37 protein-coding genes (2 of these 37 running past the window's edge) are annotated in these 57671 nt (G+C 58.4%); 17 read left to right on the top strand and 20 right to left on the bottom strand.

All coding sequences use genetic code 11. From position 1 onward, the window contains the following. From hemL to hrpB, 3 genes are all read right to left on the bottom strand, one after another. Window positions 1-87, bottom strand: the 5' portion of a protein-coding gene (hemL, locus tag VNL17_01330) for a glutamate-1-semialdehyde 2,1-aminomutase (protein HXI82712.1). 1179 nt of this gene lie to the left of the window's left edge; the window shows 87 of its 1266 coding nt (coding positions 1-87); the start codon lies at window positions 85-87; its stop codon lies off the left edge, out of view. Window positions 88-159: 72 nt separating this feature from the next. Beyond that, the gene (locus tag VNL17_01325) at window positions 160-999 is read right to left on the bottom strand and encodes a DUF6159 family protein (GenBank protein ID HXI82711.1); all 840 of its coding nucleotides are present in this window, start codon (window positions 997-999) and stop codon (window positions 160-162) included. A 75-nt stretch (window positions 1000-1074) separates the two neighbouring features. After that, window positions 1075-3609 carry an ATP-dependent helicase HrpB gene (hrpB, locus tag VNL17_01320; protein ID HXI82710.1) on the bottom strand — a complete coding sequence of 845 codons (2535 nt, stop codon included), beginning with the start codon at window positions 3607-3609 and terminating at the stop codon, window positions 1075-1077. A gap of 76 nt (window positions 3610-3685) precedes the next feature. Here hrpB and VNL17_01315 point away from each other — a divergent pair, with 76 nt between their 5' ends. Continuing rightward, on the top strand, window positions 3686-4015 hold the full coding sequence (locus tag VNL17_01315) for a hypothetical protein (GenBank protein HXI82709.1): 330 nt from the start codon (window positions 3686-3688) through the stop codon (window positions 4013-4015). 3 nt (window positions 4016-4018) lie between these two features. On the opposite strand, the gene VNL17_01310 is transcribed toward VNL17_01315, so the two are convergent. The 4 genes from VNL17_01310 to VNL17_01295 are packed head-to-tail and all read right to left on the bottom strand — an operon-like array spanning window position 4019 to window position 9708. Then, complete coding sequence (locus VNL17_01310) at window positions 4019-4696, bottom strand: O-methyltransferase (protein HXI82708.1); 678 nt, start codon at window positions 4694-4696, stop codon at window positions 4019-4021. Between the two features lie 11 nt (window positions 4697-4707). Then, window positions 4708-5052, bottom strand: a complete 345-nt coding sequence (locus tag VNL17_01305; GenBank protein HXI82707.1) for a 4a-hydroxytetrahydrobiopterin dehydratase — start codon at window positions 5050-5052, stop codon at window positions 4708-4710. A 6-nt stretch (window positions 5053-5058) separates the two neighbouring features. After that, complete coding sequence (locus VNL17_01300) at window positions 5059-8280, bottom strand: S41 family peptidase (protein HXI82706.1); 3222 nt, start codon at window positions 8278-8280, stop codon at window positions 5059-5061. A gap of 54 nt (window positions 8281-8334) precedes the next feature. Beyond that, window positions 8335-9708 (bottom strand): dipeptidase, encoded by a 1374-nt coding sequence (locus VNL17_01295; protein HXI82705.1) that lies wholly within the window; start codon window positions 9706-9708, stop codon window positions 8335-8337. A 95-nt stretch (window positions 9709-9803) separates the two neighbouring features. On the opposite strand from VNL17_01295, the gene VNL17_01290 reads away from it, so the two are divergent. The 3 genes from VNL17_01290 to VNL17_01280 are packed head-to-tail and all read left to right on the top strand — an operon-like array spanning window position 9804 to window position 13012. Next, window positions 9804-11444, top strand: coding sequence for a hypothetical protein (locus tag VNL17_01290; GenBank protein ID HXI82704.1), 1641 nt, complete (start codon window positions 9804-9806; stop codon window positions 11442-11444). A gap of 15 nt (window positions 11445-11459) precedes the next feature. Then, window positions 11460-12221: an ABC transporter ATP-binding protein gene (locus VNL17_01285; GenBank protein ID HXI82703.1), complete on the top strand. Its 762-nt coding sequence runs from the start codon at window positions 11460-11462 to the stop codon at window positions 12219-12221. Continuing rightward, window positions 12218-13012 carry an ABC transporter permease gene (locus VNL17_01280; protein HXI82702.1) on the top strand — a complete coding sequence of 265 codons (795 nt, stop codon included), beginning with the start codon at window positions 12218-12220 and terminating at the stop codon, window positions 13010-13012. Before VNL17_01285 ends, VNL17_01280 begins: the two co-directional genes overlap by 4 nt. 64 nt (window positions 13013-13076) lie before the next feature. Here the strand turns inward: VNL17_01280 and VNL17_01275 are convergent, their stop codons facing one another. Continuing rightward, entirely contained in the window at window positions 13077-14717 is a 1641-nt protein-coding gene (locus VNL17_01275; protein HXI82701.1) for an NAD+ synthase, read from the bottom strand. Between the two features lie 293 nt (window positions 14718-15010). Between VNL17_01275 and VNL17_01270 the strand changes: the two genes are divergently transcribed. The 4 genes from VNL17_01270 to VNL17_01255 all read left to right on the top strand — a co-directional run bounded on the left by VNL17_01270 (window position 15011) and on the right by VNL17_01255 (window position 20361). Further along, complete coding sequence (locus VNL17_01270; protein ID HXI82700.1) at window positions 15011-16126, top strand: AI-2E family transporter; 1116 nt, start codon at window positions 15011-15013, stop codon at window positions 16124-16126. 288 nt (window positions 16127-16414) lie between these two features. Further along, the gene (locus VNL17_01265) at window positions 16415-16828 is read left to right on the top strand and encodes an Hsp20/alpha crystallin family protein (GenBank protein HXI82699.1); all 414 of its coding nucleotides are present in this window, start codon (window positions 16415-16417) and stop codon (window positions 16826-16828) included. A gap of 62 nt (window positions 16829-16890) precedes the next feature. Next, complete coding sequence (gene lon / locus VNL17_01260; protein ID HXI82698.1) at window positions 16891-19272, top strand: endopeptidase La; 2382 nt, start codon at window positions 16891-16893, stop codon at window positions 19270-19272. A 3-nt stretch (window positions 19273-19275) separates the two neighbouring features. Continuing rightward, window positions 19276-20361 carry an Ldh family oxidoreductase gene (locus VNL17_01255; protein ID HXI82697.1) on the top strand — a complete coding sequence of 362 codons (1086 nt, stop codon included), beginning with the start codon at window positions 19276-19278 and terminating at the stop codon, window positions 20359-20361. Window positions 20362-20394: 33 nt separating this feature from the next. Here the strand turns inward: VNL17_01255 and VNL17_01250 are convergent, their stop codons facing one another. Further along, window positions 20395-28485, bottom strand: a complete 8091-nt coding sequence (locus VNL17_01250) for a hypothetical protein (protein HXI82696.1) — start codon at window positions 28483-28485, stop codon at window positions 20395-20397. A gap of 171 nt (window positions 28486-28656) precedes the next feature. After that, complete coding sequence (locus VNL17_01245) at window positions 28657-32514, bottom strand: TIM-barrel domain-containing protein (protein HXI82695.1); 3858 nt, start codon at window positions 32512-32514, stop codon at window positions 28657-28659. A 151-nt stretch (window positions 32515-32665) separates the two neighbouring features. Between VNL17_01245 and VNL17_01240 the strand changes: the two genes are divergently transcribed. Next, window positions 32666-33484: a helix-turn-helix transcriptional regulator gene (locus VNL17_01240; GenBank protein HXI82694.1), complete on the top strand. Its 819-nt coding sequence runs from the start codon at window positions 32666-32668 to the stop codon at window positions 33482-33484. Here VNL17_01240 and VNL17_01235 read toward each other — a convergent pair. From VNL17_01235 to VNL17_01225, 3 genes are read right to left on the bottom strand one after another with little or no spacing between them, the layout of a single operon-like run. Beyond that, entirely contained in the window at window positions 33454-36009 is a 2556-nt protein-coding gene (locus VNL17_01235) for a TIM-barrel domain-containing protein (protein HXI82693.1), read from the bottom strand. The two genes, VNL17_01240 and VNL17_01235, sit on opposite strands and share 31 nt — an antisense overlap. Next, window positions 36006-36719: a glycogen-binding domain-containing protein gene (locus VNL17_01230; GenBank protein ID HXI82692.1), complete on the bottom strand. Its 714-nt coding sequence runs from the start codon at window positions 36717-36719 to the stop codon at window positions 36006-36008. The genes VNL17_01235 and VNL17_01230 overlap by 4 nt, the downstream gene beginning before the upstream one ends. Next, window positions 36716-37390 (bottom strand): DapH/DapD/GlmU-related protein, encoded by a 675-nt coding sequence (locus VNL17_01225; protein HXI82691.1) that lies wholly within the window; start codon window positions 37388-37390, stop codon window positions 36716-36718. Before VNL17_01225 ends, VNL17_01230 begins: the two co-directional genes overlap by 4 nt. Window positions 37391-37497: 107 nt before the next feature. Between VNL17_01225 and VNL17_01220 the strand changes: the two genes are divergently transcribed. Further along, window positions 37498-37962 (top strand): hypothetical protein, encoded by a 465-nt coding sequence (locus VNL17_01220; protein ID HXI82690.1) that lies wholly within the window; start codon window positions 37498-37500, stop codon window positions 37960-37962. Here VNL17_01220 and VNL17_01215 read toward each other — a convergent pair. Then, a complete protein-coding gene (locus VNL17_01215; GenBank protein ID HXI82689.1) occupies window positions 37909-40029 on the bottom strand; it encodes a thioredoxin domain-containing protein in 2121 nt (706 codons plus the stop codon). The two genes, VNL17_01220 and VNL17_01215, sit on opposite strands and share 54 nt — an antisense overlap. A gap of 152 nt (window positions 40030-40181) precedes the next feature. After that, complete coding sequence (locus tag VNL17_01210; protein ID HXI82688.1) at window positions 40182-40514, bottom strand: hypothetical protein; 333 nt, start codon at window positions 40512-40514, stop codon at window positions 40182-40184. On the opposite strand from VNL17_01210, the gene VNL17_01205 reads away from it, so the two are divergent. Both VNL17_01205 and VNL17_01200 read left to right on the top strand, forming a co-directional pair. Next, complete coding sequence (locus VNL17_01205) at window positions 40507-41130, top strand: sigma-70 family RNA polymerase sigma factor (GenBank protein HXI82687.1); 624 nt, start codon at window positions 40507-40509, stop codon at window positions 41128-41130. The two genes, VNL17_01210 and VNL17_01205, sit on opposite strands and share 8 nt — an antisense overlap. Beyond that, the gene (locus VNL17_01200; GenBank protein ID HXI82686.1) at window positions 41127-41414 is read left to right on the top strand and encodes an anti-sigma factor; all 288 of its coding nucleotides are present in this window, start codon (window positions 41127-41129) and stop codon (window positions 41412-41414) included. Before VNL17_01205 ends, VNL17_01200 begins: the two co-directional genes overlap by 4 nt. A gap of 18 nt (window positions 41415-41432) precedes the next feature. Here VNL17_01200 and VNL17_01195 read toward each other — a convergent pair whose 3' ends face one another. The 4 genes from VNL17_01195 to VNL17_01180 form a co-directional block, all read right to left on the bottom strand. Beyond that, on the bottom strand, window positions 41433-41684 hold the full coding sequence (locus tag VNL17_01195; GenBank protein HXI82685.1) for a hypothetical protein: 252 nt from the start codon (window positions 41682-41684) through the stop codon (window positions 41433-41435). 494 nt (window positions 41685-42178) lie between these two features. Beyond that, window positions 42179-42622, bottom strand: coding sequence for a hypothetical protein (locus VNL17_01190; GenBank protein ID HXI82684.1), 444 nt, complete (start codon window positions 42620-42622; stop codon window positions 42179-42181). 131 nt (window positions 42623-42753) lie between these two features. Beyond that, entirely contained in the window at window positions 42754-44820 is a 2067-nt protein-coding gene (locus tag VNL17_01185; GenBank protein ID HXI82683.1) for a DUF6421 family protein, read from the bottom strand. A 7-nt stretch (window positions 44821-44827) separates the two neighbouring features. Further along, complete coding sequence (locus VNL17_01180; protein ID HXI82682.1) at window positions 44828-45871, bottom strand: low specificity L-threonine aldolase; 1044 nt, start codon at window positions 45869-45871, stop codon at window positions 44828-44830. 117 nt (window positions 45872-45988) lie between these two features. On the opposite strand from VNL17_01180, the gene VNL17_01175 reads away from it, so the two are divergent. From VNL17_01175 to VNL17_01155, 5 genes are all read left to right on the top strand, one after another. Next, on the top strand, window positions 45989-49282 hold the full coding sequence (locus VNL17_01175) for a sigma-70 family RNA polymerase sigma factor (GenBank protein HXI82681.1): 3294 nt from the start codon (window positions 45989-45991) through the stop codon (window positions 49280-49282). Between the two features lie 74 nt (window positions 49283-49356). Beyond that, complete coding sequence (locus tag VNL17_01170; protein HXI82680.1) at window positions 49357-52779, top strand: acyl-[ACP]--phospholipid O-acyltransferase; 3423 nt, start codon at window positions 49357-49359, stop codon at window positions 52777-52779. Between the two features lie 76 nt (window positions 52780-52855). Beyond that, window positions 52856-54181 (top strand): tetratricopeptide repeat protein, encoded by a 1326-nt coding sequence (locus tag VNL17_01165; protein HXI82679.1) that lies wholly within the window; start codon window positions 52856-52858, stop codon window positions 54179-54181. A gap of 36 nt (window positions 54182-54217) precedes the next feature. Continuing rightward, entirely contained in the window at window positions 54218-55693 is a 1476-nt protein-coding gene (locus VNL17_01160) for a DUF4331 domain-containing protein (protein ID HXI82678.1), read from the top strand. Next, on the top strand, window positions 55668-56699 hold the full coding sequence (locus VNL17_01155; protein ID HXI82677.1) for a HupE/UreJ family protein: 1032 nt from the start codon (window positions 55668-55670) through the stop codon (window positions 56697-56699). Before VNL17_01160 ends, VNL17_01155 begins: the two co-directional genes overlap by 26 nt. An 8-nt stretch (window positions 56700-56707) precedes the next feature. Here the strand turns inward: VNL17_01155 and VNL17_01150 are convergent, their stop codons facing one another. Further along, window positions 56708-57671, bottom strand: partial view of a DUF3999 family protein gene (locus tag VNL17_01150; GenBank protein HXI82676.1) — the final stretch only. The gene runs 1010 nt beyond the window's last position; 964 of the gene's 1974 nt are visible here — the last part of the coding sequence; its start codon lies beyond the right edge, outside the window; the stop codon is at window positions 56708-56710.

The raw sequence follows: 57671 nt of genomic DNA, 5'->3' as shown, positions 1-57671 counted from the left end.
CGCGCGCACGGGGGAATTCACCCCGCCCGGGAAATGTTCAAGGGCTTCCTGCCAGAGTTTTTCCGAGTATTCATGGGAGGGAGTCATGTCCGCGGAAATCTAGCAGGTTTCGCCGCCGATACTAGGCGAAACCTGCCAGCGATGAGTTGAGTGGTCGCGTTACTTGGAGCGCAACGCGCTCGCCAGCATGTCCGATTCGAACCCTGCCGGCGCCATCCGGTTGCGCGCGTAAAGATAAACCGCCGCCTGGAAAATACTTTGCAACGCCGATTGGACCAACGACAGGGCCATGAGCCAAACTACCGCGAACGCTATGGACAGCACGAGCGCTGTCGCACTGCCCAGAAACAAAGCGACAATGATGAAACCAAACGCCGGCAAGCCGAGCAACCCAAACATCATGCCGAAGCTGAAATTGCCCACCAACTGCTCTCCCCACGTCTGGCGCAGCAATTCGGTCGATCCCTTCAGCGCTCCAAATGGACCTTTCCGCTCCGCCACAAGAACCGGCACCACCATAAAACTCGCCACGGTCCACGCCACGCCCAGCAGACCCGCCACGATCCGCCCGACCCATTTCGACCGGTCTTCGATAATCCGCAGGATCAAACCGACCGTCGCCGAAAGTAGAGCCCAGCCCGCTATCTGCGGAAGACGCGCCGCGGCTTCGCGAAAGCCATCTCCCACAGTCGGCTCCCCGCCGGCCATCCGCAGCATGGCGCAAGAGATGATGGCGGTATTGAAAAAGGTGATCACAAAATAGTTCGCGAGATAGAAAAGAAACACGAAGCCGTAGTAGACCGTCGTCTGCGCCGAGCTGGCATCGCGCGCCGGCGGATGCCACGCGCCTGAAACAAACATCGGCACGGCGAATGACAGCAGCACGAGCGCGCAGCAGATACCCGATAGTAGAGGGAAAAGCAGAAGGGTTTTGTCCTTTTTCAGGACGTTCCACGACGCCCGCATCAAACCCCACGTATAGGAAATTCGGTTGAACATGGCGACCTCCTTCGTTTGGTTGAGTGCAGATTAACGCCACCGGCTTCCGACTCACAAGCACAAAAATCAAGGCTGCTAGCGCCACTCATGCCTCGGATACTTCCGTTGCAATTCCAATTTAAGCTTCGGATATGTCTCCTTCCAGAAGGTCGCGAGATTCTCGGTCACCTGCACGGGTCGTTGGCTCGGCGCGAGCACTTGAATGCGCACGGGCACGCGGTGTTGCGCAACCCACAACCCTTGCTTCACACCGTACAAATCCTGAATCCGCGCTGCCAGCGTCGGCGGGCCGTCATTTGTGTAGGTAACTTTCGCCCGCTTTCCACCCGGTAATTCAATTCGTTCGGGTGTGTATTCCTCAACCCACGCCTGCTGCTGTCCTGAAAGCCACGATTTCAGCACCGGCCAGACAGCCTTGTCTTTGATCTCCTTGTAACTCGTCGCGCCGTGGCAAATTTGCTCAATCAACATCTGCCGGTCGTCGCCACCAATCGCGGGAATGGCAAGTTCGGGAATCCATTCACGAAGCCGATTCACGCGCACAATCCATTGTTCAACGGCTTCATCCCAATTTTTCAACACGCACCGGCCCGCCAATATTTCGGCGGCGAGAATCCGCGCGGCGGCGTCCAGCGGCACATCCTCCGACCGCCCCGCTTCCAACACGAGATCCCGAAATTGTTTCCGTCGCTCCCCAAACACGCGCCGCTGTGTCGTGTCGTAAACTACCGCCACCGTTTCCGTGAAATCGCTCGGGAAAAGTTCCCGCAACCATTCTTCCTTGATCGCCGTTGCCAGACTCAGCAGGACGTTTAACTCCCGATCTTTGCCCGTACCGCTTTGGATCTCATGAATTTCCGTCGCGACGAGCAGAGGCGCGCTCTGCACAACGCTTTCCCGAGCCAGGACACCACGTCGTTCATGCACGAGCTGACAGCGCAATGTTCCTTCATCAAGCCGACGTGCCACGTGGTCCGAAAAGCCCAGCAATACGCAACGCTGGATCGAGTCAGGGGCCGCGCGCTTCTCGCTCACATCCAACCCTTCCCGTTTGGCAATATTCAGGAACTGTTCGAACAGCGGCCCGACCTGTCGCGCCGCTTGCGCGTGGATGCCGACCTGACGGCACCGATCAAGGTTGTACCCGTTGCGATCCGCATAGCGCCATGCGCGCATGAGCACGAAGAAGTCCGATTGCGTCTCGCCGCCAAATAGATCGTCACGCGCTTCCTCCACCTGTTTCCCCTGCCGTCGCACCATCAAATCGCGCCCCTGCGTGAGCGCGGCGATGAGGGCCACCTGCCGCACGCAACCGTATTCCTGCGCCGCCAGCAGCATGCGCGAATAGCGCGGGTGTAAAGGGAACGCGAGCATCCGTCGCCCAAGTTCCGTCAGCGCACCGGTTGCATTCTCCAGCGCGCCCAAATCCTTGAGCAGCAGCACTGCGTGGTCCAACGACTGACGACTCGGCGGTTCCAACCACCGAAACGCGTACACGTCCTCCACCCCGCTGGCCTTCAGCGTCAACACCACTTCGGCTAGGTCGAGACGTTTTACCTCCGCCGCTTCCTGCAAGGGACGCTGCTCGTATTCGTGCTTCGTCCACAACCGCAAGCAGACGCCCGGCGCTGTCCGACCCGCGCGCCCGGCGCGTTGGTCCGCTGAGGCGCGGCTGATCTTCTCAACCAACAATGTATTGATGCCGCGGTACGGATCGTAACGCGGGATGCGCGCCAAGCCGCTGTCGATCACGATGCGCACGCCGTCGATGGTCAACGACGTTTCCGCGACGTTCGTGGAGACGACGATCTTGCGCCGGTCGTATTGCGCCACGGCGGCATCCTGGTCGTTGGTCGGCAGATCGCCGTGCAGTGGGAGGACAATGAACTGGCTGCCGAGCGCGTCTTGCGCCCCGCGCACCGTCCGACCGATCTCGTACGCGCCGGGCATGAATACCAGCGCGTCGCCGTCGTGTTGTGTGACGAGAGTTTCTAGTTCTTTCACCGCCGCCTCCCACACCGGCCAGTCGCCCAAAGTCTTGTCGAGGTATTCAATATCCACGGGAAACGTGCGGCCTTCGGACGACAGCAGCTCGCAAGGCTTCAGGTATTCGCGCAGCGGCCCGACATCGAGCGTGGCCGACATCACGATGATGATCAAATCAGGACGCGTCGTCTCCTGAATCTGCAGCGCGCGCGCCAGGGTGATGTCGCCGTACAGATGTCGCTCGTGAAATTCGTCAAAAATAATCGCGCTGATGCCGCGCAGGTTCTTGTCGGTAAGCATCTGTCGCAATAGGATGCCTTCGGTCACATATCGAATCCGCGTCGCGGCCGAGGTGACATCATCGAGCCGAATCTGATACCCAACTTCCTCCCCCAACTTCACCCCGCGCCCTTTAGCGACCCAAGCCGCCAGCATCCGTGCCGGCAACCGCCGCGGCTGCAGGATGACTACCTGCCCATTCCCCAACACCCCGCCATCCAGCAACATCTGCGGCACCTGCGTCGATTTCCCGGACCCTGTCGGCGCAGTCAGGATTACCCGCCGTTGCCTGCCTAAAGCCGACAGTAGCGACTCCCTCACTTCCATAATTGGCAAGCTGCGCATGCTCATTTTATCCGACGAAGTTTACCATACGCGCGCTCTTGTTGGCGCGCCCGAACAGCTTATACTGCTTCCAACAATGCCCGAGCAACACCACCACAATGTCTACGTCATCTTGCTCGACAGCGCGGTTGCGAAGGAACGCAAGGTCAGGGCGCTAAATCCGCAGCGGGATGCGAAGAAGCCTTGCGTGTATGTCGGGATGACGGGGATTCCGCCAATCGAACGGTTTCAGAACCACAAGGACGGGTACAAGGCGTCGTATTATCCGTGTAAATACGGGGTGCGTTTGCTACCCGAACTGTATGAATACCTCAATCCGATGCCGTATGAGGCGGCGTGTCAGATGGAGAAAGAATTGGCCGAGGACTTGCGGGAACAGGGCTACACCGTCTGCGGCGGCACCTGAGAATCAATCCTTCACGCGCGCGATGGCCAGTCCGTCGAGGGCCTCGCGTATCACGGTGATCAGGATCGCTTCGAGTTTGGGGTTCGCGGCGAGTTTGCGGTTGAACTCTTGAATCCCCAGCACCAACGGGTCCGTCTCGCCGCTTCGCGCCACTTTTCCATCGCGGATGACATTGTCGGCAAGAATCAGGCTGCCGGGGTGCGTCAATTGCACGGCATAATCCAGATAGACCGGATAGTTGTTCTTGTCGGCGTCGATGAAGACGAGATCGAACGATTCTTCCCCAGCCTTCACCATCTTTTCAAGTGTCGCCGCAGCAGCGCCGCGTCGAATGTCCACCAGTGACCGCAAACCCGCGCGCTCCAGGTTGTTGCCGGCGACTTGAATGTATTTCTCGTCCAACTCCAGCGTCACCAGTTTCCCTTTCGGGGCGATAGCCCGCGCCAGCCAGATCGTGCTGTAACCGCCCAGCAGACCGATTTCGAGCACGCGTTTCGCACCGGCGAGCTTTGCCAGCAAATAGAGCAACTTCCCTTCGTTCGGCGAGACGTGGATTTCCGGCAGACCCGCTTCGATTGCATCGCTTAGCGCCTGTTCAAGTACCATGTCTTGCGATACGAACAGCCGCTCGATGTATTGGTCGATTTCCAGAAGTGAGGTACGTTGATCGGATGAAGTCATAGGCGAGCGCGTTATCCTTTCTCGAGAAGAATGTCCGTCTTGGCTGCGAAAAAGAAATCGCTCTCCGTCAGCCCGTTGATTTTGTGCGTCCAGATAGTGACCTTCACCTTGCCCCACGCGAGGTAGATGTCGGGATGATGGTTTTGTCGTTCAGCCATCTCTCCGACATGGTTCGTGAAATCGAGCGCCTCGCGGAAGTCCTTGAACTTGTATTCCTTCTCCAGATGGTGTTCGCCGACGAGTTGCCAGCCGTTGTTCACGGCCTTGTGAAGCGACTGCAACTTCTCGCCCGTCAGTGGCGGAACACCGCCCTTGCACGGGATACAATCCTGAGACGCCAGTTCGCATGCATTCATGGTTGTTCACCCTTTCGACAAACGCGGAACCGAGAGATCGGGACGCTGTCCGAAGTCCGGTGGCCGCGGAGGATTCGTCCGCAACGCCTTGTTGATCTCCTGCAACGCGCGTTCCATCTGCGGGTCGCGGCCCGCCACAAAATCCTGTGGCCGCATTTCCACTTCAATATCCGGGTCGGTCCCGTAGTTTTCCACCTTCCAACCGACATCCTTGAACCAAAATGAAAACTCCGGCTGCGTCGTGATACTGCCATCGATGAGCGAATGCCGCGGCCAGATGCCGATCACGCCGCCCCACGTGCGCTTCCCAATCAACGGCCCGAGCTTCAACAGCTTGAAGCCGTGCGAAAAAATGTCGCCATCGGACCCCGCGTACTCGTTCGTGATGGCCACCATCGGCCCCGCCACGGAGTCGACGGGATAGGGCTGCACATTGGACCAGCGGGATTGGTTGTAAGCGATGCGGCGACGCGCGAGTTTTTCGAGGATCAACTCCGACACGTGCCCGCCGCCGTTGAACCTCACGTCCACAACCAGCCCCTCGCGGTCGATCTCGCTGAGGAAATAACGATGAAACTCCGAATACCCGAGCGGCCCCATGTTGGGAATGTGCACATACCCCACCCGCCCTTTCGTGCCCTCATGCACGAGACGGCGATTCGTTTCCACCCATTCCCGATAGCGCGCCGGGAACTCGCTCGCGAGCGTCTTCACCGTGACCGTGCGCGCCGCTTTGCCTTTGGCATCGCCGACGGTGATGAGCACTTCCTCATCCGACTGATTCACGAGCAGGGCGTTCGGATGCGTCCCGGCATTGAGACGGCGCCCGCCAATCGCCAGTAGTGTATGACCTTCGCGTACATTGACCGCAGGCGCAGCCAGCGAGGAGCGTCCTTCCTCATTCCACGGATCACCCTGGACAATGTGCGCAATTTTCCATGCCTTGACCGCCGCATCGTAAACAAAATCCGCCCCGAGCAGCCCGAGGTCGTAGCGCGGCGGCTGGCGGTGGTCGCCGCCAAATTCGTAGGCGTGCGACGTGCCGAGTTCCCCCTGCATTTCCCACATCAGGTCGGAGAATTCCGCGCGAGTGACGATGCGATCGACCAACGGCAGGTAACGGTCGTACACCGCCTGCCAGTTTATCTTCGACATGTCCGCGGTCCAGAAGTGGTCGCGTTGCAGCCGCCACGCTTCGCGGTACATTTGCCGCCATTCCGCCGGCGGCTTGACCGAAACCTTCACGCGCCCGAGGTCAATCCATCCGCTCTTCTTGTTGGGTGGCTCCTTCGCCACTTTCTCGTCGGGTTTTTCCCCGGCCTTCAGGACGCGCAGGCGACGGCCCGCGCGATAAACCATCGTCTTGCGGTCGCCAGACAACACGAAGTAGGAGATCTTGTCGACCAGTTCTTCCGCCTTCTGGGTCTCGAAATCGAACACTTCCAGCGTGGCCTTCCCTTGCGGCTCGGAAGGCGGCGGCCAGTTGTCGCCGTGCAGACTGCCTTCAATCGGCAGCGAGGTGAACAACACCTTGCCACGAATGCCCGCGATCTGTTGGTAGCGGCCATCCTCCACCGGAAATGCCAGGATACGTGACTCGATGCCATCGAAGTCGATAGCCACCACCTTGCTCTTCTTCGCGTCCGCCTTGGCTTTCGCCTCATCCTTTTTCTCTTCCGGCGGCTTCGGCACGGGAACGAACGGCGAGGGAATATCTTTGCGTAGCGTCACGAGGTAGGGCTTCACGCCGCGCGGAAAACCGAGGTCGAAGTGGAGATTGTCGTAGACCGGATCAAACTCGCGGTACGAGAGAAAGTACAAAAACTTGCCGGCGGGATCGAACGACGGCGAAACGTCCTGTAGCACGGGCTGGGTGACCGGATGCACCTTCCCCGTTTTCACCTCGCACACACGAATCGCCGATGTGTGCTGGCTTAACGCGCAACTGTAGGCAATCCAGCGTCCATCCGGCGACCAATCGAACCCCGCGATCTGCGCCCACGTGCTTTTGTCCAGCACACGGGTCTTGCGCGACTGCAAATCAACGAGCAACAATTCATTGCGGTGGTTCGAGAGCGCAACCTGATCGGCCTTCGGGTTCACACGCATGTCGATGACGCGACCGATGCCGAGTCCGCTCAAGCGCGTCGTCTTCGCGAGCCCATCCGTACCATGAATCTCGAGGGTTTCCTCGCCCACCGCGTCGCTAACGAGCACGATCCGCTTGCCGTCATTGAGCCAACGCGGCAGCCGATGACGGGCGGCCTCCGTTTCGCCATGTTGCAGGACCGGCCCCTCCCAATTCCCCATCGTGAAACATTTCCCGCGCGTGCCGAGCGCAAGCAGGTGGCCCAGCGGATGCGGTTCGAAGGTGTCCAAATACTTCGCCGCGTCCACGAATTTCCGTTGCCGCTGGGTGCGCGGGCTGTCGTATTCCATCTCGATCCGGGCCGTCGTGTTCGCGGCGGGATCGAACACAAACAAATCCGCGCCCGCGTGGTAAACGATGCGGCGTCCATCGGTTGCGGGATTACGGGCGTAGAAGTCTTCGTGGCGCGTGTGCCGCTTCAGGCCTTTGCCCGTTGGCGTGCAGGACCAGAGATTGCCCACGGATTCATGGTCGGAAAGAAAATAAATGCGCGAACCGATCCAGAGCGGGCGAGAGAGATTGCCTTTCAGTTGGATCAGTCGGCGAAACTGTCCCTTGCCAGTGGGGTCGATCCAGAGATCGCCCGCCGTGCCGCCTCGATAACGCTTCCAGCGCGCGGGATCGAGCGCGTTGCGACCGATGACACAACCGCCGTTCGGGCCGAAAGAAATCGACTGGGCGGGCCCGGTCGGCAATAATTCCGGCGCGCCGTCCTCCAGCCCAATGGTCCACAAACGCGGGGGACTGCCGAAGGGCTGTTGCGCGTTGCTATTGAAAATGATTCTTCCCGAGTCGGTCCATCCGACGACCAGCGTGTTCGCCCCCAAATACGTAAGTCTTCGCGCTTCGCCACCCTCGGACGGCATCACGTACACTTCAAGGCTGCCGTCATCGCGTCCGCTGAACGCCAGCCATTTGCCATCACGCGAGAGCGCGGGATGACTGACCGACCCCAGACCAGAGGTGAGCCGTCGGGCGATTCCACCACCGGCGGAAATCGTCCAGAGATCATCGTCGCTGACAAAGACGACCGCGTCGTTGTGAATTGTCGGAAATCGGTAGTAACCCTGTGTTTTCATGAAATCCCTGTCGAGTTATACGAGGCCGGTTTCCGTTGTGGAAGTACAATTTCCCTAACGCGCGCTCCCCAACTCCCGCAATAGCTCGGCGCTCATGGCGATACCGCGGTGGAAATTCGCCAGATCCATCTTCTCGTTTGGCGAATGCCAGTTGTCGTCGGGCAGGCCGAGCCCGACCAAAATGATCTCACCGTGCAAGTGCCGCTTGAAGATATCGAGGATCGGCAGCGAGCCACCTTCGCGGGCGAACACGGGCTCGCGCCCGAACGCCTTGCGCAGGGCGATCGCCGCCGCTTTCGCCCCGCGGCCACGCGGAGATTCGTGAAAGGGACGGGAATGATGGCCCTGTTTGATCGTCAACCGCACGGAAGGCGGACAGATTCGGCGCAAATACCGCGTCGCGAGTCGCGCGATCTTTTCCGGTTCTTGGTTGGGAACAAGTCGGCACGTAATTTTTGCCGCCGCCCAGGCGGGGACAATGGTTTTGACCCCGGGTCCCTGATACCCGCCGAAAACGCCATTGATCTCGAAGGTTGGCCGGGCCCAGCGCCTTTCGAGCGTTGTATATCCCTTTTCACCCGCGAGAGACGACACCCCGAGGAAACGGGCGTAAGCGCGCTCGTTGAACGGCAGATGGCGGAACTGGTCGCGCTCCCATTTTTCCAACGGACGCACGCCTTCATAGAAGCCTGGCACCACGACGTGGCCGTTCGGGTCCACGCAGGCGGCCAGCAACCGGGCGAGTGTCATTACCGGATTCGCGACGCTGCCGCCAAACACGCCGGAGTGCAGGTCGCGTGACGGTCCATCCACGCGCACTTCCAGCGCGGCGATGCCGCGGGTGGCGTATGTGATGGTCGGATGATCCTTCGAGAACATCGAAGTATCGGAAACAATGACGTAATCCGCGCGCAATTGTTTCGCGCGCTGTTTCACGAACGATACGAGGTTCAGGCTGCCGACTTCCTCCTCGCCTTCGATGAGAAATGTGACATTCACGGGAAGAGCTGTACGTGTTTTCACGTAAGCCTCGACCGCCTTGACGTGCGCGAAGAATTGTCCCTTGTTGTCGGAGGCGCCGCGTCCAAAAAGTTTGCCAGCGCGCTCTACGGGCTCGAACGGCGCTGTTTTCCACAACTCGAGCGGTTCCGGCGGTTGCACATCGTAGTGACCATAGATGAGTACGCTCGGGACTTTGGGGCCGTGCACCTGGGGAGTGCGGGCGACTAAAATGGGATTACCTTTCGTCGGGTACAGTTTGACTTCCAGCCCCAAGGTGCGAAAATGTCTGGCGAGCCAGTCCGCACAGTTCAACACGTCACGGCGGTGCTCCGGCTGCGTGGAAACACTGGGGAAACGCACCAATGATTTGAGTTGCTCGACGAACGGGCGGCGATTTTGCAAAAGATATTTTTGGATCGTAACCACGGGGTGGGAAATTAGCCGATTTATTCCTTTAAGTCACAGCTTAATTGGATGGCCTTCCTTCGCCTCTTGGTATATTCTTGGAGCCTTGAATTTTCATGACAGAAAGTGATTTACCGGTAGCGAACACAACGCCCGCGGAAGATCAGGCGTTGCCCCTGGAGGAACTGGAACTAACCCCGCAATGGGTCAAGTCATCTGGCAAATCCTACGCCAATCATTCTGGCGGAGATCGCGAACCACGACGCGGCGAAGGTCGGCGACCGGACGGTGATCGCCGTCGGAGTAACGACCGTGACCAGCGACCGCGTTCGCCGAGGCCATCCGAATCTGGCGACCGCCGGGGACCGCGTCCCGAACAGCGCCGCAGTGGACCACCACCACAGCGACGTGATGCGGAACGCCGACCCGCCGCGCCGGTCGCTCCGCTCACTCTGCCGATTGAGGTGACGTTCCAGCCGGAGGACAAGGGCTTCGCCGCGATGGTTGAAGCCATGAAGCAGACCCAGAGGGCTTATACCTTATTTGACATCGCCAAGCTCGTCCTCAACAAACCCGAGCGACATCTGGTGAAGTTCACCCGCCCGCCCCCAGCGAATGACAACCCCGAGCCGCTGTTTCTGGTGACACCGGGCGAGAGTGTCTTTCTGCGACAGGACGAAGCCGCGCGGTTCGCGTTGCGCCAGCATGCCGCAACGATTCTCAAAGAAAAGAAGACACCCGTCGATCCGCCGAAGGGTAATTTCACGTTTGTGAATCGGTGCGGCCTCACGGGCGTGTGGCTCGGCCCGCCAAATTATCACGAGTATCAGGGCCGGTTGGTCCGGCATCACCAGCAGCGACTGCGGCACATGCACTTCGAGGAGTTCAAGTCGCGCATCGAGACTGTCAAGGATCCCGAAGCGGTCAAGGCGTGGGTGGATTCGATGAGTTTCAAGACCGAGTACGAGTGTCTGCTCGATGCCGAGCCGAAAACATTCCCTACTCGTGATGAAGTGGAGAAACATTTTGTCGAGAATCATCTGGCGAAGTTCGTCACCTCGGCGCCCGAAGTGCGGATCAGTGGCACGGCCAGCCGTCAGCTCCAAAACCCCGCGCTCCTCGAGACGGTTCGGCTGGCGTGGGAGCAGGAACGCAAGTTCCCATTGAAGACCGCCAATGAAATGCGCGGTCGCCTCCGCCACGAAGGATTCCATTTCTTCAAGGATCCCAAGGGCATCACGTTCATCAGCCGCATCAAGCCGCAGCGGTTCGAGTCGATCGGGCATCTCTCGGAACAGATCCAGAAGATCATCGTGTTCTTGCGCGAGCATGTCGGCTGCAAACGCAAACGGTTGATCGAGCATTTTGCGCCACCGGCAACGGCTCCGGCACCTACGGTCGACGCCGCTGCTCCGTCTCCCAGCACTCTTCCAGACGCCAATGTCCCGGCCACGCCGGCGCCGGCAATGCCATCCGCAGAAGACCGCGTGTTGGCCGACCTGCATTGGTTGATCCAGGACGGTTATGTGGTCGAGTTCTCGGATGGCCGTTTGTGGGCGCTGGCTGACAAACCGCCGCAACCGGTTTCGACCAAGAAACCGAAGACGCCGCCAGCCGAAACTCCCGCGGAGAATGCGGCAGCGCCATCCGAGCTGGCACCCACTGAGTCGCCGCTTGAAACCGCGCCTGTCGCAGAGGCGGCTCCAGCAGCCGCTGAGGATGGCGATCTGAATCCAAATACGCCCGTCCCCTCGTAGCGGGGTGGAGCGCGCATGGCTGAGATCCTTGTTGAGGTCCGGAATCTTCGCAAAGAATTCGACGGCACGGTGGCCGTGGCGGACGTGTCATTTACGGTCCCGCGCGGGGAAATCGTCGGTGTCCTCGGCGCCAACGGTGCGGGCAAGACCACGACGATCCAAATCCTGCTTGGGCTGATCAAACCGTCGGGGGGGAAAGTCACGGTTTTCGGCAAGGACCTGGAGCGGCACCGCATTGAGATTCTCCAGCGGACGAATTTTTCCTCGGCGTACACCGGGCTGCCCTCCAACCTGAAGGTCTGGGAGAACCTGCTGATCTTCGCCAGGATTTATGGCGTCAACGGGCATCGCCAGAAGATCGATGAATTGCTGGAGATGTTCGAGATCACCCACCTGCGGAACAAAATCACCGGCCACCTGTCGTCGGGTGAATCGACCCGCGTGAATCTGTGCAAATCGTTGCTGAACGATCCCGAATTGTTGATGCTGGATGAACCAACCGCCAGCCTTGACCCCGATATCGCGGACAAAGTGCGGAAACTGTTGCGACGCATCCAGAGCGAACGACAGATCACCATGATTTACACCTCGCACAACATGCGCGACGTCGAGGAGGTCTGCGATCGCGTGCTGTTCATGCACAAAGGCCGTATCATCGCCGAGGGCACGCCGCAACAGGTAAAGGACCAGTTCAACCAAACGTCGCTGGAGGATGTCTTCATCAGCGTCGCGCGCGGTGGCGACGTGCTGGCCAGCGGCGGAGAGGAGGCGCGATGAACTGGGGCCGCATTCGTGCGCTCGTGTTGCGCTACACGTTCCTGTACACACGCAGCGTGCCGCGCGTGGCCGAGATGTTCTTCTGGCCCGTGATGGATTTGCTGGTGTGGGGTTTCATTACGGTCTACCTCCAAAAACTGGAACACCAGCCGCCCGCCGCCGTTACGTTCCTGCTCGGTTCGATGATCTTTTGGGACATCCTCTACCGCGCGCAGCAGGCCGTAACGATTTCGTTCCTCGAAGACATCTGGGCGCGGAATCTTCTTAATATTTTCGTCGCGCCGATTCGCGTCAGCGAGTTTATCGCCGCGACCTACGTGGTGGGGTTTGTGAAGATCCTGGTGACGGTGGGGATCCTGGCCGGGCTGGCATTGTGGTTCTATCATTGGAACCTGTTTCAAATGGGTCTCCCGCTCCTTCCCCTTTTCGCCAGCCTGTTGCTAATGGGCTGGGCGGTCGGGATGATCACTACCGCGCTCATCATGCGCTGGGGCCAATCCGCCGAAGCGCTGGCGTGGGGCATCCCGTTTCTCATCCAGCCCGTCTGCGCGGTTTTTTATCCGCTCAACATACTGCCGTCCTGGATACAACCAATCTCGCGGGCCATCCCGGCGACCTACGTTTTCGAAGGTATGCGGCAGGTGCTGCGTGGCGAAGGATTGTCCGCGCACGACCTCGTGTGGGCGTTCGGCTTGAACGTGGTGTACCTGATCGGCGCGGGTCTGTTCTTCAACTACATGTTCGAAGTCGCCCGCGACAAGGGGCTGCTCGCCAAGCTCGGCACGCAGTAGGCTCTCCAACCGGGTCGCGCCAGCGCCGGCGGCGCGAAAGAAAAGAGGCTACCAAAAGGTTCGTTTAGTGTTCCACATACCGCTGGGCGATGGGGACGCGGCGACCGATGCCGAAGGCTTTGCTGGTGACGCGGAGGCATGGGGGCGCTTGCTTGCGCTTGTACTCGTTGAGGTCGATCTTGCGGACGATGTCGCGCACGAGTTTCTCGTCGTAGCCAGTTTCCTTTACGATCTCGGCGGTGGACTTCGCTTCCTCGATGTAGAGCTTGATGATCGCGTCGAGCACATCATACGGCGGGAGCGTGTCCTGGTCAGTTTGGTTGGCGCGAAGTTCGGCGGACGGCGGTTTCGTGAGCGAAGATTCGGGGATCACCGGGCGTTCGCGATTAATGTAGCGGGCGAGTTCGTAGACCATCGTCTTCGGAACGTCGGCGATGACGCCGAGGCCGCCGTTCATGTCTCCGTAGAGCGTGCAATAACCGACAGCCAGCTCAGATTTGTTACCGGTGGTCAGCAACATGTGACCGAACTTGTTCGAGAGCGCCATCAATGTCGTGCCGCGGATGCGTGCCTGCATGTTCTCTTCGGTCGTGTCCTCGGGCCTTCCTTTGAACACGGGTTGCAGCGTCGCCTTGAACTGTTCGAAGACATCCTGAATCGGGATCATCTCCCAGCAAATCCCGAGATTGGCGGCCAGTTCGCGCGCGTCTTCGATGCTGCCTTTCGATGAGAATTGCGAAGGCATGGAAACCCCCAGGACATTGTCGCGGCCGAGCGCAGCAACGGCGAGACACGCGGTCACGGCGGAGTCAATCCCACCGCTCAAGCCAAGGACGACGGACTTGAAGCCGCACTTCTGCGTGTAGTCGCGGAGCCCGAGTACCAGCGCCTCGTGGAGCGCCGCGGCAGGTTCCAGTGGATTGAATGCTTGTGGCGGACCTTCCAAATCAACGATGACCAGGTCCTCGGCAAAGGCCGCGCCCTGGGCGAGGAGATAGCCGGAAGCGTCGAACGCCAGGCTGTTGCCGTCGAAAATCAATTCGTCATTGCCGCCGACCAGATTGCAGTACACCACCGGCACTTTGTATTGTCGCGCGACGCTTGCCAGCATGTCGTGGCGAGTCCGTTCCTTGCCGAGGTGATACGGCGATGCGGACAGATTCAGCAGGAGTTGTGCGCGGGCCTGGCCACTCATCAGATCGTGAATGGGGCTGCGTTCATACAGTTGCGCGGGCAAATAGTCCTGCGTCCAAATGTCTTCGCAAATTGTCAGCCCGAGCCGTTGGCTGGCAAAATTGAGCACCGTATTGGAACCCGCTGATTGGAAATAACGGTCTTCATCAAACACATCATACGTCGGCAACAGCATTTTGCTGCGGCGCTCGATGATCTTCCCGTCCTGAACCAACGCGACGGCATTGACGTAGTCGCGGCCGGGGCGCTTGGGATTGAAGTCCACGTAGCCGACCAGCAGCGCGGTCGGACCGGTTTGCGCGGCCAGTTCGTCGAGGGTGCGGAGGTTATCGTCAACGAAGCGGTGTTTCGCCAGCAAATCGCGCGGCGGATAGCCCGTGATGGCCAACTCGGGGGTCATGACCACGTCAACGCCCGCAACGACCCCGCGGCGGTAGAAATCGAGAATCTTTTCAGAATTCCCGCGTAAATCGCCCACGGTGGTATCTATTTGCGCCAGCGCAATCTTCATGCTGATCGTCAATCTACGGCTTCAGGCGGACAGCAGCAACCGCAAAACACCCAGGAGAGATGGGGAATACGCGCACCTTTTCCCCGGAGATTTCCATTTGCGTCATGAGGATTCGTACCCATTGATTTACACGCATGGCGTCAAGATCCACTAGGAGGTTGCCCTAGAAGCGGTTCAGTTTCGACCCTAATAGCATTTTGGAGCCGGGTACGTACAGTGTGTCTATCCAGAAGCGGACTCTGTGTGAATCGCTTCGCAAAACAAGCGTCGCGAGCCAAGTAGTGGCGCCAAACATGACCGAGAAACCAATAGTTCGGGAGCGTATGCGGCAAGGAAATGGAGAGCCTGACTTTCCGGAATTTCCCGACAAACAGTTTCACGTCCATTCCGTGGCAATCACCGGCCTGTTTGTTTTGGCTGTGTTTTACACACTGTACTTTGGACGCATTATTTTCCTTCCGATAACTCTGGCGTTCTTTCTGAGTTTCCTGCTCAGCCCGGCGGTACGCGCACTTGCGAAATGGCATGTCCCGCAAGCCCTGGGAGCCGGCTTGGTGCTCGTGTCCGTGTTGGCTATGGTTGTTTATGCCGTTACGAAAGTTAGCCAGCCCGCCGCCCAATGGTTGCAGCAAGCTCCGCAGAATTGGCAGCAATTCGAGCAAAAGGCGCGGAGGCTAATCCGCCCGGTGGCACAACTCAATGAAGCCGCGGAGAGAGCGAGAGGAATCGCCGACGACACTGAGCAGAAGACACCGGAGGTTAAGGTCCGCTCCAATGATCTGGCAACCTCCGCACTGGGCTGGACGAGGGATTTTCTAACACAGGCGGTCATCCTGGTGATTCTGCTCTATTTCTTGCTGGCATCAGGAGGGGTATTCACTTCAAAACTGATCCAGGTACTCGCGAGTCACAAAAACAAGAACCAGGCTGTGAAGATTGCGCACAAAATCGAATACACAATCTCGACCTATCTCTCCACCGTTGCGATCATTAACTGCTGCCTTGGCATATGTGTAGGCTTGGCCATGCTTTTCATCGGGATGCCCAACCCACTCATGTGGGGAGTCATGGCTGCTCTTCTCAATTTCATTCCTTATTTCGGTCCATTGGCGGGAGTCGTTGTGCTGGCGGTGACGGGACTGGTTCAGTTCGACTCCTGGGTGTACGGCGTTCTGCCAGCAGCCGGGTATTTGACGTTGCACGGAGTTGAGGCCAATCTCATTACACCGACGATCCTGGGACATCGTCTTACCGTAAATCCCGTTTTTGTGTTCCTCTCGCTAATGTTTTGGGCCTGGCTTTGGGGAGTCGTCGGCGCGTTCCTGGCTGTTCCCATGTTGATGGCTGGCAAAGTCGTGTGCGATCATATCGCAAAGCTGGCACCCCTTGGCAAACTTCTAGACCCTTGACCGGGGCCTCCAACCTGGTCGCGGAGGGCCGACCCGCGCATGCCCCATACGGACCCCGCAAGCTAACTCCGTTTGAAAGATCCGATCAACAACGCCACCCCGGCTATCATCGCTACCGCGCCAGCGACTGGAGGGACGTCGATCGTGCGTGTCCTTTCTGCGGTTACGTACGGCGACACTCGTCGGAGCGCAGCCTCGAGGGGCGCGCATTTTCGAGCGTAGAAAACGTTTGCGGCAACTTGCGTTTCGGCGCGAAGGCGGGTATTCTGTAATTGCTAGGGTAAAGTGATGGCCAAGACGTACGATCAACATTTGCATGACAGTCTCGCCTATCTGGGCCTGCCCGCGCTCGCTTCCCACAGCGCATGGACACCCAATACAGATGTTTACGAGACGCCCGAGGGCCTCGTGGTAAAGATGGAAATTGCGGGAATTGAGAAAGAGGACCTCGAAATCACTTTGAATGACCGCCTGTTGCTGGTGCGCGGGCATCGAAAAGACCCGTGCCGCCAGAAACGCTGCTCGTTCCGCCAGATGGAAATTGATTACGGTCCGTTCGAGCGGCGGATCGTCATCCCCCGTTCGGTGGATGGCAGCCGCGTTCGAGCGCAGTTCCAGAATGGGTTTCTGCACATCGAACTGCCGAAATCCCAGACGACCGAACACGCGACTTTCACCGTCATTATCGAACAAGCGGGCTAGGAGCGCGCAGGCGAGGCCCGAAAGTCCGGAACACACGAAGCGCAGCGTCATCCTATATATAGATGGCCGATCCGACCCAAAACAAAATACTCACGGACGTCGTGAAGACCGAGACGCCCGCGCATGATCTGCCCACGCGGTTGCCGATTCTACCGCTGAGCGACGTGGTTGTATTCCCCCACATGGTGGCGCCGCTGCTCGTGTCCAATCCGCAGTCGATCCATCTCATTGACGAGGTGGTCGCCGGCAACCGCCTACTCGCCGTCACCTTGCAGACGGACCCCGATCTCGAACAGCCGCGACCTGACCAATTGCTTCCCTACGGCTGCGTTGCCCGCGTGATGCGGATGCTGAAATTCCCAGACGACAGCGTTCGCGTGCTCATCCAGGGCCTGAAACGGATGCGGATTGTCCGCGTCGAGTCGGACAAACCGTATTTGCAGGCCGAAGTTGCGCCCCTCGACGACGAACTCGACCCCACTCTCGTAACGTCCGCGCTGGCGCGCAACGCCGGCAACCTGTTCCAGGAGATCATCAACCTTTCGCCGTCGCTCCCCGACGAGCTCAAGGTCGCGGTCGTCAACATCGAAGATCCGAGCAAACTGGCGGACGTCATCGCTGCAAACCTGAACGTGCCGTTGCAGGAGAAACAGCGGTTATTGGAAGCCACCAGCATCAAGACGCGGCTCACCTTGCTCACCAACCTGCTCAACCGCGAGGTCGAAGTGCTCCACCTCGGCACGGAAATCCAGAGCAAGGTCAACACAGCGCTCAGCCGGAGCCAACGCGAATATTTCCTCCGCGAGCAACTCAAGGCGATTCAGAAAGAACTCGGGGAAACCGGTGAAGGTTCGGAGGTCGGCGAATTACGGGACAAGATCGACAAGGCGAAGATGCCACCCGAGGTGAAGAAGGTCGCGATCAAAGAAGCCGACCGCCTGGGGACGATCACACCCGCTGCCGCGGAGTATGCGGTGGCACGGACCTACCTGGATTGGCTGATCGCGTTGCCCTGGTCGAAATCCACCGAGGACAAACTCGACATTGCGCAGGCCCGGCGCATTCTCGACGAGGACCACTACGATCTCGATAACGTCAAGAAACGCATCCTCGAATACCTGAGCGTGTTGAAGCTGAAGAGCAACGGGACGCACGAAGCCCCCACCGGCAAGGGCCCGATCCTGTGCTTCGTAGGGCCGCCGGGGGTCGGCAAGACGTCGTTGGGCATGAGCATCGCGCGGGCGCTGGGCCGGAAATTCATCCGCATTTCACTCGGGGGTGTTCGTGACGAAGCGGAAATTCGCGGCCACCGCCGCACGTACATCGGCGCTTTGCCAGGTCGTGTGATTCAGGGATTGCGCCGCGCCGAGAGCAACAATCCCGTCTTCATGCTGGATGAAATCGACAAGGTGGGCGCGGATTTCCGTGGCGACCCGGGTTCCGCGCTGTTGGAAGTGCTCGACCCGCAACAAAACAACAGTTTTTCGGACCACTACCTCGAGATTCCGTTTGATCTGTCGCGCGTGATGTTTATCACCACGGCGAACCTTTTGGAACCGATTTCACCGGCCCTCCGCGATCGCATGGAGGTCATCGAGTTGCCGGGTTACACGGAACAAGACAAGATCCACATCGCAACAAAGTATCTGGTGCCGCGACAACTGACCGAGCATGGGCTGAAGAAGACGCAACTCCGCGTGAGCAAGGAGGCGCTGGCCGCCATCATCCGCGACCACACACGGGAGGCCGGGGTGCGCAACCTGGAGCGGGAAATCGCGACGATTTGCCGTCGCACCGCGCGTCGAATCGTGGAACACAAGGCGAACTCGGTGTCCATCACGCCGCGCAACCTGAAAAGTTTTCTCGGTTCCGTCGAGTTCTTCCATGACGTGGCGGAACGCACAACCGACCCGGGTGTGGCGATCGGGTTGGCGTGGACGGCAGCGGGCGGTGACATTCTGTTCATCGAAGCCACGCAGATGCCGGGCCGGGGCAACTTGATCTTGACCGGTTCGTTGGGGGATGTGATGCGGGAGAGCGCGCAAGCGGCGCTCAGCTACGTGCGCTCCCGGGCAAAGCAATTGGGGATCGAGCCCAAGACCTTTGAGAAGTCGGATATTCATGTCCATGTACCCGCCGGTGCGATCCCGAAAGACGGGCCATCGGCCGGCGTAACGATGGCGGTCGCCTTGACTTCGTTGCTGGTGCGCAAGCCCGTAAAACCCGCGTTGGCCATGACGGGTGAAATCACGCTTCGCGGGAAAATTCTGCCCGTCGGCGGCATCAAAGAGAAAGTATTGGCGGCCGCGCGTTCGGGCGTGACCACCGTTGTCCTGCCCGACCAGAACCGCAAGGATTTGGCCGATGTGCCGGCCGAAATTCGGAAGAAACTGCAATTTCGTTTCGCCAAGACGATCGAAGCCGCGCTGAAATACACCCTGTAGCCCATGTCGCTACGCACAGAACACGGCGCGCCCAGCTTCGACGTGACAGAGCTACAACGCTTCGGGCAATCCCTTTTGACATCCTGCGGTCTGGCCGAAGATCGCGCGCGCGACGTGGCGGAAGTGCTTCTCGAAGGCGACCTGCTCGGGCATACCACCCACGGTTTCGCTTTGCTCCCTGCGTACCTCAGGGCCATTCAGGAGCGGACGATGGAAACGGATGGTGAACCCGGCGTTATTGGTGATCACGGTTCTTCGCTGACCTGGGAAGGACGTTACCTGCCGGGGCCCTGGCTCGTCCGTCGAGCCATCGCGATTGCGCAGACCCGCCTCGCAGAGCACCCTGTCGTCACTATCTCCATTCGCCGCAGCCACCACATCGCTTGTCTGCAGGCGTATCTTCGACCCGTTACCGAGGCAGAATTTGTCATCCTGCTTGGTTGCTCTGACCCCGCATCACGCACGGTCACACCGCACGGTGGGATCGCCCCACGATTCAGCCCAAATCCGCTTGCCGCTGGCATTCCGACCAACGGCGACCCGATTCTGATCGACATCAGCACCGCCTCAACTTCCAACGGACTATGCAATCGACTGGCTGCGGCCGGGGAAAGGCTGCCAGGAGCGTGGCTTGTGGATCGTGACGGACACGCGACTGATGACCCGCGCGTTCTGGATAGCCAACGAGGAGGCGCAATCCTACCGCTGGGCGGCATGGACCTCGGCTACAAAGGGTTTGCCCTGGCGATTCTTGTCGAAGCGCTTACGAACGCACTCGGCGGCCACGGTCGCGCCGCCGGTGAATCGCGCTGGGGGGCCTCGGTGTTCCTGCAGATTCTGGATCCTGACCGCTTCGGTGGGCGGGCAGCTCTTCTACACGAGATGAGTTTCTTTGCGGAGCTCTGCCAGGAAACTCCAGTGCCCCTGGGAAAACCACCCGTTCGCCTTCCGGGGCAAGCTGCGCTCTTGCGTCGCAGGGAACAACTGGCAAGTGGCGTCGCACTACACCCGACAATTCTGCCGGCACTTATTTCCTGGGCCAAGACGCTGGATGTGCCACTCCCGCTGTCCGCTCGCGCAACCGACTGAAGTGCCGGTTCCAGGCGGTTGCAGGCGCGACGGTTATTTCTGTTTTCTACCGGACCATCGCCGGTACTTCAGGATGGCAAACGCGCCAACGGTGAGCAGCATGAGGATGCTGGGTTCAGGAACGACCATAAGTTGATGCAAGGAGCCGCCATCAAGGATCAGGATGTTGTCACCCGCGCCCAGCACGCCGAGGCCCACACCCGTCACCCCGTTGGTGCTCTGGAAGTACAACTCGACGTTGTTGCTGATGATCAGCAACGAGCCGGGATCCAGGGTCAGGGTGTTCAAGTAAAGCCCGGCCACCAGCCCGTCATTGGTGCCGACCGTGCCAAAGGCGTCCATCACAACCGTGGTTGAGAGGCTGCTCAACTCCAGGGCACCCAACGCGAAGTTGTTGGAGTATCCGTAGATTGTATCGTTCTTGCCCAGGCTAAACGAGTTCGTCGAGAACGTCCCGCTCCCGTTCGAGAAGAAGATCTCGTTCGAGGACTGCACGCTGCTGGCGAACCCGCCCAGGTTGATCCCCGCCACGGAGAACTGTTGCGTACCCTGTCCGTCCATGACGAACTTGCCATTGAGCGTGTTGTACTTGTTGGACAGGGTGCTGACGTTGACGAAGTTGCTCTTGAAAATGCTTACATCGCCGGAGGTCATGCTGAGGTAGCCGTTGGTGGTGACCGTGTAATCAGCGAGAAAGACGTTGGTGCTCGGGTCCATGACCCAGGCGCCCTTGTTGACGACCGCGCTCGTGAAGGTACCCACGCTATTGATGAAGCTGACCGTGCCGGCGTTGGTGAACACCGCGTCCACGATCAAGCGTCCGTTGTTCGCTCCGAATACGCCGTTGGTCTGGTTGAACACCCTGCTGCCGGTCAGATGTAATGGCGCGGAAATCGCAGTGGCCAATCCCGTGCCCGAATTGATGATGCTGGCGGTGATTGTCCCGAAGCCCCGGAACGTGGCGCCGAAACTGTTGGTCAACAGGCCGCTGCGCAAGATACCGCCGTTCATCGCGATCGTGCCGCTGTTCAACAAGGGGGCGTTGGTATCACCACCGAATAGCATCTGACTGCCGTCTTCAACCACCAGTGTGCCGCTCTGGTTGATCTGCAGCGCGCTGCCGGCGGGATTCACGAATCGCAAGATCCCGTCGCCACCAACCACGGCGTTGGTGGACCGAATCGTCCCTAGGTTCACCAACTGGTTGGTCAGCGCGATGGTCCCGAAACCCTGGATCAAACCTGGTAGACTGATGCTCTCGTTATTGTTGGTCACAGAGGTGTTGGATGTCAACGTGCCGCCATTGATCAGGATCGTCCCGCTGTTATACACGTAGTTCAGGTTGGTCAGGACCGGGGAAACCTCCGCCGTACGCGCCAGTACGAGTGTATCGTTGGTCGTGGCGATGATCATTGTACCAAGGTTAGCCAAACCGCGCTGCGAGGTGGCCACGCCGGTATTCAATGTCAATACGCCGTTACTCGCGATGACCGTGCCAATGTTGACAATCGACTTATCAATGCCAACGCCGTTGGTGTTGAACGCGCCCCCGCCATACACCGTGCCGAACCCGATAATCGTATTGAGGTTCGTGAAGATGGCCGTGACCCCTGCGTTGGTCGCTCCACCTGTGCGCAGTGTGCCGCCGCGTAGGTCCACCGTGCCGCTATTGATCCAGGAGTTGCTCGTGTCCCAGGTCATGGTCGCGTTGTTGTCAATCTCGAACGTGCCTTGATTCACCGGGAAGACCGTGCTGGTCATTGTCAAGAGGCCGTTGGTGGCGCGAATGGTGCCGCCGGATTGATTCACGATGCCGGCCGTGAGTGTGCCATAGCCCTGGATGATCCCGTTCAAGGTATTGGTAAGCGTGCTGGTGCTCGACAACGTGCCGTTGTTGATTGTGATTGTGCCAGTGTTCAAGACCGGCAACCCGCCCCGGTCGAGCGTCAGGGTGTTGTTGGACGAAACGATCATCGTGCCCAGATTCTGGATCCCCCCGCCCGACGTGGCTCCGCCCGTGCTAAGGAACAGTGTTTGGGCCGTGCCGCTTAACGGATTCGTGGCGATGATCAGGCCAAGGTTGATGATTGATTTGTCGAACCCGGATCCGGTCTGGCCGAACGCGCCGCCGCCGATCAGGGTGCCGTAGCCACTGATGACGCCGCTGGCGGAATTGGTGAAGCTGGCGCTGACCGCTACGTTCGTGAACCCACCCGAGCGCAGTGTACCGCCACGCATATCGATGTTACCGGCGTTGCTCCAAGAGTTCGAGGAATTGGATTGGAACGTCCCGCTGTTTTCCACGTCAATCGTGCCGGCATTGGCCAACCCATTGATGCCATTGACGGTAAGCGTACCATTGGTGGCGGTGAGGCGGCCGACCGGATCGTTCTGGATGAAGGAGTTGATCGTCAGATTCCCATTCCCCGTGATCAGCGCGCGATTGGTGATAACACCCGAACTGGCAACCAGTTGAATCGTGCCACCGTTGCCACCCACGGCGCCGATGGTGCCCAGATTGACCACAGAGCCGTTCTCCAGTTGAGCGAACGCTCCCAATCCGGCGCCGATGTAACCGCCCACTGCGTTCGTGCCGCCGAGAAGCGAGAAATCCAGCACCCCACCGTTAATCGTCGCCTGGATCGTGCCACTGTTCACCATGTTCGGCGTGATGGTGCCGACGCCGCTCACGAACAGGTTGTTGGTGATGACGCCAGGCGTGGCGTTGGAGATGATCAGCGTGCCGCCGATCATCGAAATCGAGCCGTTGTTGTTGAAGCTACTGCCAGCACCACCGCTAATGACGGCATTCAGGATTGCTCCGTTACTGGCGCCCAAGGTCGCGGAATTCATGTCGCTTAACCCAACGGAAAAGATATTTAAGCTGCCAACAGAGTTGGCGGCCAAAATGGTGCCATTGTTGACAACAGTCTGGGTAACATTGCCGACGCCGCTGATAACGCCGGTACTGGTGTTCGTGATCACACCGCTGCCCGTCCCGTTGGCCAGCAATGTACCACCTGCAAAGCTGAGCAGTCCCTGGTTAATCAAGGGCTGCGATGCGCCGCCGGGCATCTGCACGTTCAGGACGGCGTCGGTGCTAAGCGTCCCCATCGTCACGCCGATGCCGTTTGTAAAACTCCCCAGGCTGGTCGAGAGGACGCCGTTGCTCGCGAACAGGAAGCTGTTGCTGAGGCTTACCACACCGGCATTCACGCCACCCGTGATGACACCGCTACCGAAGATCCAGTTGGCATTGGTGATCGTACCGGCTACCAGCGTGCCGCCGTTCATGTTGATCGTACCGGCATTCTTCAATGACGCCAGGCCGTTCACATTGCTGATCAGCAACGTCGCTCCGCCGTCCACTTGGAGTGTGCCCTGCTGGCCAAATACGCCCGTGCCCTGCAGCGCCAGCGTCCCGCCCGTCGCCCGAATCGTGCCGGCGGCAAGGTTCGTGAGGCTGGCGGAAACCGTACCAGAACCCCTGATCGTACCGCTGACGTTATCGATGAATCGTGAGGCGTCCGCCGCGCCGTCCGCATACGACACTACCGAGCCGCCAGCCAACGTGATCGTGCCAAGGTTGCGCGGATTCAACCCGCTGTTGTTCCACGCATTGGCCGTGCGGTTCAGCGCCAGCGTCGCGCTGTTTTCGACCCGTACCGTTGCGGCGGCTGCGTTGCTGAACCCGCCATTGCTGAATGCGTCGCCGGAGTTGAGGAATAGTGTGCCGTTGGTGGCGTCGATAAGCCCGCCGGCCATGTTGATTATTTGCTGGTTTGCCCCGCCACTGCCACTGAGTCGGCCGGTTTGAATCGTACCAAAACCGCTGATTGTGCCCGCATTGGCCAGTTGCGAGAAATTGGTGCCCACGAACGTGCCACCCGCCAGAGCCATCTGTCCGTTGTTCTGGAAACTTCCTGCCGAACCCAACACCGTCAATGTTGCGCCATTGGCAATGCTGATCGTACCGTTTTGGGTGATCGCGGAACCATTGTTGATGTTGAGATTGCCGTTGGTGGCCGCCATGGTGCCCAGATTATTCACGCTCGTCATCAGCGTCCCAAAGCCACTGATGATTCCATTCGGTGCGTTACTCAACGAGCGATCATTGATCAACGTCAAGCCGTCCGCGTAATAAGCCAGTGATCCTCCATTCATTTGGATCAGGCCCGCGTTGATCGGGACCGTACCACTGTTCACCCAGGCGTTGCTGGTACGTTGGATGCCGAACGAGGAAGCGTTGGCCACGATGACCGTGCCGCCCAGGTTGACAAATCCGCCGTTGTTAAACGCGTCCGCCGGTTGCAGGATCAGCGATCCGTTCGTGGCGAGAATCGTACCTTGGTTCCAGATGGTGAAGTTCCGGCTACCCGGAACGAAATCACCCGTCGCAAAGAAGCCAGCACCCTGAATCGTGCCGCTCGCGGCGTTGGTGAAATCTCCCGAACCGCCGGTCGTGCGCAGGATGTCAAAGGAAGCGTTCGAATCGGTGAACCCGCCTCGCAGGATCATGGTCCCTTGGTTCACAAAATTCGCCGTGAGATTGGTCATAACCACGCCCGCCCCAGTACCGCCAACCATCGTGCCCGTATTGATGACCGTCGTGGCCAGAATGTTCACATTAGCATTGGTGGCGACGAATGTGCCACCGAGGTTGGCAACCGTGCCGCCCGAGAAACTGCCACCCGCGCTCTGGATGAATCCGCCCGTGCTGTTTGTGATCGACCGCGCAAACGTACCACCGGTGTTCGTGATACTGCCCGTGTTCCATACTTGTTGCGCGATGGTGCCAGAGTTGACAATAATCCCGGAATTGGTCAGCACGGTCACACCCGCACCCACGCTTCCCAGCACGCCGCCCCCATTGGCAATCAGTCCCGAGTTATTCCAGTTCCCCACCCCGAGATTCAGTGTACCGCTGTTCGCGATGCTAACCGTACCAAGGTTGTTAACCGCCTCGCCATTTCCATTGGTCGCAATCTCGAACGTTCCGGCGGCAGCTACGACCGTACCGTTGGTATCATTGTACAGACCCGACGAATACTCACCCGGTCCGACAAACAGCCCCTGGTTCGTGATGGTGCTCCCTCCCATGACCAAGCCGCCACCGTTAAGAGCGATGCGGCCTGAGTTAACCAATACTGTGTTGGTCAAGACGATCGTCGCAGTAGAATTGAAATTGCTCAAGGTTCCGACATTGGCGCCGGTCAGGCCGAGTTTGAGTAGTCCGTTGCTGGCAACGATTGACCCGCCGGCCAAATTGACAACAGTGAAATTCTGCGTCCCATTACCGTAAACCTGACCGAGGTTATTGGTCACACCCGCATCGACTCCCGCCGCATTGGTCACCGTGATGAATCCACCCTGAACGGCCAGCGTGCCATTGTTAACCAAACCGCCACCGGTGGTGGTGCCGAGGGTCAGCGTGGCCGCGCCGCCAATCAGGTTATTGGCGCCGAGTAACGCGGAATTCGTGACGCCGATTCTGGCGATCAAGTTACTCAAGCCAGAAATCGGCCCTTGCGCCACGACGGAAGCCAACGCGCCGGTGTTCACGATGCCAAAACTGCTGAGATTCCCCACACCGGCGACGATAAAGAAGTTGGTTATCGTGCCGGTGCCACCGTTGAAATTGATGGTGCCACCCGACACGGAAACGGTGCCCAGGTTAATCAGAACGTTCTGTCCACCCGGAGCGATGAGGTTGAGGACAGAGTTGGTACCGATGGTGCCAAGCGTCGAGCTGGAGTTGTTGGTCGTACTCGCGATTCTGGCTGTCAGAGTGCCGACGCTGGTAAGGTTCGTGGCCACAGCCAGCATTTTGCCGCCGTTGGTTGTGATGACCACGCTGTCGATCGTGCCGTAACCCGTGATTAGTCCTGTGTTGATGAAGCTGGCCGCATTACTCACGATCCCATCGGCTGCCAGGTTCAACGTGCCGCCCGCGAGCGTGATGGTTCCCAGATTTGCCACTGAATTCGCGCTGTTGACCCAGGCGTTCTCGGTACGGTTGACGGTGAGCGTGGTGTTTGAGGCAATCAGAATGCTGCCCGCCGCCGCGTTACTAAAGCCACCATTGGAAAACGCGTTGCCAACACTGATAAACAGCGTCCCGGCAGCCGCCCCACCCCAATTCGTAGCCACCAGGTTTCCAGTATTCACGTAGTTGGCGCTCGAACCGCTTGCGCGCGGATCATTCGCGATGCCCAATGTCAGCGTACCCTGGCCTTGAATGAGTCCTTGATTGAGCAAAGAGTTGCCGTTGTCCCCAATGTTGGTCGCAATCAACGTCCCAAGCTGGCCAGCGCTATTGCCCAGGATGATCTGGCCGCCAACAACGTTGGTCATTGCCCTGTTTCCCAGAATCTGAAAGGTGCTGCTATTGGTGACAAACAAGGTCCCGCGGTTCTCAACATTCGCGTTCCAGTAGTTGGTGACAAGGGATGATGCGCCGAGCGAAGTGATCGTACCGCTACTAATCAGGAACCGTGTCGCAGAGTTGGCTGACCCATTGCCGTCGGTGGCAACAAATGTTCCATTGCTCATGATGATTGTCCCGGCGTTAACGGGAGCGGCATTGTTGTTCCACGCGTTCGCCGTGCGATTTAGAGAGAACGACGTTCCGTTCGTGATTATAATCTGCCCGGTAGCGGCGTTACTGAACCCGCCCACCGTCGCGGTGTCGCCCACCGCGACCGTCAGCGTTCCAATCGCGCCACCGCCAGCGACCAGGGTGCCAGTATTGACCAACGCATAGTTGTTGTTGGCGCCCGTGCCAAAGCCGGTAACAAACGTGCCTCGCCCGCCAATCGTTGCCGAGTTGGTGAAAGCCGAGAGCCCGGCGACGTTCGCCATGGTAAAAGTGCTGCCACTGCCACCAGTATTACCCAAAAGCAATGTCCCGTTGTTGTTCAGGTAAGACGTCGCCAGCGTCAGCGTGTTCGCAACGCTGAGGCGGCTTAATTGCAGCGTGGCATTCGTCATGAAGATCGTGCCACCACCGAGATCACCACCGGACTGGAACAGTAGCGTGCCCCCACTACCGTCGGACTTGGCGACCCACGTGCCTACGTTCCCCACCACATTCGAAACAGCCAATGTTCCGTTGCTGGCAATGATCGAACCGGCGCTGTTATTCCGGATAGCCACGGCGAGTGTCCCATTGCCCGAAATCACACCACTGTTCTGATTTGTCCGGCTGACGTTCTGACCGCCATCGTCAATCGCGGTAAATGTACCGCCATTCAACATGATTGTACCCATGTTGGCCGGCGCGGCCGTTCCGCCCCAGGCTGCACTCGTGCGCCTCACATTGAAGCTGGCGCCCGAGTTGATAATGATGGTCCCCGTGGCTGTATTCGTGAAGCCGCTGTTCGTGTTGGCATCGCGCGAATCAACCGTGAAAGCGCCACCGTTCACAATAATCGTGCCGGCGTTTTCGAACCACTGGTTGTTAGCGCCGAAATTGCCAACGAATATGTTCGTACCCGAACCGCCGGCAATGATCGTACTGGTGTTGCCGTTAATGAAGTTGTGCCCGCCTTGGGCGTAATTGATATCGGATACCTGATTAGCCGACGCGGTATTAAAGATAATGGTGCCACCCGTAGTATTAACGTCGGCTGTATCATTGATGAATAAACTCGCCCCGTTACTGATTCCCAACGTCCCGCCTCCACTGAGGTCAAAAGAGTTGCCAGCAATCGTGGAGTTGTTTCCGTTGAGAATTAAAGACGCTTTCTGACCGATCTGAAAACCAAAGCTGCTAGAAAGGTCGCCACTAGTGATGACCGTGATATTGGAGGTCGTGCTCGCGGCTTTACCGGATCCGGAAATAATCCGAAGAAAATTTAAGCCGGTTCCGCTGGCATTGGTAATCGTTAGATCTTGGAGGAAGACATTGGTGATATTGATATCACCTTGACCACTGGCCGGGGGCGATCCCGAACTCCAGTTACCGCTGAACGACCAATTCGTCACCAACGACCCACCGCCCGCAGTTCCAAAGGTGCCGTCATTTCTAAAATCATTTACGGCGAAGGCAGGGACGACTGCAGTAAACGCCAGGAAAAGCGTTACACTACAACCATAGAAAAAGCGTGTAGACAAAATCCTCACCTGATTCTTATCTCGCGAAAACGGATTCCCTTGGGCCCTAGCTACCGTGGGATACTTCTTAGTAAGAACGTTTTACCTACCGTGAGGTAGACTGTATAGATATGCGCAAAAATGTCAATTCTAAAGACATACGAAGGACAGATTCTCTGTCATGTTACGCTGTAACCAATTCTACGGCAACAATCTAACCCGATAGAATCGTGTCGATTGGTTGATCGCACCCGGGTCGATGATCTGGATGATCCCCCCATTGCCAGCGATGTTGTTACTCAACACAAGCCACACGCCAGTAACCAGATCGGAAGTGTACTCTACACGGTAATTCATCCCCAAAACTGTCCCAAAAGCCATGTCCGCGTCATTCCCGTTCGGGGAAAATGAGTTTACCCGAAGAAAATTGCTGGCGTCCTGTGGCGAAGTCCCGGCCAGATATTCTTGTATGTTGTTCAAGCCGTCCCCGTCCGGGTCGCAAGTCCCGCACGACTCGCTATTAGTCGACGTCGGCGATCCGAACTGTGTGGCGCGCCATGAATCCGAGATGCCATCCCCCACGGAATCCGGCCCAAATGCAATCTGTGCGGAACTGCCCACATGGTTGAATTTAACATTCACAAACCCCGCGCTGTCGTAAAACCAGCCGAGGCTCACCCCGGCAAAGTCGGCGCTGTTCGTCAGTTGCGGAAGGCGTACGCCATCGCGTTCGACACCGAACGGCTGCGCTGCGTAGAATCGCATCAGGATCGGGCGTGGGACAGAGAATAGCGTAGCCGTGATGATTGTACCATTGGACTGGCACGAGAGACTGGTGCCGTCATAGACAGTAAAGCTGGAATTCGTCGTTGGGTAGACCAGAAACTGCAAGGAACTATCCGCCGTAATGATATTGGGATTGCTGACGTACGCGGGATCAGCCAGCGTCTGCACGTTCGTGGAAATCATCGGGATGACTGCGCCTTCGCGCACGAACAGCGGCATCTGGTGTTGGTCGGCATTCACCCAGGTAATGGTCTGGCTGCCACCATAGCGGACGTTGCTAAAGTAATCGTACCAGTTGCCTTGCGGCAGATAAACCGTGCGCGATGTGGCCGTGTTGGTGATGACCGGTGCCACGAGCAGTTCATTACCAAACAGGAACGAATGGCTGGTGTTGTACACACTGCCGTAGGTATTCGCGTCGGCCTGGTTCATCAGGACGAGCGTGCGCATGATCGGCAGCCCATTCGTGCTCGCCTGTAGCGCGTACGAGTAGAGGTACGGGAACAGCGCCGTATGCAACTTCGCATAGTACAGATAATTGGTGAGCGCGTCGGCGCCATATCCCCAGGGGAATTGCAGTAAGGTGCTCGTGTCCACTTGACGATGCATTTGCATCAACGGTGAAAAGGCCCCGAATTGCACCCACCGCATGAACAGGTTTGTTCGTGAGGAACTGGGGTTCGAGTTTTGGTAGCCCCCGACATCCGAGGCCCACATGGAAAACCCACTCATTGCCGAGGACAGGCCTGCTAAGACAACGCTGGGCAGCCCATTGGCATCGCCGAAATTCGGCTCGTTGTCGCCCGCCCAATATCCGGGAAACGCCTGCGAACCGACGAACCCGCTGCGCGCGAAGAGCAGCCCATTAGTACCGAGCACATTCCACACAGATTTATGGTATTCGACGCAGTAACCGTTGCGCATCTCGACGCCCGTGCGGCCGTCGAAGTAAACTGCATTCGTGGGAATATACGTGTTCGAGCCGTTACCGGTTTCGCCGTCGTCGGTCTTGAACCCGCCGATAACGTTGTAGCCGCCACTCTGGCTCGCCGCCAATAGGGTATTGAGCTGGTTCTGGAACCATTGCTTCGCGTTCGGGTTGGTGAAGTCTACCGGGCTGCCCGTGCCCTTCCACCAGTTCACGACCAAGGGTGGCCCATTGGCCGACGCTCGCGCGAAATAATTGCTCGCCGCGCCGGCCGCATAATTGGCCGATTGGCCCAGATTCTGTCCCGACACTTCGCCGCAACAGGATGAGTCCGTGTTGATGAACGGTGTGAACCAACAAACGGTATAGAATCCATTCGTACGGAAGAATGTCATCATGTCGGTGACCGAGGTAAATCCCGCGTAGTTCGTGCCTTCATACGTTCCGCCGCCACCGAACTGCGTCATATTCCAGGTCAAATCGTTGTAACCGACCTCCCATGGTGAATCGAAGACGAACACCGAGCCTGGAATCCCGAGCGCGCGGTACTTGCTGATCGTGTAACGCACCTCGCCACCGTTGTGCCAGATGTCGCTGGACATCCACGGGGCAAATGCCCACTTCGGTGGCAACGCCGGCCGTCCCGTGTAACCTGTGTATCGCGTCAGCACATCGGGCAGTGACGGACCGTACACGATGTTGAATTTTACGGCATTGGTGACATACCCGCCGAAGCTGCTGTTCCCCACCAAATTATTAATGACATAGCGGTCGGGCGCCGAGTTACGCATGTCGAAGTAGCTTTCGTCCGTCGAATCCAGATGAAAACCGTAACCCTTGGTACTCATGAACCACGAAGCGACCTTGTATGAATTGTCGCCCTTCGTGCCCGCGATGTCCGCTGTCAGCATGTGGACCCGGTTGCCCGCTTGGTCGAGCGCATCGAATTTCTCCCCAAATCCATAGAAGTGTTCGCTGGAGTCCGAGGGTACCGTGATGGTTGTGGACGTAACAACCTGCGCGCCCCAGTCGACCACCTCATAGTGCATGATGTCCGGGCTTGGAAACGTGACTTGTACAACGATGCTCGTGGCGCCAAACACTTGCGTAAATTGCACCCCGTTGCTCAGCGCGGTCGATGACAGCACCGTGCCCCCACTGGTCGAGTTGCCGTTGACCGTGGCGGATATCGGCTCCACGGTGATGGTGTTGGTCAGCGCATTGCCCGCAAGATCGGGGCCCGTGAGCGTGACGTGACCTGTGTTCTGGTAAACACGGGTCTCAAAGAGCGTTGGACCCACAGAATTGGTGTAGGAGACATATGGCCCCGATGGCTGCAGGCCTGCCGCGATTATGTAGCTAAACGGACTGGCTTGGGCGACGCTCTCGATCTCGGTGCTTTGGGAAGCGTTATCATTTCCGTACAGAAAGGCCGGCAGATGGTCGCTGTACGGAATCTTAAAATAATACTGAACCGTGTCGCCAGGGTTGAAGAGATTCGCGGGAATGGAGTTCGAGTAGTATTTGTTGTTGCCACTCGCGCCACCTTGATACCAGAAAAACATCGGGATCGAGTTCCACGTCGAGTTCGTCGCATTGCGATAAAAGATCGTGCTGCCCGTCTGCAGTTGGTTTCCCGGGTTGCCCGGGCCTTGAAACTGGTTGCCCGTATAGAGGAACACCTTCGTGTTGGACGAGATCCCGCTCAGGGGGCTACGCATTGTCAGTCCGCTATTACCGGCCTCAATGTCGCTGGGAATGTGGAAGGCGGTGCCAAGCGTGGTCTGGAAATTGTTGTTCGTCGTAAGGATGATGCGATCAACACGCAAGCCATCCTCGCGCATCCATAAGCTGAACGTCTGCAGGCCCGTTGTGTTGACGGTCAAGGTGGCGACGCCGTTCAGTGTGTTCGTCCTCGTCCATTGCCAGACGCCATACTGGCTCAAGGTGATGTTCGCCGCGGTGTTGGTCGTGCCGCCGATCCCCGCGTGGACAGAGTCATCGGTATTCGTGACCGCGTAACCGCGAATCCAGACGTAGTGTGTCAGCGCGTTGGCAAAATTGACGGCGTAGTCCAATTCGGGGCTTGTTGTCGCCCAGGTGGTGTTCAGGTTCGTACCGATGTTCGGTAGTGCCTCCATGTACCCTGTGCCACTGAAGCCGGTGACCGTGCTGTTGGTGACCCACTGGAAGTTTGTGCCGTCGGTGATGCGCGCAATGTTGTTGGAATAACTCTCCGCCTCGATGACGATCACACCGCCGGCTTCCGTGAATACGGTTTGGGCGGTCGCGGTAGAGAGAAAAATGGAAATCAGCGCGAAAGCGCCGCCGAGATATCGAATCATTGATTGGCTGCCCTTCATGAATGCTGATTATTAATACGTAGCATTCTACCCGCCAGACAAGGTGTAAACTAGCCTGAATCCCGCCTATTGTCGAACCGTCATCGCGGTCAGGTGCTTTACAAATTCGGCCATTTGCGGCAGAATCAGACCCATGTTGCGTCATATGGTTGCCGGCATCCGGCGCTTCGGGGTGTACCCCATGTACATCCATCAGCGGGACAATTGGGAGTTCTTTGCCGTACTCCGGGGGAAGTGTGGCGCATTGCTCAGCGAAACCGGCCCGGCCGTCCTCCAACAGCATCGTCTCTGGATCTTCCCACCGGAAACCGCGCATGGTTGGAAAGGTGACGGGCCGAACCGCTGCAAGATTGTCGTCTTCCACTTCGGCAAAGTCCCGCCGTTGCTTGAGAAAGTCGCCCGCGAACGCGGTTTCTTGGATTGCGCGCTGTCACCCGCTCAAGTCCGTCGGGTCGCCGAGATCGAAATGGAATTGCGTCCGCCCTATGGCAGCGTGACCGAGAAGAGTCTGATGTTCTTTGAGAAGGCGCTGATCGAACTTTCCCTGATCGCGCTGGCCGACGTCCCATCTGCCGCAGATGCCGGCGACGTTGATCACCCATTCCAGAAGGTCCAGGCCTGTCTCTCGTGGTACGGCGAACACATGATCGAGCAACCAAAGCTTGAACAAACTGCTCAGGCCGTCAACGTCTCCGTCCGGCACTTGCGCCGCCTTTTCTGGCAAGCGCGGCGAGAAAGCCCCCAGGCCGCGTTTACACGTCTGCGTCTCGAACGCGCGATGGGATTGCTGTCGCTCTCGAACCTTAAACTTGATGCCATCGCCGAGCAGTGTGGATTTTCCAGCAGCAGCGATTTCTGTCGCGTCTTCAAGACGCACCATCACGTCAGTCCCGACGCCTGGCGCAAGAAACACCTGCCGCCTTACGAAGAACCCGCCGCCACGCGGAAGTAAAGCCCGTTCGGACCAATCCCACGACTGATTTTCACCAGTACCGAGTTTTCTCCCTCGCGCAGCTCCACGTCCACCGTATCTTCGTCAGGCTCCGCGCGGCGATGCACCTGCTTGTCGAACACCTGTTTTCCATTCAACCAAATCGTCAGCGCATCGCCGCTGCCCACATACAATCGTGCTTTGCCAGCCCGGCTCGCTTGGAACGTCGTCGCGCCGAATGATGTCGCGCCATTGTTCTCTTTGCCCAGCGCCCTCTCGAAATCCACGTACCCATCGTCCCGCACACAATCATCGCCAACGGCTCGCCATCTCACATGACGACCGCCCGCGCCTATGTATTCCTTGGTGCGATCTGCCGGCAATTCACCGGCAAACTTCACTCCCACACTGCCGTCAAACGGCCCAAGCACGTGCCAACCCACTGGGGACTTGATGAATTGCAGCGCAAGTCCCATTGTTTCTCCAGCAAATGGACCGTCGGGAATCCAACTAACAGAAATGGGGTAACTTCCCGCTGCCAAATCGACCGGCACATTCACGTAAAACGCCAGCCTGGCTTCACCACGCGCAGGCGCCATGAACTTCTGTGTCGGGGCTGGTAGCGCCGTGAATCCGTTCGGTAGCTCCACACTTACTTCGCCGCTGGTTTCCGTTGCCTCCCGATTGTGCACGGTGATAAATACTTTCTCATATTTTTGTCCGCGAATCAGCCGTCTTGTCGGCACAATACCGCGCTCGTTTGTCGCGCCCATAAGCTCAAGAAACGCATTGCCTCGTTGGTCGGTCGGCAGTGGTGGGAAAATCTTCTCGAAGTCAGCCGCGCGTTCCGCGCGAATGAAGATGGGAATCTCCGCGAGTCTCGGTCGTACTGTAAAGGTCTTGGGTCCCGTGAATTTCTCCTTCGTCCATGTATTCACCCATTCCCCTTTGGGGAGGTACACGGTCCGCTCACCAGATTCCGTCAACATGGGAGCAACGAGCAGGTCGCCGCCCAGAAAGAATTCGTCATCAATGTTGTACGTCGCGGGATCATTCGGGAACTCATACAAGAGCGGTCTCCATATCGGAACACCCTCTTCTCGCGCAAGTTTCGCGGCGGCAAGGAGGTAATCGCGCAACGCCCAGCGCAGGTCGAAATAATATTTCGCGATGGCTACCGTCTCGTCGTCGTAATACCACGGCTCGCGCGGCGTCGCGCCGTGTAGTTGCATGATCGGGCTGAATGCGCCGAGTTCCAGCCATCGTATGTAGAGGTCCTTCGTCGGCGTGCCCGCGTAGCCGCCAATGTCGTGCCCCCAATACGGATAACCGGACAATGCGGCGCTGAGTCCTGCCCGCACCACGCGCGGGAAATCATCCCACGACGAAGATTGGTCTCCTCCCCAGAAGGTTGAGTCACCAGCGCAGGGCGGCGTGCCGGATCGCGCAAACGTCACTCCCACCTTGCCGAGATCCTGGAACGCATCCAGCACGGCCCGCTGATAATAAAACGGATGCAGATTATGGAACCACGGGTCAGGCATCCGTTCGCCACCGTCAGTTTTGAAACCGTCCACACCCATTGCAATCAGCGGCTCGTGCAACTTCTGCCACCACAACCGCGCCGCTTCTTTGCGGAAATCGATCTTCACCGCATTCTCCAGCCAGTCCACCCGCAGTTCGCTGCCGTCAGGTTTCAAGACGAGATAGCCGTTCGTACTGGCTTCCGAGTAGGTGCTTGCGCTATCCCAGATGCTCGGTGTCTCCCAGCAGACGACGTGATAGCCACGCCCGAGCAGTTTCTCGATCCATGCCTTTGGGTTCGGATATCGCCCCTGTTCGAACCGAAAATTCTGCAAACCTTCCGCCCACGCTTCCAGCACCACCGCGCCCGCCCTGAGCCCGTGCGCTTTCATCTTGTCGATCACACGATCGATTTCGTACTCCGAGACGTAGGAGTTGCGCGAAATCCACGGCTCAAACACCCAATCCGGCACCGGCCGCGGCCGGCCCACAAGTTTCGTGTACGCCGCCAGAATCTCGCGCGGTGTGCCTTTGAACTCGAATACATCCAATCCCGATTCGGGAACCTCAATGCGCAGTTCATTCGTGACGGTCGCGCCACAATCAAATCGCACTTTGCCTGAGCAATTCACGAATAGCCCATAGCCCTTGCTGCTGATCAGAAACGGCGCGCAGATGTATGACCGATTTCCCCCACCCCACGCGTCAGCGATCCAGGTTTCCGTCATGCGCCCACGCATGTTCAGCGCATCGAAGCGTTCTCCGAAACCCCAAAGCGCCTCATCATCTGCTAATTTCCGAGGCAGCACAGTGGCATTGAATTCGACAACTGCTGTAACAACATTATTGGTGCTTGCGAGAGGATAACTATGAGAGGGGTTCGCGTAGATAAAGCGCACAACGTGCGGCGTAACTGGCGGCTCGGTCGCCGCTTCGACCTGCCGTCCGACAGTCCGCGTACAACCGACGAAAGTCAGTGCCAGGACTGTTACCCGGAGGAAAGTGAAACGCGGCTCCATCATCTCACCTCCACCACGGAATGGCCATCCTTGTCAGTCTCGTCGCCGTTTGGATCAGCAATCCAATGGTCGCCGTCGATGACAAACTGGTAGAGATGTCTACCCGGCTTCAACTCGACTTCCGAACGCCACACACCGTCGCCATCCGGGCCGTGCATGACGAACCGCGGATCAAAAACGAGACCGTCGCGATTGTGGCCCCAGTCATTAAAATCACCCGCGAGATAAACCAGATGGGCCTTGGGCGCATAGCACGCCAGCAGTACGCCGTGAGAAGTGTATTGCGGTTTCCACTTCGGGTTGCGCCCACTGGCAATGAGGACCTCGCCAGCGGCGTTAATGTGGAGGATGGCGTTCTGGTCACCGTCGCGTTCGTCAATCGAGTCGGGTGCAAACCACCCGCTCCCCTCGCCGTTTGCGTTGAATTTGAAATGATAGACGCCCGCATTGAGCTTCACGGTTTTGCGCCAGACGCCGTTGGTGCCGGGCCCGGTCATCGCAAATGCAACGTTGGTGATGCGGCCGTCTACATTGCTTGCCCAGCCGTTAAAGTCGCCCGCCAGATACACGATGTGCGCCTCGGGCGCGTAGCAGCGAAAAAGAATGCCGCCCTCAGTCTTTTGAGGGAGAAGCGCAGGCGATTGCGTGGGGAAGTGTGTCTGCGCGACGGCGGTTGACGCGACCGTCAACAACATCAACAGCACACGGTTCATTTCCGCCGCACGATGATCTCGAGCTGCTGCCGCAACTTGACAATGCTGTCGGCCGGACAAACGCCACGCCAAAGAATGTTCGGATAGAGCACCGTGTTGCGCCCGATGATCGAGCCGGGATTCAACACGCAGTTGCAACCGATGTCGCAGCCGTCACCGATGATCGCCCCGAACTTGCGCAAGCCCGTGTCGATGTCGTTGCCATACTTCACCATGACATTGCCTTTCATCGACTTGGCGTTCGACAGAATCACACCGGCACCAAGGTGGGCCTTGAAACCCAGGATGGAATCACCAACGTAGCTGAAATGGGGAACCTGCACGCCGTTGAAGAGCATGCAGTTTTTGAATTCGGACGCGTTCCCGAGCACGCAATCATTGCCCACGATGACGTCGCCGCGGATGTACGCGCTGGAGCGAATCTGACAGTTCTCGCCGATGATCGCGGGCCCCTTGATTACCGCGCCGTGCTCAACGACCGTTCCCTTGCCGATGAACACATCGTCGGCGACGTACGGTGTGCCGATGGTTGTGCACAATTGTGCGGGCTTGAGGTGTTGCTTGATAAAATCTGGGAGTCTCTTCAGCGCGTCCCACACGTGTTCGTCGCCGTCAAACAATTCCGGAAAAGAACACTGCTTCAGATCGAAGAAGTCTGCCGCGCGAAACATGCGCGCATCCTAGCGACGCGCCCGCCGCCCGGCAAGCAGTTCCGCACTCAACGCATTGGTCAGCTTAGGCTGGCGCACAACCCAAAATCCGTGTAAAGGTCGTGGCCATGAATGCGCCCACGATGAACACCCCACTCTCGGCGTTGGAGTATTACAACCTTGTCCGCGAGCGCATCGAGCACGAGGACAACTTGATCGTGCAGCGACTCTCGTGGCTGGTCGCGTCGCAATCATTTCTCTTCACCGCCTACGCCATCGTGTCGAACGGCCTGATGTCACAGCCGGCGCAGCCGGCCTGCCTGCACTTTGGGGAACAACTGCAGAGGTTGTTCCAGTTGATCCCAATCGTGGCAACGTTGACGTGCGTTCTCATCTATATCAGCATCCTGGCAGCAGTGGTGACCATGCGCCGATTGCGTAACAGCTATCGTTCGCGCTTTGGTCCGGAAGAAGACGGCTTGCCACCAATCATGACCGCCGCGCCGGTCCGCTCATTTGGACTCGTCGCGCCCCTGTTACTACCGCTGATGTTTGCCTGCGTCTGGTTCGTTCTGTGGATGCATGGTCTGTAGCAGCGCCAGCATCTTGCTCAAATCGCTTGTGGGCAACTGGCAGGCGTAATTGACACACACATACGCGGTGGCTTTGCCGTCCATCGGTTTGATCGTTTCTAGAAACGGCAGAAATCTCACCAGTGCCTTCTGCGATTCACCACTGTCGGCAAGAACCACGATGGCGTTCGGCAGATAGCGGTCGTGGAGCGCGCGCAGCATCGCCCGCGTGTCGGCAGCGTCAGCCTTGCCCGCGATAACAATCTGCTTCGGCTTACTGAGATAAAAATCCAGCGCGCAAAGCATCTGCGGCACAACTTGTGGTGCTTTCGTCAGATGACCGCCAAAAAGCTGCAGCGTCTTTTCCGCGGCGTTGCGATAGTCGGCCCGGTCGGTAAACTGCGCGAGCCGTAGCAGGAGCAGTGTCGCCATCGAATTGCCGCTGGGCTCGGCACCGTCGTAGTCCTCCTTGGAGCGAACGATGACACTTGGGTCACGTCCATCTGTCTGGAAAAACCCACCCTCCTTCGCATCGTAAAACCGCGCCAGCATGGCGTCCGCAAGTTCCGTGGCCTTCCGCAACCACAGCGGATCGAAGTCCGCTTCATAAAGATCCACCAGACCGTTGGCGAAGAACGCATAATCTTCGACCATCGCCGACACCGTCGCCGTGCGTGTCAGCTTGCTGTCCTTGAGTCGACTGGCAAGAATGTACTGCGCCGCTTTCTCTGCGGCGACGCGGTATTTGGGTTCATCGAGCGCTTGCGCGGCCCGCGCGAACGCGGAGATCATCAACCCGTTCCACGCTGTCAGGATCTTCTCGTCACGATGCGGCCGCACCCGTTTTTCACGGGCCGCAAATAGTTTCGCCCGCCCTTCGTCCAGGATCGCTGTGATTTCCTTCCCTGACTTGTGAAATAACTTGGCGGTTTCCTCCGGCGTGAGCGCAACGTGCAGCACATTGTTGCTGTGTTCCCAATTCCCCTCACGCTCAACGCCGTAGTAGCGGCAGAAAATGTCCGCCTTGTCCTTGTCGCCGATGATCTTGTCGATCTCGTCGCGCGTCCAGACGTAGAATTTGCCTTCCACTCCCTCGCTGTCAGCGTCCTCCGCCGAATAAAACCCGCCTTCGGGGCTCGTCATGTCACGCAACACGTAATCACACGTGCGTCGAGCAATGTCTGCATAAAACGGATCGCGCGTGATCCGATACGCGTCGATGTAGCTGGAAATGAGTTGCGCCTGGTCGTAGAGCATCTTTTCAAAATGTGACACCAGCCATTTTTGATCGACGCTGTAGCGATGGAAGCCGCCGCCAAGTTGATCGAACAACCCGCCCTCGCCCATCGCCCGCAAGGTGTGCAACGCCATCTCGCCCGCCGCAGCTTCATTCGTCCGCGCCTGGTAGCGGAAAAGAAAATTCAAGGCAACCGGGCGCGGGAACTTCGGCGCCATGCTGAACCCGCCATGCACCGCGTCGTACGAGGTGCGGAACTGATCGAACCCCAGGCTGAGCGGTACTTCATCAAGCGGACGGTTCGAGGAGTTGCCCTCGCCGACGCTCGCATACCGGTTGATGGTTTCCATGATTTGGCTCGCCTGGGCCAGCACCCCGGTGTGGTTCCCTTCCCACACGTCGTGCACGCGCTGAAGCAAATCCTTGAAGCCGGGACGACCGTAGCGCGAGTCCGGCGGAAAATAGGTCCCACAGAAAAACGGTTTCAGCTCCGGCGTCAGCCACACACTCATCGGCCAGCCACCGCTGCCTGTCGTGGCCTGCACCGCCGTCATGTAAACCTTGTCAATATCCGGCCGTTCTTCGCGGTCTACCTTGATGCAGATAAAGTATTGGTTCATCACCGCGGCGATGCCCTCATTCTCAAACGACTCGCGCTCCATGACATGGCACCAGTGGCACGTCGAGTAGCCGATGGACAAAAAGATCGGCCTGTTCTCCTTGCGCGCCCTCGCGAATGCCTCTTCCCCCCACGGATACCAATCCACGGGATTGTAGGCGTGCTGCAACAGATACGGGCTCTTCTCGTGGATCAAACGATTCGGTTTGCGTGATGTGGTGTCGCCAGCCATGACAACGCAAGATACCACAGCCGCCACTCCGGCGACGACTAATCCACAATGCAAAGACCTCGTCATTCCCTCGACTATACATCCATTCGCAACTCTTGCTCCATGCGAATCGCCCTTGGATACCGCCGCATCTAAATCTCTGGGTGAATTTTCTAAAGAAGTTGTTTGGATCTGGATGCGGCGATGTCGAACGGTTGCTGTTCGAATATGTCCAGGGGACTATCGACCCGGAAGCAAAACGCCGGCTCGACAAACATTTTCGCGATTGCCCACCTTGCATAGAGTTTCTGCATACCTATCGGCAAACCATCGACGTCACGCGCCGGTTCTGCTGCAACCAGGTGGAGATTCCGCCGACCGTGCGCACGAAACTGGAAGAATTTATCCGCCACGAGTTTTAGGAATGGCGGACGCTTATCAGGCTTGAAACTGCGCGTGTTATAGTGCATCAAAAGCTGTTGCAGTATTGTCGTGCCCATGCTCATGTCAAAAACGGACGCCCAAATCGATGATGTTCAGTTGGTCGCTCGCCTCAAGCAGCGTGACCGGTCTGCTTTGGAGGAGCTCGTCCAGGTCCACGGCGCGAAGATGTACGGCGTCGCCCTGCAGTTCATGCGCAATGAGTCCGACGCGCGTGAAGTCATGCAGGATGCCCTCGTTTCCATCTGGAACAAGATCGCCTCGTTCGAGGGCAAATCCGCCTTCACCTCCTGGATCTATCGGGTCACCGCCAACGCGGGGCTGATGGCCTTGCGCAAGAAGAAGCGGCATGAAAACGACATCTCCCTCGACGCCGTCGGGTCCGACGATGACGACGCTCCTTTGCCCGCGTTGCAGTTGAGCGATAAGAAACCGCTCCCCGACAAAGTGGTCATGACCGGCGAACTCGGTGAGCAAGTACGTACCGCGATCGACCAACTGCCGGAGCCCTACCGCGTGGCCGTGCTCCTGCGCGACGTGGAGGAATTACCGATGGCGGAGGTCATGCAGGAAACCGGCTTGAGCGAAGCGGCACTAAAAAGCCGCCTGCATCGGGCACGCTTGGCGCTCCGTGAAGCATTGCTGCCGTACCTGAAAGGTCAGGACATAAAGAAGTCATGAGCATGAAACATTTCCTGGATCACTTGAAGTGCCTCCTTCGCCCGAGCGCCTGCTCGAAGACAAAGAAGCTGCTCTTCGAATTCGTCGAGGGCGAACTCACTCCCGAGACTCATCGCAAATTGGAGAAGCACATCGGAAATTGCCCTCCCTGTCTCGACTACGTGAATAGCTACCGAAGCACCATCGTGATCACGCATCACCACGGCCTGCCCGAGGAGCCCATGCCGCCCGCACTCAAGGAGAAGCTCTGCGAGTTCATCAAACAGAACCCCGACTTGAAGTGACCCAAAACACACGACGCACTAACGCACCTTCGACGCCGTCATCTCTGTCCCGACCGACCGCAGCGCATTGTTCACCTGCCGCAACAACCCCTCAGCCGGCTGCTTGAACGTAATCTCAATTTCCTGCCACGCGGGATTTGTACGGACACGCAATACGCTCGGCAGTTGAAGGATCTCCTCGGCGGCGCGTCCCAGGAACTCCGGCTCATTGTCCTCTCGCAACGTAAATCTCATCATCCCGACCTCGCACACTTGGTTCACGTAGTTCATGTCCCCTTCCCCGCCTCCTTGCTCATAACCTGCCAAATCAAGGTGACGGCACCGTGACGACCACCTGCCAAGTGTGGAACACTAACGAAGCGGAGCCGAACGCCCGGATCGAACCGGCCGAAATTTGACCCCCATCGAGCTAACCCATTGCAAATCCATATGTTAACTGGGGGGTTCGTTTCGTAATTTGTGTGTTTTTCAAGTTGCGCCGTAGCCTTGGCGAAGGCGGACCCCCGCAGTGGCACGGGCGTCCTCGCGAAGTAGGCTGTCAAAGAACCGGGCCAACTATACCCATTCCACCACCCTGCGTCCAGACAAATTATCGTTTAACGATATATAACTTGATCGGCAGCGATATTGCGCTTTGCGATTCGGTCTACGTGCTCGCCATTTTTCTCCTGCAACTTCGCGTGGAAGTCTCCCAGCGGGAATTCGTCAGGGTGGATCAAGTAATCATAGGATTGCGGGCATGGTCACTGCGCCCCGACACCGACTCAACGATTCAATGTGGGGCTGTCGCCATCAAACAGGCCTTCCCGCTCGACGGCCCTCGGGGCGGCTTTCCTTGCGGAGTTGTTGACGATCTGTCCACCCACCAGGAGCATGAGAACGCAGTACATCAGAAAACCGGCTACGATGGTATCGTAGAAGAATGGCATTTTGGCATTCTCTTGGGTCGTCGAAGAGTCGTTGGAGAGGTTGACACCGCTCGACGAACCATCTGCTTTGACTTCTCGCGTCCCATGATAGGCATCGCGAACTACCCACGCTCCCCGGTCAACCCCATAGCCGTAACTCAAGAATCCAACCAGCAATACCAGGCAACCCCAAACCAAATGCTTGAAAATGGCGTAATACCTCCAAAAGTAGCTGCAGGCCAACCAGCCCAGCAGGGCCATCACCGAAATCAGTACCGTCCAAATGATCAGCCAGTCCATAGGGAGTAGAATCCAAAGGACAATACCTCTCGCCCGACACTGGTAGAAAGGCTCACATCCACCCGTTACAAAACCAAGTTCAAATGGTTACGTTTTGGTGACGGAATACATCGAGTCCCAACTTATCTCTACTACACACTGGCCATCTTCTTCTGCAGATTCGCGTGGAAATTGCCGAGGGGGAATTCGTCGGGGTGGACCAGGTCGATCCATTTCTTGGGGTCGCTCTCATCCGTGATCGCGCGCGAGTCCTTCTTCCATTTCGAGGCGACGTTGGGCGGGACGTAGCGGGAAACCAAATCGTGCGCGGCGAGCCAGAAACTCATCTTCGAGGCGTCAGACCCGAATTTGTAGAGCGCCAACAGTTCCTGGCGCAGGCCGTCGATGCCTTCGTAAAGCTTGTCCCAGCGGACCGCAAGATGGTTGTCATGCCAGATGAGAATGTCATGTTGGTGCAGGTAGGCGAACAAAAGCTGTCCCCCTAGGGCATCGTAATTGCGAACACGCGTGCCTGTGATCGGGAAGCGAAAGACGCGGTCGAAGAGCACCGCGTAGGTCACGTAGTGCGCGAACAGGAAACCTTCCCGCGCGAGCCGTGTCGCTTCGCAAAAGGCGCGCAAGTCCACACGTAATTCCTCCAAACCATACATCCAAAACGGCGCGCGCTGGCGGATCATAAAGGGATCGAACGGCAGTTCGCCGACGCTGTGCGATTTGTCGTGGATCAGGTCCCACAACGCGTAGGTGTCCATGATGAGTGGAAGCGAATTGAAGAAACATTCCAACTGCGGGTGCATTTCAAGCCGCGTGAGGCGCGCCGCCCGGGTCACAACGCGCTGATACCTCTTCGCTTCGCGGTCGCAAAAGATTGTCGCGAAATTGTTCGTCCCCTTCCCCGCCACCGACACCGTCTCGGGAAACAGCACGGCGCACTCACTGTTGTAACCCTCCGTAAAATCAACAAAATGACCGGGCACGATCTTCCCGTTCTGATATTGCGTCCGCTCCAGTTCCGCGAGCCAGTCGGGCCACGGCACGCGATAAATCATCGCCTCGAAACGCCAGTCCGACGACGCGTTTGGCGTGTACATCGGCATCACCCACAGATGCTCGATCCCGTCGCGCCGCTGCGACTGCGGATTGAACAACGCCAGCGACTTTGCGAAATCCGGTTTCTTGAATCCCCCATCGACCCACGCGTCGAGATCAAGCAACACCTGATTGAGGTAGTCCGCCTCATGCGGGAACGATGGCGTCAATGCTTGCACCGCGCCCGCCGCCGCCTGCGCCAGATGCCGCGCTTCGTCATGCTTCTCGAACGTAACACTCCCGTCTGGCTCCTGCAGCATGCGCAGCGCATTGACCGCTCCCTTCAATGACGACCATGCGCCCGACTTCGCGGCGACGGATGGCGTGGCCGGCGCGACACTGCTCGCAAACGTCGGCGCGGAACACCAATACATGACGTTGCGCCACAGTTGCTGGTGATCAAACTCGCGAATGTGGTTATCGCCAAAAAGCAGCGAATCCGTCACCACGACCATGCGCCCGTCACCGAATTCCGCCGTGCCAATCACGCCTGCGTGTCGCGGCACTGCGGTCGCGCCCGTGCGCCAGGCAATGCGCGCAATTCCCGAAGCGGTGCACGTGCCCGCCTGGTAGAAGCAGGCGCGCTCGACGAAATGCGCAAGTGGCGTGTCCTCCTCCACCGGCTCGGCAAAGAACCAGGCTGGGTTATTATGGACATTCGCCGCTGTGTCCAATACGGTCGTATTCTCGATGTGCAGCCCGCATGGCGCGAGCAGGTTGTTGAGATTGTCGCCGTACTTGTCGTGCTCGTACTCGGAAACAACGAGCAAGCCGCCGCCCGCGCGGACAAATTCCCGAATATCGGTAATCTCCTCGTCCGATAATCGCGGCGAATTCGTCGAGGTGGTGCGCTCCCATTTCGGGTCGCACGGATGCAGGAGCACCAACACGTCTGCCCCCTTGAGCACGTCGCGCCGTAATGGTTTATCGAGGTTGCGGTGGACTGTGAAATCGCTCACAGCGAGGGCGTCGGCAGCGATTTGATACGATGAATTGTGCGGATACTCGGGCTGCATCTCGCGCGCCCGCGCCTCGGAGATCGACCAGCTTTCGCTGTGGTACTCGTCGAAGAGGACGCGGACCGACTTCCGTTGCGTGAGCAGACTCATGATTTTCTTACTTCGACAAATCGACCACGTCGCGCACGAACGCTTCCACGTCTTCCGCCGTCGAATCCCACGAGCACATCAAGCGCGCCCCGTGCGGGCCGACGTCCGTGTAGAAATGCCAGCCGCGCTCGTGCAGGCCGTCGAACACCCGTCGCGGCATGTCCACAAATACCGCGTTCGCCTGGCGTGGATAAAGGATGCGAACGCCGGGCAGCCCGCGCAGTTGATTTTCCAGCAGCATGGCAATGCGGTTGGCGTTTTGCGCGTTCCGCAACCACGCGCCATCCTCCAGCAAACCGATCCATTGCGCCGCGAGAAAGCGCATCTTCGAGGCGAGCTGGCCCGCTTGCTTGCAGCGGTAGAGAAAGTTCTGCGGGAGATTCTCGTTGAAGAACACCACGGCATCGCCCACCGCTCCGCCATTCTTCGTCCCGCCGAGGCAGAGAACGTCCACACCCAGCTCCCATGAAATCTCGCGCGGTTTCACACCCAAACTCGCCACGGCGTTCGCGAACCGTGCGCCGTCCATGTGCACGTAAAGACCGAGATCGCGCGCCGTCTTCGAAATCCCGGCCAGCTCGTCGGTTGTGTACACCGTGCCGAGTTCCGTCGCTTGCGTGAGGCTCACCACGCGCGGCATCGACGCGTGCACATCGCGTCGCGATCGCGCCGCGCGGTCGATGGCATCGGGTTGGATCTTGCCGTTCTCGCCACTTACCGGATGCATCTTCACACCCGGCGCAAAAAACCCCGGCGCATTGCATTCGTCGGTCATCACGTGCGAGTAATCAAAGGAAATGACACTATGGTAGGAATCACACATGCTGGCGACCGCCAGCGAGTTGGCCGCCGTGCCGTTGAAGACAAAGAACACCTCACAGTCCGTCTCGAAAAGGTCACGGACGTACTGCTTCGCCTTCTCCGTCCATGGGTCGTCGCCATAACCGGTCACGTGTCCCGCATTGGCCTCCTCCAGCGCCGCCCACACCTCCGGACAGATTCCAGAATTGTTGTCACTGGCAAAATGCCGCGCGCGTTTCGCTTCGTCCATGAGCACCTCCCGAATTCGGTCAGCCGTACTCTGCCCGAAATCCGCCGGACATTCCAGCCAAAGCATTGTCCCTTTTTGGCATTGGCGGGGATTTATTGGTAGAGGACAATACACGCGATGAGCGATTGGGAATTGCTTCAGGCCTACACAAAGAACCGCTCGGAAGCGGCGTTTGCCGAGTTAGTGCGCCGTCACCTGAACTGGGTCTATTCCGCCGCTTTCCGCCAGACCCACGATCCGCATCTGGCTGAAGACGTGGCCCAGGCTGTGTTTATCCTGCTGGCCCGCAAGGCCGGCAAGCTGCGCGCCGGTACGATCCTGAGTGGCTGGCTCTTTCGCACCACTCGTTTCGTGGCCTCCCGCGCCCTGCGCACGGAATATCGACGCAAAGCCCGCGAACAAACTGCTGTCGCCATGAGCTCTACCACTTCATCTGACGAAAACGAGAACCTTTGGAGTCAACTCACCCCGCACCTCGACCAGGCGGTCGCCGCCCTCTCCGAGACCGACCGCGCCGCCATCCTGCTGCGATTCTATGAAAAGAAGCCACTGCACGAAGTGGGACAACAACTCGGCCTAAGCGACGATGCCGCCAAAAAGCGCGTCTCACGCGCCGTTGAGAAACTGCGTAGTTCCATCGCGCGCCGTGGGGTGGTCCTTGGCGGCGCGGCACTGGCCGTCGCCCTGGCCGAACAAGCTGTCCAGGCTGCACCGGCGAATCTTGCGATTGGAGTGATGAAAGCCGCCGCCGCGGGTCTGTCCGCTTCAGCCACCATCCCGCAACTGGCTCGCGAGACTCTTCATGCGTGGCGCTTGGCAAAACTGAAGCTGGTCGCCAGCATCGCTGCTATTTCAGTGACCGGCATCGTTCTCACGACACATCTCCCTTTGTGGCGTGAACCTAACGCCATGTTGGATTCGAACAAATCAAGTGTGGCAGCCATCCAGGCGCCCGACACCGTCGCCCAGGCAACACAACCAACAAATAACACACCGGCTGCATTCGCGGCAGCATCCAATCGCGTCGTCGATGTCTTCGTAGTGGAAGCGAAGTCCAAACAGCCGCTGGCCGGTGTCAGGATTGGCGCCAGTTACCAGAAAGCCAAAATTACCGGCAAAACAGACGCCACCGGCCACTATCAGGTTCCCCTCCCCGAAAAAGACCCGCTCTATCTTGCTGTCTGGGCGCACCAGGATGGTTATGTGCCACTGCGCACAAATTGGAACACGCACAAAGATGCCGATCCAGTGCCCAATGAATTCACGTTCGCCCTTGAGCCGGCTGTCTCGATCGGCGGAATCGTCCAGGATGAACAGGGCCAACCGATCGCCAGTGTGTCGATCGGACTTTCGTTTAATCCCCCTGTGCTCAGCGAAAACACACTTTTCATCGATTCCGGAGGTTTCAAAAAAACGGTGACCGACGGGCTGGGACGGTGGCGATTTGATCAAGCCCCGGGCAACTTGAGGACCATGCATATCCGCCTGAAGCATCCCGATTATGGCAACCGAGCTTATTACCCGGGCTCTTCTGATGGATCCACTCCGCCCGACAACAAATTACGGGACATGACGGCAACCTTCGTGATGAAGAAAGGGCAGTCAGTCACGGGAGTCGTGCTGGATCAACGAGGGCGCGCCATCGCGGGCGCATTGGTCGGGCTTGGTGAAAGCATGTACAACATAAACTTCGTCAAAACGACGACCGATGCAATGGGCGCTTTCCGTCTCAACAATGCCATAAACAACGAAATGTTTCTCACGGTCCAAGCCGACGGCTATGCGCCGGGCATAAAAAATATTGAGCCGGGTCAGGACACATCGTCGATCGAATTCCGCCTCGAACCCGGCCACATCATCCGCGGCCACGTCGTCGACACGCAGACCAACGCGCTGGCCGGCGTGTCCATCGGCACCGGCTTTTGGCACGGCCATCAGCTTCTGGCGTGGCAGGGAACAACCGACACAAACGGCCTGTACGAATGGACAAACGCCCCCGCTGACGACGTGCAGTTGAGTTTTTTCAAAGAAGGTTATCAACGTCTCGATCGCTACGAGCTATACCCGGATGCGAAAAACGTCGTCGTGACACTCAAGTCTCCCTTTATTGCCCGCGGGTCGGTCACCGACGCGCGGACCGGCGAACCGATCTCTTCCTTCGGAATCACCGGCGGTCAACTCTTTGACGGATCGCCCGAGCCTTCCTGGAACCCGCAGAATCACCGGAACTTTTCAAGCGGGAAATACGAGTACTCCGTGGAGACCGAGGGCCGACACGTCATCCGTGTGGAAGCGGAGGGTTACATCCCGGAAATCTCTCCGCCGTTCGATTCCAAAGACGGGCATCTGACATACGATTTCAAACTGACCAATGCCCCGGCGATCGAAGGAGTCGTTTACTCACCCGATCATCGACCACTGGGGGGCGCTGATGTGTATCTGGTGGCATCAAACCATAATATCATCCTCGACCACGGGCATGTGGTGACTCAAACCCAAAATATTTCCGTTCATACTGGCGAAGACGGCCGGTTCAAATTCCCTCCCTTGCGAGATCGGTATACTGTCGTAATCGTGCACGAACAAGGATATGCCCTGGCTGTTTCTCAGCCAAACGGCGCTTTGCCTGATTTGATTATTACACCATGGGCGCGTGTCGAGGGCGACGTGTTTGTCGGTGCTCAGGCGGCGGCGGCGCGAAAAGTGAGCGTGCAACTCGATCGCGAATCAATGGGACAATTCAAAAACGAAATGCCGCCGGTATGGTTACAGGCAAATGCGACAACCGATAACGCCGGCCATTTCGTCGCGGACTACATCCCGGCTGACAAAGTGACCGTCAGTCTCTGCATTCCCCTGAATGAGCGCACGCATGCGTTTGCCTTCACTCACACCCTTCGCATCCAGCCCCAGCCAGGCCAAACGGTGCACGTGACGATTGGTGGCACCGGACAAGCCGTCATCGGACGTCTTCTTGCGCCACCCGGATTTGCCGGGCCGGTTGACTGGAGTGAGTATCCTCCCCAAGTGCACACAAAAATTCCCCGGCCAAATATGCCCAATCGATGGCTCGTGATGACGACCGGAGAACGGCAGGCCTGGATCCAGGCCTGGCTCAACTCCGACGAAGGCCGGGCTTATCAGCAGGCGGGACAAGTCAAACCGGAAATCCAATACTACGCCGTTCTGCCCGGTCCCGACGGATCTTTCCGCGTCGAGGATGTACCCTCGGGCCAGTACCAATTGGATATGACGCTGGACGAACGACGCACCAATGGCACCTCCGTCGTGTCGTATCCCCTCGCTCACGTGGAACGCGACTTCACCGTGCCGGAATTTCCCAGCGGACGAAGCGACGAGCCGCTCGACCTCGGCAACCTCGAACTACGACCGTTTGAACAGCCGAAATAGGCCGTCAAGGCTTCGGGGCAGCCAAACGCTCGCGGCTTGAATCACACGCAGAACGTCGATAGCATCGGCGTCCAGTGACCACGAACACCCCCGAACAACCCTGGCGGCGCGGTTTTTGGAGTTTGATCGTCACGCAGTTCCAGGGCGCGTTTAGCGACAACGCGCTGAAGACCGTGGTCACGTTTTTCGGGTTGAGCCTTGCGCTGCCGCCTTTCTGGCACAAATCGCTGCTGCCAATAGCGACCGGCGTATTCTCCCTGCCTTTCATCCTCTTTTCGATGGCGGGCGGTTTCCTCGCCGACCGTTACAGCAAACGTACGGTCACCATCGGCGTGAAAATTTTCGAGATCGCGATCATGTCCTTTGCGACCGCCGCCTTCCTCCTCAACAATCTCTGGATGGGGATGACCGCGATTTTCCTGATGGGCACGCACAGCGCCATCTTCGGGCCGTCGAAGTACGGTTCGCTGCCGGAACTTTTGCCTGAGAAACGATTGTCATGGGGCAATGGTATCCTCGAACTGGGCACCTTCCTCGCCATCATCCTCGGGGCGGCTGCGGGCGGGTTTCTTTTCGATTCATTCAAATCGCAGCTGATCTGGATCGGGTTCATCTTGATCATACTCGCGGTTGTCGGACTCGTTACGAGTTTGGGCATCACCCGTGTGCCCGCGGCGGCCCCAACGCAGGAGTTTAACGGGAATTTTCTCGGCGATCTGGCCTCGCAGATCCAACTCATGCGCCAAGATCGTGTGTTGTGGCTGGCCTGCCTCGGTAACATTTATTTCTCGTTTGTCGGCCAGCTCGTCTTTCAAGGCGTATTCGATCTCGGCGATCGCATGCATCTTGCGGAAAAAAGCACGAGCCTGCTCGTCGTCGCGCTCGCGCTCGGCATCGGCGTGGGCAGCTTCGCGGCAGGCTATTTGTCCGGAGGCAAGATCGAGTATGGCCTGGTGCCGCTCGGCGCGCTGGGCTTGACGGTCTTCAGCTTCGTGTTGGGTCGACCCAATCAAACGTTCCACTCCCTCTGGCCGTTGCTCGGCGCGCTCGGGTTCTTCGGCGGCTTTTTCATCGTGCCGATCTCCGCGCTGCTGCAGCACCGTCCCAGCAAGGAACAACGGGGAGCCGTGCTCGCCGCGAGCAATCTGCTCTCGTTCGTCGGCATCTTCGCCGCAGCGGGCGTGTACTGGGTGCTGATCTCGCAGCTTAACTTCACACCCCACCATGTATTCATCGTGACCGCGATCATGACGCTGATTGCCACCGCGTATGTGGTTTGGTTATTGCCCGATTCACTCTTGCGCCTGTTCGTGTGGGTATTCACTCATTCGGTCTATCGGCTGCGCGTCGAAGGGCGCGACAATATTCCCGAACGCGGCGGCGCGTTGTTCGTCTGCAATCACGTTTCCTTCGTCGACGCGCTGCTGCTGATCGGTTCCACCGACCGCATGATCCGCGCGATCATGTTCAAGGACATCTACGATCATTGGTTGGTTAAACCGTTCGCCAAGGCGATGAAGGCGATCTCCATCTCGTCGCAACTGCGCCCGCGCGAGATGATCAAGTCCCTCCGGGAAGCGAGTGAAGCCATCAAGAACGGCGAGGTCGTCTGCATCTTCGCTGAGGGACAAATCACCCGCATCGGACAAATGCTTCCCTTCCGCCGCGGTTTCGAACGCATCATGAAAGACGTGGATGCGCCAATCATCCCTATCTGTCTCGACCACGTCTGGGGCAGCATCTTCAGCTACGAGAAGAAACGCTTCCTCTGGAAAGTGCCCCGCTACATTCCATATCCCGTGACGGTCAGCTTCGGCAAACCGATGCCACCCACCGCGACCCCGTTCGAGGTGCGCCAACGCGTGCAGGAACTCAACACCGAGGCGTGGCAACATCGCAAGAAGCTGATGATGACTGTCCCGTGTGCTTTCGTGCGCAAAGCGCGCCACCATCCCCGCCGCTTCTTCATGGCCGACGCGCGTGTTCCAAAACTGTCCTTCGGTGCGGCGCTGACCCGCACGATCCTGCTCGCGCGACGCCTGCGCCCCGTGTGGGCGGGACAGGAAATGGTCGGCATCCTTATGCCGCCGTCCGTGGCCGGTGCGATCGTGAATTACGCCGTGTTGCTCATGGGCAAGGTGCCCGTGAACCTCAACTACACCGCCAACGACGAAGTCATCGCCTCCTGCGCTCGTCAATGTGGCCTGCAAACCGTCGTCACTTCCAAAGAATTCCTCAGCAAGCTCAAACTCACCGTACCCGGCAAAACCATCCTGTTGGAAGAACTCGCCGACAAACCAGGATTCAGCGAGAAGCTGACGGCTGCCCTAATGACGTGGCTCTTGCCGTTTCGTTTGTTGGAGCGCGCACTCGGTCGCGAAAGGAAGGGTTCGCTCGACGACCTGGCCACCATCATTTTCTCCAGCGGCAGCACCGGCGATCCGAAGGGCGTGATGCTCACGCACTACAACATCGTCTCCAACGCCGAGCAGATGGGGCAGACGTTCGCGTTTGGTGGACAGGATCGCGTGCTCGGCGTTCTGCCGTTCTTCCATTCGTTTGGATTCACCGGAACACTGGTCGTCCCCGCCGTTCTCGGGGTCGGCGTGGTGTACCACGTCAGCCCGCTCGACGCCAAGGTGATCGGCGCGCTGGTGAGGCAGTACAAAGTGACGTTCCTGCTCGCGACGCCGACCTTCTTGCAAATGTACAATCGCGGCTGCGAGCCGGAAGATTTCGGCAGCTTGCAATTCGTGATGACCGGCGCGGAGAAGCTGCCCGACCGCGTGGCGCAGGCCTTCGAGGACAAATTCGGTATTCGTCCGCTCGAAGCCTACGGCCTCACCGAATGTTCGCCGGCCGTGACCGTGAACACGCGCGACTTTCGCGCCGCCGGCTTCCGCCAGGTTGGCGCCAAGCGCGGCAAGATTGGCCATCCGCTGCCTGCCATTAGTGTGCGCATCGTCGACCCTGACACCTTCCAACCGTTGCCCGTCGGCCAACCCGGCCTCCTGCTAATCCGCGGGCCGAACGTCATGAAAGGCTATCTCGGCAAACCCGAGAAGACAGCAGAAGTCATCCGCGATGGCTGGTATGTCACCGGTGACATCGCCACGCTCGACGAAGACGGCTTTCTGATGATCACGGATCGCCTCACCCGATTCAGCAAAATCGGCGGCGAAATGGTCCCGCACATCAAAATCGAGGAGAAACTCCACGAACTCGCGGGCGTCACCGAACAAACATTCGCCGTCACCAGCGTGCCCGACGAAAAGAAAGGCGAACGCCTCGTCGTGCTGCACACTCTCGGCGACAGCCAGCTCCTACCCGTCCTCGAAAAACTCGTCGCCTCCGACCTCCCCAACCTTTGGAAGCCGCGCCCCGACCAATTCTTCCACATCGACGCCCTCCCCTACCTCGGCACCGGGAAGTTGGATCTACGTAAGGTGCGGGAATTGGCTACAGGTTTGACCGCTTCCTCGACGCATCTCCCATAATTCACGATTTCGTCCGCACGCCAATCCAACCGATTGCCAGATTCGTATTGTCTTATGTAAGCAATCGGGAGAAAGCGTGGCGAACCAAATCAAATACATTTCTGTGGGACTCCTGCTGGCATCCTCGGCATTTGTCGGCTGCGGGAAGTCCGTCAATCCTTCCGTCGCTTCAATCAAACCGCCCGATCCCTGCGCCATGGCTTTGACGCCGCAAGTTGGCGACAGCAAGGCCGCTCGTGAAATTGCGCGGTTGCAACAGAAAGCGCGCGAATCCGTCGATCCTCTTCCCTACCTGGAACGAGTTGGCTGGCTTTTCGTCGGCAAGGCGCGTGAAAGCTTCGATCCCGGGTATTACAAACTGGCGGAACAATGCGCCGCTTGCATGGAAAGCAAGAAACCGGAGAGCCTCGAAGCGATGTTATTGCGCGGCCATGTGCTGCACAGTCTACATCGCTTCAAGGATTCGGAAGCGCTCGCGCGCGAACTTGTCGCCAAACGGGGCCTGGCTTTCGACTACGGTTTGCTCGGTGACGTGCTGATGGAACAGGGCAAACTCGGCGAAGCCGTCGACGCCTACCAGAAAATGATGGACCAGAAGCCGACGCCCCAGGCGTATAGCCGCGCCGCGCACATGCGGTGGCTCACGGGTGATCTCGAGGGCGCGATTCAATCGATGCAAATGGCCGTGGACGCGAGTGGCTCGGGTGATCCTGAGTCCGCCGCATGGTTCCGTGTTCGTTTGGCGCTGTACGAATTGCAGGCTGGTAAATTCGAAAAATCCTCCTCACTGATTGAAGAGGCTGTTGCCCTGCAGCCCGACTACCCGCCGGCGCTGCTGGCCCGGGGACGTCTCATGCTCGCTCAGGAAAGAACAGCGGAGGCCGTGATGCCTCTTACGCGAGCCGCCCAGCTAAATCCACTGCCCGAATATCATTGGGTCTTGCTGGAGGTGTTGCGAAAGGCGGGCCGCGCGACGAATGAAGCGGAACGTGTCGATGAGCAACTCAGGCAGCGGGGCGCTGCTGATGATCCGCGAACGTACGCGCTCTACCTCGCCACCGCCGGTCAGGATACGACAACGGCGCTGCGGCTCGCCGAAGACGAATTGGATACCCGCGCGGATGTCTTCACGCTCGACGCGGTTGCGTGGGCGCTGCAGGCCGCCGGTCAGGCTGACAAGGCCCGCGGGTTTAGTCAGAAAGCCCTGGCGGCAGGGACGCAGGATGCGCGGCTGTTTTTCCACGCCGCTGTAATCGCGCAGAGAACGGGTGATGTTGCCGAAGCGGCGCGCTGGCTCGCGAAGGCCAACGCGCTGCAACACATGTTGCTGCCGTCGGAGCGGGAACAGTTGGCGGCGTTGCAAAGAAGCGAACCAATTCTCGCGGCGCTACGTACTCACTGAGAACCAATCAACACACCAAAATAAAGGAGAAGCACAATGAGAAAACTCACTAACAAACTGCACGTGGGAGCCGCGATCGTATCGCTGGCACTGGCGAGCAGTCCGGTATTTGCCTCCAGCCATATGGACGCGCCCTTGATCGTGCTCGATCCACCGGCCAATACAACCGACGTGTACGCGTTCGTGGATCAGGACGACACGAATAGCCCGAAGCATCTCGTCGTTGCGCTGGGAGTATACCCGTTTGAAGAGCCCGGCATCGGGCCGAACAAGTACAACTTCGATGACAATGTGTTGTATCAGATTCACGTCGCGCTCGGTAGCGACGTCGCGGCGGGCCGCGCGACTGTCAGCTATCAGTTCCGGTTCAACACAACTTTCAAGAATACAGCCACGATTCTGCAGTCCTATCTGGGTGTTATTCAACACGTCGGTGACGCGAATCAAAATCTGGTTCAGACCTATACGGTCACGAAAGTGGATCACCGCATCAAGGGCAAGCAAGGCATCACCGTTCTCGGGACAGGCATCGTTCCGCCCAACAACGAGGGCATTGCCACGCCATATTACAACCAGGGCGATGACGGAAATAATCCGGCCAAAGAAGGTGTGACGAATTCGGCCAGCCTGGATCGATACACAGCCGAGGCGGTCACCAATCTCAGTGGCGGGTATGTTGCTTTCGCGGGCCAGAGGGACGATGGATTCTATTCGGATGTTCTGTCGATCTTTGACATTTTGAACCTCCGTAACCCCGGCAAGGACGCGCAAGGCGGATTCAACATTCACCTCATGGCGCTGGAGATTCCAGTGAGCGAATTGGGTGGCGACCAGCAAGTGGTCGGGGTCTATGCCACAACCAGCCGCCAAAGCATCCGGATCCTCAGCAACAACCCGACCAAGAAAGAGGACAAACTTGCCGGCAACTGGGTGCAGGTCGCGCGGCAGGGCAATCCGCTATTCAATGAAGGGCTCGTTGCCCTCGCGGACAAGGACCTTTACAGCCGCACCAGCCCGAGCGACGATGCGACTTTGTTCAAAAAGTACGCGCTCACGCCGGAACTGGCAGGGTTGATCAACGCGATCCTGCTCGGCGGCACCGATCCGGTGATCACGACCGGCCGAACCGATATCGCCGGGATTTTCATCCCTGATCTCATCAAGGTCGATCTTTCAACGCCGGCGGCGCGGTTGACAACCACGGGAGGCAACGACGAGTCCACTGGCTTCTCGCGGTTGGGCGTTTTCGGCGGGGACGTCCTGAAGAGTAATATTCAGGATCCGTTCGGCAACGGCGGCTTCATTCCCGGAGGCTGGCCCAACGGCCGTCGTTTCGGAGATGATCCTGTCGACATCACCATCGACGCGCTGTTGAGCGACCTGAAGGTCACGCCGCCGGTCGTCAACACGTTCCCACCCGGCGATGGCGTGATCTCGAATGACGTGACCTACAGCAGCGTGTTCCCGTACGAGAGCACACCGCACAATGGACGCAACCACACCCATCCGTAAACATCACGGCGCAGGGGCACGGCTTGCCGTGCCCCTGTTGCTCCTCGTGTGGCTGGCAGCGGCTGTGCCCGTCTTCGCACACGACCCGGGCCTCAGTGCCGCCGACCTGAATTTTGACGGTGGCACGCTTCGCGCCCACGTCACTTTTTCACGTAAAGATGTTGATCCCGCCGCCAAGCCCACTGTGCTTGAAGTTCGCGTCAATGGGCGGATCGTCCCTCCGCTGCAGGCGCAAATTGAGACCGACGACAGCAACGCCGTTCACTTCTATCTGACTTTTCCAGTCACGCCTGGGATGCCATTGGAGATTCGTGCAACGGATTTCGACAGACTCGCGCGGGGCCACCGCCAGTATTTCACCCTCCACGACGCCGGGGGAAAACTACTTGCGGAAAAAATATTGGATAGCCAGCACAACTCGGTTGTCGTCACTCTGACAGCCAACCCGGAACAGTTTACCTTTCGCAAATTCCTGCTCCTCGGGGTCGAACACATCCTGACCGGCTACGATCACCTGCTTTTCCTGTTCGGACTTCTCCTGATCGGTGGCAGCTTTCGCACCGCCGCCAAAATAATCACCTCATTCACCGTGGCCCACTCCATCACGCTGGCATTGGCGACATTCAACATCGTTTCCTTGCCGTCCGCGATCGTGGAACCGATGATCGCGGCTTCCATCGTCTACGTGGGCATCGAAAATATCTGGCACCACAATCTTGATAAGCGCTGGTTGCTCACCTTCGGCTTTGGGTTGGTTCACGGCCTTGGGTTCGCCACTGTGCTCCGCGACCTGGGCATCGGTCTGCATGGCACGCACGCGGTCATTCCATTGCTCTCGTTCAACCTTGGCGTCGAACTCGGACAAATCTCTATTGCCGCGATTGTTCTGCCGATGATTTGGAGTTTGCGACAACGGCCGGTATTCGTCGCTCGTTGGGTGCCTGCGTGTTCGGTGGTGATTGCGCTGTTGGGAAGCTACTGGTTCATCCAAAGAACACTGTTTTAATGGAGGCGTCAGTTGGCGGGGGGTGGTTTCGGTAGAAGCCTGGCAATCACAACGAGTAACACCAGCACCACCACGCTGAGCGCCACCCAAAAGATAATGTTCTTCGTGCCGGAAATCTGGAAAAGCTCGCCCGCGGACGATTTCTTCAGGGGTTCTTCTGCCGACAGTGAAGCGACCGACTTCTCTTCCGCCAGCAATCGCGGCGCAATCAGGTCGAGATCGTACTGTGGGAAGGCTGCGTCGCGATTGCCGTAGTACAGGTACGTTGACGGCTCCGCCGGCGCCTTGAACAACACCCGCGTCACCGGATAGAAAAGCTGGATGTTGGCGAGGGCAATCGGCGGGTTGTCCCCATTGTCTGTTTCCAAAATCAAGATGTCTGTCGACGGCCGAACGTTCACGATCAGTTCCAGCGGCGTTTTTGTCGCCGGTGGTGTGCGCACCCACGTCGCCTGGCCGAGTTGACGGTCGTATTTCTCCCCACGCTCGTCTGCCGGCTGCTCGGTGAGGGTGACCTGGCGACGGAACAGCGTGCTCGTTGATTCGGCCGTCAACCGCGCGATCGGCAGGTCCGTGTGCGGCAGCTTGATCATCCAACGGCTGACCGTGGGACGTTTCGGATCATTCGCCGACGACACTTCCGGCACCAGCTTGCGTGAAATGGAAGTGCGCTCCAGAATATACGGCCGCTGTTTGCCATCCCGCAGTAATCGGAGGTCTTGAAACGTTGCGTCGGCGCGCGCCAACACATCCAGGTCCAAATCCAGTTGCTGGACACCCACGCGTGTCAATTTGACCGCCTTGCGATATCCCCACTCTGCCGTGTCCAGCGCGGTTCCCAAATCCTGAATCTCCGGGAGTGATTCGGTCGGGTGGTACGACGGGTTGGCCGCCAGAGCACTGAGCGATAACGATGCAATCGGAATACTCGGTGCGGTGGCGAGTGTCCCGCGCAGTCCGGTCAGATCATAC

Source organism: Verrucomicrobiia bacterium, from assembly GCA_035577545.1.
Lineage (GTDB): Bacteria > Verrucomicrobiota > Verrucomicrobiia > Palsa-1439 > Palsa-1439 > Palsa-1439.
Note: the sequence above shows the minus strand (reverse complement) of the source record. Positions and strands in the feature narration are given on the sequence as shown.

Coding starts and splice junctions, on each gene's coding strand:
- VNL17_01305 (HXI82707.1), bottom strand. CDS start 5,052: ATGAATGCATGCGAACTGGCGTCTCAGGATTGTATCCCGTGCAAGGGC.
- VNL17_01210 (HXI82688.1), bottom strand. CDS start 40,514: ATGAGCATGGGCACGACAATACTGCAACAGCTTTTGATGCACTATAAC.
- VNL17_01200 (HXI82686.1), top strand. CDS start 41,127: ATGAGCATGAAACATTTCCTGGATCACTTGAAGTGCCTCCTTCGCCCG.
- hrpB (HXI82710.1), bottom strand. CDS start 3,609: ATGCGCAGCTTGCCAATTATGGAAGTGAGGGAGTCGCTACTGTCGGCT.
- VNL17_01280 (HXI82702.1), top strand. CDS start 12,218: ATGAACTGGGGCCGCATTCGTGCGCTCGTGTTGCGCTACACGTTCCTG.
- VNL17_01185 (HXI82683.1), bottom strand. CDS start 44,820: ATGAGTCTGCTCACGCAACGGAAGTCGGTCCGCGTCCTCTTCGACGAG.
- VNL17_01255 (HXI82697.1), top strand. CDS start 19,276: ATGTCGCTACGCACAGAACACGGCGCGCCCAGCTTCGACGTGACAGAG.
- VNL17_01265 (HXI82699.1), top strand. CDS start 16,415: ATGGCCAAGACGTACGATCAACATTTGCATGACAGTCTCGCCTATCTG.
- VNL17_01300 (HXI82706.1), bottom strand. CDS start 8,280: ATGAAAACACAGGGTTACTACCGATTTCCGACAATTCACAACGACGCG.
- VNL17_01230 (HXI82692.1), bottom strand. CDS start 36,719: ATGAACCGTGTGCTGTTGATGTTGTTGACGGTCGCGTCAACCGCCGTC.
- VNL17_01190 (HXI82684.1), bottom strand. CDS start 42,622: ATGGACTGGCTGATCATTTGGACGGTACTGATTTCGGTGATGGCCCTG.
- VNL17_01310 (HXI82708.1), bottom strand. CDS start 4,696: ATGACTTCATCCGATCAACGTACCTCACTTCTGGAAATCGACCAATAC.
- VNL17_01180 (HXI82682.1), bottom strand. CDS start 45,871: ATGGACGAAGCGAAACGCGCGCGGCATTTTGCCAGTGACAACAATTCT.
- VNL17_01325 (HXI82711.1), bottom strand. CDS start 999: ATGTTCAACCGAATTTCCTATACGTGGGGTTTGATGCGGGCGTCGTGG.
- VNL17_01285 (HXI82703.1), top strand. CDS start 11,460: ATGGCTGAGATCCTTGTTGAGGTCCGGAATCTTCGCAAAGAATTCGAC.
- VNL17_01240 (HXI82694.1), top strand. CDS start 32,666: ATGTTGCGTCATATGGTTGCCGGCATCCGGCGCTTCGGGGTGTACCCC.
- VNL17_01160 (HXI82678.1), top strand. CDS start 54,218: ATGAGAAAACTCACTAACAAACTGCACGTGGGAGCCGCGATCGTATCG.
- VNL17_01315 (HXI82709.1), top strand. CDS start 3,686: ATGCCCGAGCAACACCACCACAATGTCTACGTCATCTTGCTCGACAGC.
- VNL17_01175 (HXI82681.1), top strand. CDS start 45,989: ATGAGCGATTGGGAATTGCTTCAGGCCTACACAAAGAACCGCTCGGAA.
- VNL17_01155 (HXI82677.1), top strand. CDS start 55,668: ATGGACGCAACCACACCCATCCGTAAACATCACGGCGCAGGGGCACGG.
- VNL17_01275 (HXI82701.1), bottom strand. CDS start 14,717: ATGAAGATTGCGCTGGCGCAAATAGATACCACCGTGGGCGATTTACGC.
- VNL17_01215 (HXI82689.1), bottom strand. CDS start 40,029: ATGGCTGGCGACACCACATCACGCAAACCGAATCGTTTGATCCACGAG.
- VNL17_01235 (HXI82693.1), bottom strand. CDS start 36,009: ATGATGGAGCCGCGTTTCACTTTCCTCCGGGTAACAGTCCTGGCACTG.
- VNL17_01195 (HXI82685.1), bottom strand. CDS start 41,684: ATGAACTACGTGAACCAAGTGTGCGAGGTCGGGATGATGAGATTTACG.
- lon (HXI82698.1), top strand. CDS start 16,891: ATGGCCGATCCGACCCAAAACAAAATACTCACGGACGTCGTGAAGACC.
- VNL17_01220 (HXI82690.1), top strand. CDS start 37,498: ATGAATGCGCCCACGATGAACACCCCACTCTCGGCGTTGGAGTATTAC.
- VNL17_01270 (HXI82700.1), top strand. CDS start 15,011: ATGACCGAGAAACCAATAGTTCGGGAGCGTATGCGGCAAGGAAATGGA.
- VNL17_01205 (HXI82687.1), top strand. CDS start 40,507: ATGCTCATGTCAAAAACGGACGCCCAAATCGATGATGTTCAGTTGGTC.
- VNL17_01245 (HXI82695.1), bottom strand. CDS start 32,514: ATGATTCGATATCTCGGCGGCGCTTTCGCGCTGATTTCCATTTTTCTC.
- VNL17_01225 (HXI82691.1), bottom strand. CDS start 37,390: ATGTTTCGCGCGGCAGACTTCTTCGATCTGAAGCAGTGTTCTTTTCCG.
- VNL17_01290 (HXI82704.1), top strand. CDS start 9,804: ATGACAGAAAGTGATTTACCGGTAGCGAACACAACGCCCGCGGAAGAT.